Genomic DNA, 55,950 nt, shown 5'->3' on the forward strand with positions numbered 1-55,950 from the left:
GGTCGTTCAGGCAATGGCCGAAACGCGACACCATCAACAGCACCTTCATGCGCTCGCTGGCGTCGTGGATTGCCGCTTCCATGCCGAACGTCTCGGCAATCGGCGCGAAGCCCTTTTCGAGCACCTCCCGGCTCACGCCCTCTTCCGAAATGAAGCTGACACGAATGAAGAAGAGACCCGTTTCGAGATCGTCAAACTGTGAGCTGTCGATGATGTTGCAGCCCTGTTCGGCGAGGTAGCGGGAGATCGCCGCGACGATGCCGCGTGTTGATTTGCAGGTTACCGTCAAAACATAATTGTGCATTGTTTTCGTCCTTGCCGTCGCGTCCTTCAGCGCAGAGCCGCTGCTTTCGATTTGCGAGAAGGTTCTACTCCTGCGCATCGATTTTCTCGAGAAAATCCTCCACTTCCGCCGGCGCGATGCCAACCAGATGCGCCTTTTCCGGATAGGCGCCGGAGCGAACGTCCTCGGCATATTCGCGGAAGGCGGCGACGCGCTCCTGCTGCAGGCGGTCGAACTCGGCGGCGAAGTCGCGATAGACCTTGGCGTGGCGCGGATAATGGCCGCGGTTCTGCCCAAGCACGTCCTCCGCGAAAAGATACTGTGCGTCGCATCCGGTGCCAGCACCCATGGAGAGCATCAGCAGCGAAGTGCGCCTGGAGATCGCCGTCGCCACCTCGGCGGGCACGACCTCGATCTCGGCCGCAAAGGCGCCCGCCTCTTCGAGCGCCTTTACCTGCCGCCAGACCTCGAGCGCGCTTTCCGCAGTCTTGCCGACCGCGCGGAAGCCGCCGGTCCAGGTGGCCTTGGAGGGGATCAGCCCTACATGGCCGCAGACAGGAATGCCCTCCTCTCGCAGCCGCCTGACCGTGGAGAGACCGGCAGCGCAATAGACCGCGTCGCCGCCGGCACGCATCGCCTGGAAGGCGGCGCGCAGATACTCCTCCGCCGTGACGTAATCGCCATATTCGAGCCCGGGGAAGGCGAAGACGGAGGGTGCCGCCTCGCGGAATTCCGGTCCCAGGAGTGCCGGGGGAACGGAGACGAGGTCGATGCCGGCCTCCTCGGCGGCTTCGGCCTCGGCTAGCGTCACGACACGAAGCATGGTCAGTTGCCTCGTCCCTTTCATCGACAACAGATCGGCAACAGTCGGGCGACGGTGTTTCATCGAAACCTCCAGCGGGGTGCTTAGAGAACAGCGGGAATCGGGCGACGCTCAGGCTGCCAACAGCTTCTTGAGCTTTGTTTCGGGCGAAGCAAGCGCCGCCGGGTCGGGTCGGCTGCCTGCGGCAATGAGCATTTCGGCGAGGCGGATATCGCGCGCGACTGCATTGCCGGGGCCGACGCCGCTAGCGGCGATCAGCCGGCCATCGCCATCCAGGTGGAAGAGGACGAAGGCCCCCTCCTCCATGTCGCGCCGGACTGTCCTCGCCGCGCCGTCGGCAAGACCGGCAATCTGCAAAGTGAGATCGTATTGATCCGACCAGAACCACGGTACGCTGGAGACAGGCTCGACCCCGCCGATGAGGTTATTGGCGACGAGCGTCCCTTGTTCCTGGGCATTGCGCCAGGCTTCGAGCCGCACCCGCCGCCCGCCGTAATGCGACACCGGAAAAGAGCAGCAGTCGCCCGCGGCGAAGATATCGGGATCGGAGGTGCTGAGCCGCTCGTCGACTGCGATGCCGTTGTCAATCGCAAGACCCGCGGCCTCCGCCAGTTCGGTGTTGGGGACCGCGCCGATGCCGACGATGACCAGGTCGGCGGAAACGCCGCCGCCATCGGCGAAGAGGACACGCGCTCGGCCGCCCTCTTCTTCAAGTGCTGCGATCTTCGCGCCGCAGACGATCTCGACGCCTTCGCGCCGATGCCGCTCGGCCACGACCGCAGCGATCTCTTCCGGCACACCGCGGCTTAATACCCGCGGCAGGCCTTCGACGAGAATGACATCGGCACCGAGCTTGCGAGCGGTGGCGGCGAGTTCGAGTCCTATGAAACCGCCGCCGAGGATCGCAAGTTTACGGCCGGGGAGAAGCATTGGACGGATCGCCGCCGCGTCGGCGTGCGTCCTCAGCATGCGGATGCGTTCGGAGTTTTCCGGAGCGCCCGGAAACGCCCGCGGCCGAGCGCCGGTCGCAAGCAGCAGCCGGTCATAGCCAATCAAACGACCGTCAGCGAGCCTGACCTTCTTCTGCTCACGGTCGAGCGTCTCGACGGGTGCCTCGGTGAGCACCGTTATTCCGGCATCCTGATAGCGCTCCGCCGCCGCCACATATTGCGGGGGCTCGGCGCCCGCGAGCCCGTCCTTCGAAAGCGGCGGGCGTTCATAGGGAAGATGCGGTTCGGCGCCGATCAGCGTGATTTCGCCATCGAAGCCTTTTTCTCTCAGCGCAAACGCCGCCCGCGCGCCGCATTCACCGGCACCAACGATGACGATATGTGTCATGCCTTCTCCTCCCTCCGCCGGTTCGGCGTTAAGGCAATTTGTCGTCAGGAAATCGCGATGAAGACGCTGCCGGCCTCAACCTTCACCGGATAGGTCCGGAGGTTGACACACACGGGGGCGCCCTTGGCCTGGCCAGTCTTGTAGTTGAAGCGGCCGTTGTGCTTGGGACATTCGATGATGTCGTCCATCACCAGCCCATCGGCGAGATGAATGTGCTCGTGGGTGCAGAGCCCATCGGTCGCGAAATAATCGTCATCGGGGCTGCGATAGACGGCGAAGGTTCGCCCCTCGTGATCGAAGCGGATAACGTCTTCCTCATCGATTTCGTCGGCCGCACAGACCTCGACCCAGTTCGAGCTCATGGGTTTCCTCCCTTCAATGCAAGGTTTTGATAGACTGTCGTTTTCCACGCTCACTCAGCGGCGTGGATGACCCGGTCGTTGTGGAACTCTTCGCGATAGGGCTTTGCCGTCGGCGGCAGTTCGCGCTTCAGGAAATAGTCCTCGTTCCTGAGCTGCCTGAGGAAAGCCGCGATCATTTCGCGATAGCCGTGAAGCATGGACGGGCTCGCCGCCGGCAGGTCGTGCTTGATCATCACATGCAGCTTCGGCAGCGCGTGATAAGGCACCATCGGGAACATGTGATGCTCGACATGATAGTTCATGTTCCAGTAGATGAAGCGGCTCACCGGGTTCATATAGACCGTGCGGCTGTTCAGTCGGTGATCGGTGACGTTGTCGGCAAGCCCGCCATGCTGCAACAGGCCGGTCAACACGTGATGCCAGGCGCCATAGAGGCGCGGCAACCCGCTCAGCATCAGCGGCAAAAGAGAGCCGAGATAGATCGACAGACCGATCGTCGCGACATAGATCGCCAGCCAGATGCGGGCGACCAGGATCGCCTTCGGCTGCTCCATTTCCGGGATGAAAGTCTTTTCGGCAGCGCTGATCACGCCGAAGGCATTCCGCACCATATCGATGACAGCGTGGCAGACATCGATGATGCCGAAAAAATTGAGAACGAGCCGGAGTAGGTCCGGCGGGCGCATGACGGCGATTTCCGGGTCGCGGCCGACGATGACCGTATCGGTGTGGTGGCGGGTGTGGCTCCAGCGCCAGGTCACCGGATTGCGCATGATCATGAAACAGGCGATCTGATAGACGACATCATTCATCCACATCGTCTTGAACGCGGTGCCATGGCCGCATTCGTGCCAGCGGCTGTCGGAGGCCGAGCCGTAGAGGACGCCGTAGGCGAGGAAAAGCGGCACCGCGGCCCAAGTGCCCCAGAAATAAATGCCGAGCCCCCCGAAAAGCACCATGCTGCCGAGCCAGAGGACGGTGTCGCGAATGGCCGGGCCATCCTCGCGTTTCATCAATTCCTTCATTTGCTTGCGCGGAATCTCGGTGTGATACCACTCAGCCGCGGAAAGCCCGTTGGCGACTGCCGCTTCGGCATCGCGCCCGAGCAGGCTGTAATCTCTCTTGGTGGCAACCGTCGTCATCTCGTCCTCCCGAAGCGCACTCCCGATTGCGCCCCAAATTCGATGAAAGGAGGGTATGTTGACTTTTGACAATTCTCAATGCAGTCATGATATATTCTCTCAATTTCCATCATAGCGACGGGTTCATGCTTGAGGGGATAATTTCAGGAGGAAGCGCAATGACCAGGAGACCGACGATCGCGGATCTTGCGCGGGCGGCCGGCGTGAGCGTCGCCACGGTCGATCGGGTGTTAAACGGGCGTCATCCGGTGCGCGAGGAAACGGCGCGAAGGGTTTACGACGCGGCCAAGACGATCGGCTATCACGCCGTCGGCCTGCTTCGCCAGCGCGTATTCGAGGATCTCCCGCAATATCGTCTCGGCTTCCTCCTGCAAAAACCGCAGCAGTCTTTCTATCAGGCGGTTGCGAAAGAGATCGAGAACGCGGCGCTGTCACTGACCCATGTCCGCGCGCTCCCTCAGGTGGACTTCGTTCCGAATTCCACCCCGGCAGGCATCACCGAAAAGCTGAAGGCGATGGCGGCACGCAACCAGGCGATCGCACTTGTCGCGCCCGACTATCCAGCCGTCACGGCGGTGATAGAAGAGCTGAAGGAGCGCGGCATTCCGGTCTTCTCGCTGCTTTCCGATTTCGCAGCCGGCGTGCGTGAGGGCTATGTCGGCTTGAACAACCGCAAGGTCGGAAGAACTGCGGCCTGGATGATCGCAAAGGCGGCCAAACGCCCCGGAAAGGTGGCGGCCTTCGTCGGCAGTCATCGCTTCCACGGGCATGAACTGCGCGAGATCGCCTTTCGCTCCTATTTTCGCGAGAACGCGCCCGAATTCGAAGTGCTCGACACAATGGTCAACCTGGATACCGCCGAGATCACCCACGAGGCAACGCTTGACCTTTTGCGGCGGCATCCCGATCTCATCGGTTTCTATGTCTGCGGCGGCGGGATGGAGGGCGCAATTTCGGCGATCCGAGAGGAAAAGCTCGAGCGTAAGCTGCTGGTGGTCGTCAACGAACTCACGCCGGAGTCACGCGCAGCGCTTGCCGACGAGGCAGTCATGATGGCGATCGCAACCCCGGTTCCGGCCCTCGTGCGGGAAACCATCAATTTGATGATCGGCGCGATCGATCGGGGAGCGGCCGGTGTGCCAGGACAGACCTTCCTGGCTTTCGACATCTTCACACCGGAGAATATCTGATCTTGTCGGCGGCGATTGCTGAGTTCAAGAATGGTGTGCGACTTGAGAGAGAAAATTTATTCGCCAGTTTTGATCCCAGCTTTTTCAGAATACGAAGCCTGCCTTCCATCTAAGGGCTCTATCCAGGCCGATTCGGTTCTGCCCGTTAGATCATCGAGAAAATCCTGGCACCAGCGCGTGACATCGTGTTCCAGCAAGTGATCCATCATCGTCTTCCAGCGCTCCTTCCGTTCTTTCGGCGGCATGCTCAGCGCGCGCGCCATGGCGTTTGCGGTACCCTCCACGTCGTATGGGTTGACGAGCAGCGCGCCGTTCAGCTCGCGAGCAGCTCCGGCGAAACGGGAAAGCAGAAGCACGCCGGGATTGTCCGGATCCTGCGCGGCTACGTATTCCTTTGCGACAAGATTCATCCCATCTCGAAGCGGTGTCACGAGGCCAACTTTGCTAAGCCGGTAAAGCCCGGCAAGAATGTGGCGGCCTAAGGAGCGGTTGATATAGCGTATCGGCACCCAATCGACGGCGCCGAGCGCGCCGTTCACCCTGCCGGCCTGTTCGGCAACCATGCGCTGCATGGCTTCGTACTCCGGCACTTCGGAACGGGATTTCGGCGTGATTTGTAGATAGGTCACATGCCCATGCTGGGCCGGATTGGCCAGGATGAAGCGTTCGAAGGCGTCAATGCGCTGCGTGATCCCCTTGGAATAATCGAGGCGATCGACACCAATGATCAGACTGCGATGGCCAATGCTTTCACGCGTTCTTTTGACCGTCTTGTTGGTCGCTGCCTTTTTGGCGAATTCGGCAAAGGCTGCAGTCTCAATGCCGATTGCATAGGTGCCGCCTTTGAATATGCGGCCATAGGCGCTGAAGCGCCCTTCGCCAAGTTCGTCGCCGATGCCTTCCCGCCTGAGACAGCCGGCGAAGTTCTCAAGGTCATGATCTGTCTGAAAGCCGACGACGTCGTAGTGAGACAGGCCACGCATGATCTCCTCGTGAACGGGCATCGTGAAGAGCACATCAGCGGGCGGCCAGGGAATGTGGAGAAAGAAACCGATCCGGTTCTTCAATCCCATTTGGCGCAGCTCTGCCGCGAGAGGGATTAAGTGGTAGTCGTGCACCCAGATGACGTCATCAGGTTTGACAAGCGGGGCAAGCCTGCGGGCGAAGAAGCGGTTGACGCGAAAATACCCGGCCATTTCCTTGCGACCGTATTCGGCGAGATCAAGCCGGTAGTGGCAGATCGGCCAAAGAACCCGATTGGCAAAGCCGTGGTAATATTCCTCGACATCGGTGTCGGTCAGATCCGTCAATGCATAGGTGATGTTACCCTGCTGCAATTGTGCAAGCGCCTGCGGCTCGCGCTCTCCGCTCGATTTCCCCGACCAGCCCATCCATATGCCGCCATGCTCTTCGAGGGCGACTTTCAGCGCGACCGCCAGCCCACCGGCGGGCGCAATACCACCCTTTTCCGGAACAGGTACACGGTTGGAAACGATGATGAGACGGCCCATGCCGAACTCCCTTCATTCAAGAAGATATGTCAGGTGCTCAAAAATTCAGGAGACCAGTGCGGCGATGATGCCGCGCAGGGCCTCGGCAGAGGGAACGGAGCCGAGCGCTTCGCTCGAAGGCAAGGGCGGTCCGATGCGGATCGAGTAGCCGCCGAGTTGGTTGACCGTGCGAAACATCGCTTCGTCAGTCACGTCATCCCCGATGGCGATGGCGCGCCTCCCGGCAAAGGGTGGCTGCGCGAGAAACGCCGCGATTGCGTCACCCTTGTCGGCTCGTGCCGGACGGATTTCGATCACCATCTTGCCATGCTGGATCGCCCAGTTTGGCCCTGCTCGGATCAACGCCCGCTCGATCAGCAGTTCAAGTTGGAGTTGCCTGTCCGGTGCAAGCCGGTAGTGCGCGGCGACCGCCGCTCCCTTGTCCTCGATCAAAACCCCGGGCCAGTTGGCCGTATCGGCGACAAGATCGGCCTTCAGCCGCTCAAATTCCGTCGTGTCGGCGGCTTTGTGTACAAGGCCGTCCGGATCGCGGCGCTCGGCACCATGCAGCCCCGCGATGGGGAAATGGGCCGGCGAAAAGAGCCCGTCGGCATAGTCGAGGGCGCGACCAGTCACGAGTGCCAGAGCACCTCCGAGTTTTCTCGACAAAGCATTGAGGTTCGCAGGCAGCGAAGGCGGAACGACTACCGCGTCCGGCGTTTCGGCAAGGTCAAGCAACGTCCCATCGATATCGAGGAACAGAGCCCAGCCCCGCAGATCTGTTGTGAGAGCGGCGCGAATGAAGTCCTCTCCTGAAACCGCGTCCGGTTTCGAGGCCCCGAGAAACTGTTTCTGATGTGACATAGCCCCTATTTACATCAGAGCCGGCGATCGACCAACCCTAAGCTTCCATTTAGCAGATATTTGCTGTCCAAAGGCCGGTGCTCCAACGGGGCCAGGCGCTGGGGGATCGAGGGGCGGCATCCCGCAATGTGTGGCCATCTGAAGACCTGTTACCGAGTTTACAGCGCGCCGTTTTGCCGCCTCATGCTGATGTCGGTCTCCATCTGAAGCAGCAGGTTTTGCGCAACGCGGGTATCGCCCATTCGGAATTGAGGGCGATTGCAGCAACCGCAATTGCACCGGAAGCGAAGGCCGGATCGATTGTTGGTAGTTCCGAAGGCTCTCGCACCTTCATCAGGAAGGCCACCTCCTTCGTAATTTGCGTCATCGAATCGTATCGCGTTGTGCGGACGCGAATGACCGCTCGTTTTCAGGCTTCCAGGCGATTTCGTTGTTGTTGGACCGCATGTAACGCTCGAACTCATCAAGCGCAAATGAAGGCTGAGCGATGTCATGCCCTCGGTCATCATCTTGCTTCGCAACGCGGAGGAGGGTTGGCCTTCGGGGTAGGCAATTGCACCGCGCCTCTCTGCGATCTGTGTCGGAAGATCGGGTCGGAATGCGAGTTCCGGCGGTGAGTACAAAGGCAAACTTCCAAGGCTGAAAATATACGAGCAGCAAAGTTGGCGTGCAAAGACAAGACATAAGTTGAGCACTGTAGCAGTATACAACTGACTGGGAGGAGCTTCGCGAGGAAGTTTATCGGAGCGGCAGGAGCTCTGTTGTTCGACGCCGTTCCGCACGGGCGGTTCCTGAGGCTCCTGGTTTCAGGGATGCTCGTGCGCCGACGGAGGGCGTTACGCATTGCGCTCGATCGGTTGGTTCTGGATCCCGACTCGCCGGCGACGCTTGGTTCGAAATCAGCAAACACAGGAGTAACGCGTGTTCACTCGTACCCCTGAAAGAAAGAAACCTGATCCAATCGACATTCACATAGGCGGCCGGATCCGCATGCGCCGACTCTGGATCGAGATGACCCAGGAAGCCCTTGCCAAGGCGCTCGGGATTGCGTTCCAGCAGGTGCAGAAGTACGAGAACGGGATCAATAGGGTCGGAGCAAGCCGGCTTCAAGCGATCGCAGAAGTGCTCGATGTGGCACCCTCGTACTTCTTCGAGGACACGTCCGATCGTCATGGCGGCGAGACCACCAAGCGGAATCTGCAATGAGCTTACCGAGTTTCTGCCTGGCAAGGGGGTCTAGCCTTGAACCGGGCTTTCGACCGAATTCGCGACCGAAAGTCAGAAAGGCGGTGCTGTACCCGATTGAAGAGCTCGATGCGTGGGACAAAACGAATATGGTAACGTGCCGTGCGTCAAATCGACTCACCATGAGCAGAAGTGATAGAGCGTGACGCTCACGCACGAGCATTTTTGACCGCTGCCAATTACCGGTCCCCGCGCCTACTACGCATCAACTTAATTCGATCATTTCAATCGCTTAGGCTCTGCTATCGGCGTTATCCATCCCCAATCGACTTCTTTCTCGATTTGCAGCCTCGACGTCGGAACATCGCCCGGCCCCTCACGTTATAGGACTCACTCCGGTCTCGGATCCAGTTCAGGTGAATCGTCATACGGGAGGTTGCGTGAGCAGATCCGCGAACGAGAAGCCAGATGGCGCCCTCCTCACTCATGGTGCCGACGATTTAGCGTCGGTCACGGTCGACGACTACAATATCGGACTGCGTAGCTCTGACGGGTTCCTGGGCGACAAGGCCAACAAATACGCCTTTCAGGAGAAGCTCGACGCATGGCGCAGGCGCGTGCGCAAGGGGGGCGACGATCCACTCGGGAAGACGCCAACCGGCGATCTGTCGAAAAAGCAGATCGACGCACTTCTGAAGGGTGACGACAAGGAGGCGGCCGCCCTGATTATGGGAGCGGCTGACGATTTCGCGGGCGAGCTCGCCAGCATTCTCGCCAAATTCCTGCAACAAAAGAGCTGGAACAATACGGAGCGTGTCGTGATCGGTGGTGGCTTTGGAGGGAGCGCCGTAGGTGAACTCGCAATCGCCCGTGCAATGGTGCTGCTAAAGGCCAAGGGCACCAAGGTAGAACTTACTCCCATCGCCCACCATCCGGATGACGCAGGGCTTATCGGCGCCGCCCACCTGATGCCGACTTGGATGCTGAAGGGGCACAAGGCTATGCTCGCCGTTGATATTGGCGGCACAAATCTTCGCGTGGGCATAGTCGAGCTGCGCTTGAAAGAAGAGGCGGACCTCTCAAAGGCCAAGGTCTGGAAGTCAGACAAATGGCGACACGCGGACGACAAGCCCAATCGGACCACCGCGATCGAACGTCTCATCAGCATGATTGAAGAGCTCATCGCAAAGGCGGATAAGGCCGACCTTTTACCCGCACCCGTGATTGGAGTGGCCTGCCCCGGCGTCATCGCCGCCGATGGATCGATCGTGCGCGGCGGTCAGAACCTGCCAGGCGGCAACTGGGAAAGCGAGCACTTCAATCTGCCTGCCGCGATCAAGGAGGCCATTCCACAAATCGGCGAGGACGAAACCTTTGTGATCATGCACAACGACGCCGTCGTTCAGGGGCTTTCGCAGATCCCATTCATGCAGGACGTCTCAGGCTGGGGAGTTCTGACGATCGGCACCGGCCTGGGCAACGCGCACTTCAACAACAAGCGCGAATGATCGCTTGACGCCACGAGCGGTAGCGACTCTACGGACCGGTCATGTCGCCAAGCTCCCCCACGCGAGATCGCCTCGGTTCGAGGAACATGCGATAGAGTACACCAATCATCGAAAGGACGGCACTGGATGAACCGGAACGGGCTCTATCTCATCATCGCAGCTCTTGCTGTAGTCGCAGTCGGGCTCGGCATCTATGTTTACCGCGAGGAAAGCCAGCCGGGCGTCGAGATCAAGATTGGCCAGGACGGTATTTCGGTAAAGGAAAATTGACGAAGCTTCGAGCTGCGGGCGGATCGGCCAGCTTGTTGGCCGGCGGGAGTGGTCACTGTTTCAATCAAACAATGAAACGATATAGCCGCGCCGCGCCGTCTCGAGCTCCGCGACCAGGAAATCGATCGCCGCGAACACATCCATAGGCTGCCAGTTTTCCGGATTGCGATAAGTCGGATAGAGCCCGAGCGTTGCAGCCGTGAGTTGATCGATGGAGGGTCTCGCACCAGCGCGCCGCGCCAAGGCGGTCACGGCGCTGCCGCTTGCCCGATCGTCCGTCAGCCCCCATCCCGCGTAGAATGGCATGGCGTAGCAGCACACGGGCATCCTTCGCAACAAGGCATCGAAGCCGACCTGGCTCGACACGGTCCATACCTCGTCGACGACGTCGAGAATTGAAGCGACGGACACGCGGTCGGCCAGGAGAATGACGCCAGGTGTCCTCGCGGCACGCTCGGTCATATAGCCTTTTCGGTAGCCGGCCATGACGTCCGGGTGGGTACGCACGACACATTGCGCGCCGCTTGCCAAGGCATCGTCGAGCATCGTGTTGAAGGAGTGACGGCCGCCAAGCGCACACTCCACTGAGACATCGCCAAAAACCTGGTCGACAAGCAGGATACGCCTCCGGGTGCTCTGTTCGATCGAGGGCGGCTCGTGCGGCAGGTTGTTGTATTTCGACAGCTTGTGCTCGACCAACCGCGCGCGGATGCGCTCCCCCAGAAGATCCCAGTTCCCCCTAGCCGCCTCGGCGATCAGCAACTCCAGGCGCGACGCCTTCCCGCCGTCGACAGGAAGCGCCCGGTCGTCCACTATGATCGAGACGGGTGCGGCTCCGTCCTTGCCAAGGCCGACCGAGCGCAGGAAGCCATCTTCGAGGTGCCAATGCGGCAATCGCCGCAAGCGGGCAACAGCCATTGCGGTCTTTGCCGGAATGCGCCCACCCCACGAGACAATTCCGTCGATATCTGGGGCGAGTGTCGAGGCAAGCGGAGCCCCGCCAAAATAGTGGCCGAGCCATGGAAAGGCGCGGCGGACAAAGAACGTCGCGCCGAGCCTCGCCCCGTCCGGCGGATGCCACGTCTTGTCCACCACGTCGGATAGGCTGTCCACGGCCTTTAGCACAAACACCTCATCCAAGCACCTTATCTCAGAGCGCGCTCCGGCGCCGATCGCTTCTTCACTGTGCATTCAAGAACCAGTTTAGATCCGAAAACGCAATGGCTGAGCGGCCGAGGATTGCGCAGCCTCCGGCAATTTAGTGGAAGCATTGCCGCGCGTTGGCCACGTGTGGCACGCCGGCGGGCTCGCCCGAAGGGCATGTCACGACTTTGGGACTCGACCGTCCGGCACCTTTGATGCTTTGATATGCGCAGAACTTGGATGCAGTCAGAGGCTTAAAAAGATGGCTTACGATTGGCATGGCAGACGTTCGCGCCGCATTCAGATGATCAAGTTCCTCGGCGCCCTCTCGGTGCCGGTTATTTTGCTCGGCTCGGCAATCGCCGCAGTCGAATGGATGGGTGGCACCCTCTGACTACTAAGAACCGTCGCGTGCGGGGGGATCGCCCATCGGGAGCTGCAGCCACAAGTAGCATATCCATTTGGGTGCCATCGCTCGCACGTCGGAGGTAAGCCGTTTTGGCGAATGGCAGCCTTCCCGGCCCGGTGGTAAATCTTAGCCAGCCGTTTGGAAACGCTGACGGTCAGAGGCCTGCCCCGTCGATCGATGATCGCTGCAGGCCTCGCCCAGTCAGCGCTATTTCGTCATTGGCCGGCCATGAGCATGCCGCGCTACTCCTTCACCGCACCCGTCATCGACGAAACGTAGTAGTCGACGAAGAACGAGTAGAGAATGACGACCGGCAGCGAGCCGAACAGCGCACCCGCCATCAACGCCCCCCATTCGAACACGTCGCCGCGCACGAGTTCGGTCAAAACGCCCACCGGAACGGTCTTGTTCTCCGAAGACTGGATGAATGTCAGCGCATAGATGAATTCGTTCCAGGAGAGCGTGAAGGCGAAGATGCCTGCCGATATCAGACCGGGCACGGCGAGCGGCAGGATGATCTTGACGAGGATCTGCCAGCGCGTCGCACCGTCCACCAGTGCACTCTCCTCCAATTCGAACGGAATAGAACGGAAGTAGCCCATCAAGAGCCAGGTGCAGAAGGGGATGAGGAAGGTCGGATAGGTGAAGATCAGCGCCAGCCTGGAATCGTAGATTCCGAACTTGAAGACGATGAAGGCGAGCGGGATGAACAGGATCGACGGCGGCACCAGATAGGCAAGAAAGATCATCAGCCCAACCGGCCGCGAGCCGGTGAAGCGCACCCGCTCGATCGCGTAAGCCGCGAACACCGAGGCCGCAAGCGAGAGTATCGTGGAGCCGACTGCAACGAGCATCGTGTTCCACAGCCAGCCCGGATAAGACGTCTCGAAGAACAGATACTTGATGTGTTCGAGCGTCGGTCCGACGACCCAGAATGGGCTGTAGTTATTATAATCGGTCAGTTGCGAATTCGGCTTCACCGCCGTGATCGCCATCCAGTAGAACGGAAACAGGAGGACGAAGACGAAGACCGCCATCGGCAGGTAGAGAACCACGATCCGGCGCGGCAGCCGGTTGAGGTAGCTCATCCCCTCCGCATGGTCGGTAAGGACGTCGTCCGGGATTTTCGCGGTGGTGTTCACGGCATGCCTCCTATCAATCCTGGCCGCCCTGCTGCCATTTGCGGCGCTGCAGTCCGAAGAAGCTGAACATGATCGCGGCAAGCAGGAAGGGAATCATGGCAACAGCGATCGCCGCCCCCTCGCCGAGCTGACCGCCCGGAATGCCGCGCTGGAAGGAAAGCGTCGCCATCAGATGGGTCGCGTTCACCGGCCCGCCCTTGGTCAGCACGTAGATGAGCTGGAAATCGGTGAAGGTGAAGAGAACCGAGAAGGTCATGACGACGGCGATGATCGGCGTCAGCATCGGCAAGGTCACATAGCGGAAGCGCTGCCAGTTGGTCGCGCCGTCGAGCGAGGCTGCCTCCTGCAGCGAAGCCGGTATCGTCTGCAGCCCCGCAAGCAGCGAGATGGCGACGAACGGAATGCCGCGCCAGACGTTGGCGGCGATGACTGAAATCCGGGCATTGGTCGGATCGCCGAGGAAGTTGATCGGTCCGTCGATGAGGCCTAGCTGCATCAGCGACCAGGAGATGATCGAGAACTGCGAATCGTAGATCCACCAGAAGGCAAGCGCCGAAAGCACTGTCGGTACAACCCAAGGAAGCAGCACGATCGCCCGGAAAAATGACTTGAACGGCAGGTTTTCGTTAAGCAGGAGAGCAAGCCACAGGCCAAGCCCGAACTTCAGGATCGAGGCGACCGAGGTGTAGAGCAGCGTGTTGAAGACCGAGAGCCAGAAGACCGAGTCCTCGGCAAGGAAGACATAGTTCTCAAGCCCGATGAAGATGCCGTCGCGGCCGATGCGCGTGTCTGTGAAACCGAGCCAGACGCCGAGCCCGAGCGGATAGGTGAGAAAGCAGACGAGGAACACAGCTGCCGGCAGCATGAACAGGAAGCCGAGCACGTTGTTGTTCTGCATGAGCGAAGCCATGACGGATGGCTGCTTTCCGGATGGTGCTGTGGGCATCGAACTTCTCCCGCGGAAGATCTCGCAGTTTAGCGCCGGCAATGTTTCGTCGGCGCCTTTCCGGTGTTGGGCGGCCCGATCAAGAGCCGCCCAAGATGGCTAGACGCGATAGTAACGGTTTGCCCGCCGTTCGGCCTCGACAACGGCGTCTTCCGGCGTCATCTGCCCGGTGACTGCCGTCGCGAACATGTCGACCAGCACGTAATCCGCCATGACGCCGGCCGAGGCATAGCCGAGTGGTCCGGCGTAACCGTTCGGACGCAACGTTTCCGAAGCGCGCGCATAGGGCGCGTGGATCGGATCTGACGTCCAGACCGGGTTGTTGGCGAAGGCCTTCAGCGGCTGGCAGCAATAGGCGCTGGAGCCTTGGATCCAGGCATTCATCTGGTCGGCTTCCATCATGAACTTGATGTAGGCCTTTGCCGCCTCCGGATATTTGGTGTGGCTGAAGAGCAGCAGCGAACTCGTCTGGTGCAGTTCGACGCTCTGGCCAACCGGGCCGACGGGGAAGTTGGTGGTGCGGATGTCGGCGGCCAGTTCCGCGAGCGCCTGGTCCTTCTTTGCCGCATAATAGAGCGAGACGCCGTTGGCTGTGAGCGACACTTGTCCGGCGAGGAAGGCGCGGTTGTTGTTGATGTCGAGCCAGCTTTCGGTGCCCGGAATGAAAGTCTCGTAGAGCGCCTTGGCATAGTTGATCGCTGCGAGCGTCTCCGGGCTGTTGATCGTGACCTTGCCGCTCTCGTCGACCATCTTGCCGCCATGGCTCCAGAGCAGCCAGTGGGCGTAGTTGTTGCCGTCGCCCACAGCCTTGCCATGCGGGAAGCCGGCCGGCGTTCCCTTGGCTTTCATGGCCTTGCAGAGTTCGAGGAAGCCCGCCGTGTCCTTCGGGAATTCGCTGAAGCCTGCCGCCTTCATGTGGCTGTCCCGATAGCAGATGGCGTTGCCGATCGCCGTCAGCGGCATGGCGATGAACTGGTCGCCGCGGCTTGCATAGCCCTTCACGCCGTCGTACCAGCCGCCATATTTGCCGCCGAGATAGTTCGCCAGTTCCGTCAGGTCGACGAGCTTGTCCGGGTATTGGTGCGCATCGTCGAACCAGCACATCACCATGTCGGGACCCGAGCCGACATTCGCGGCGACCGCGGCCTTCGGACGGATATCTTCCCAGCTTTCCTTGTCGATGCGCACCTGAACACCGGTCGCTTCGGTGAACTTCGCCGTATTGGCGAGCCAGGCATCCTCGTCGCCCTTGACGAAAGGTGTCCAGCGCAGAAGCCGCAGGCTCGCGCCTTCCTCCGGCTTGTAGCTCGGCTCAGCGGCTTGCGCGAAGGACGGCCGGATGCCGAGTGGCGAAAGGCCGGCGACACCGGCGAGAGCAGCGGAGGCTGCGAGAAAGTCACGTCTCTTTATTGGCATGATACTCCTCCTTGAAAAGCGGGAGCACGTCCTTCCCGGCATTCACCGTCCCGCTTGGCGAATGCGGCGGCAATGATGCCCAGCCCCTGCCGGACATCTCCGCGCGATCAAGACCGGAGGCTCCTCTTCCCCCGGGCTGCCTCTCCGCGCAGCATCAATCGAACAAGCGTCGTCCGCTCTCGGCGTCGAACAGGTGAACATGCGCGGCATCGATCGAAAGACGGATCGTCTCGCCGGGCCTGGCGGTCACCCTTTCACGGAAGACGCAGGTGACATCGTTGCCGCCGAGCCGGACGATCATCTGCGTCTCGTAGCCGGTCGGTTCGATCACCACGATCTCGGCGGGCAGGCCGTTCGGGTCCAAGGCCATGTATTCGGGCCTGAGACCATAGACGAGCTCGCGTCCGCTTGCGGCGGCGGCCGGACGCGCCACCGGCAGCGCCGTGCCGTCCTGCGTGAGGAATGCGTTGGCATTGGCCGGATCGAGCCTGCCCTTGAGCATGTTCATCGCCGGCGAGCCGATGAAGCCGGCGACAAAGAGATTGGCCGGGTTGTCATAGAGATCGAGCGGTGCGCCGATCTGCTCGACGATGCCGTCATGCATGACGACGATCTTGTCGGCCATCGTCATCGCCTCGATCTGATCGTGAGTGACGTAGACGGTGGTGGTTTTCAGGCGCTGATGCAGTTCCTTGATCTCTGCGCGCATGGCCACGCGCAGTTTCGCATCGAGGTTCGAAAGCGGTTCGTCGAAGAGAAAAACTTGCGGGTCGCGCACGATCGCCCGGCCCATGGCGACGCGCTGGCGTTGGCCGCCGGAAAGCTGGCGCGGGTAGCGATCGAGCAGCTTCGACAGGCCGAGGATCTCCGCCGCCGCGCCGACGCGCTTGTCGATATCCGCCTTGGACGAACCGGCGAGCATCAGCGAGAAGGCCATGTTGTCGGCGACCGTCATATGCGGATAGAGCGCATAGTTCTGGAACACCATGGCAATGTCGCGGTCCTTCGGCGGCAGCGAATTCACGACCCGGTCGCCAATGCGGATTTCGCCCGCGGAGATGTTTTCAAGTCCCGCCAGCATCCGCAGCAGCGTGGATTTTCCGCAGCCGGAAGGACCGACGAGAATGACGAATTCGCCGTCCTCGATTTCGATGTTCACGCCTTTGATGACGGGAAAGGCACCGAACGATTTTCTGACATCGACGAAGTCTACGGCTGCCATATGCGTTCCTCCCAGGATCTGCCCATGGTCGCGCGGTCCGGTCGTTCCCCTCCCCGTGCTCACGCGACCTCTTGAATTCTCCTATCCCCTGCCGACCAACGGCATTTTCGTCGCCATGACGGTCATGGTCAGCACGTTGGCCGTCAGCGGCAGGCTCGCCATGTAGACGACGGCCTCGGCGACATGCGCGACGGGAATGGTCGGCTCGGCCGCGATCTCGCCATTGGCCTGCATCACGCCCGTGCTCATCTTTTGCGTCATGTCGGTCGCCGCATTGCCGATATCGATCTGGCCGCATGCGATGTCATGAACTCGTCCATCGAGCGCCGTGGATTTCGTCAGACCCGTGATCGCGTGTTTGGTCGCGGTATAGGGGGCGGAATTCGGCCTCGGGGTGCTCGCGGAAATCGAGCCGTTGTTGATGATCCTTCCGCCGCGCGGCTCCTGCGCCTTCATCAGCCGGAATGCCTGCTGCGTGCAGAGGAAGGCTCCCGTCAGGTTCGCCGCGACGATGGCGCTCCATTGTTCGAAGGTCACCTCTTCCAGCGGAACCGGCGGCACATTCGTGCCGGCATTGTTGACGAGCAGATCAAGCCGGCCGAACTCTGCCCGCACCGCATCGAAGAGGTCCTTGACCTCGCCCGGGTCGCCGACATCGCAGGCAACCGCCCGAACAACGCCACCGCTCTCCGCCGCAATCTCTCTCGCGGCTGCGGCCAGCACGTCCGACCGGCGGCCGGTGATGACGACCACGTAGCCTTCATTGCTCAGCGCTTGCGCAATACCGCGCCCAACGCCTGTGCCGCCGCCCGTCACCAGCGCGATCTTGCCTTCGCCAGTTCTCATGCCTCGAGCCATGTCAGATCTTTCCTCCGAGTTCGTCCTCGATGTGGATCCGGATGATCTCGTCGAAATTGCTTTCTGCCGTAAAACCGAGCTCGCGCGCGCGCCGGGCGTCGAAATCAGTGGCCCAGCCGGCGACGATCGAGGAGATGACGGGATCCGGTTCGCGGCGGATAAGGCGCACGGCCTTCTCGCCGGCAACTCGCCCGAGGGCCGCGATTTCCTCGCCGACCAGCGCCGACAGGCCCGGCATGGTCAGGTTGCGCCGTGGCCCGATCTTCGCAGTGTCCATGCGCGCTGCATGGACGAAGAAACCGACCGCCGAGCGCGGGCTTGCGAACCAATGGCGGACATTCTCGTCCACCGGCAACACCGCCTCCTGCCCGACGAGCGGCTCGCGCAGAATGTTCGAGAAGAAGCCTGACGCCGCCTTGTTGGGCTTGCCCGGCCGGATGCAGATGGTCGGCAGGCGGATACCGATGCCGTCGAAGATGCCGCGCCGCGTATAGTCGGCGAGCAGCAATTCGCAGATGGCTTTCTGCGTGCCGTAGCTCGTCAGCGGCGTCGTGAAGAATTCGTCGCCGATCTTTTCCGGGAAAGGCTGGCCGAAGACGGCAATCGACGAGGCGAAGAGCAGGCGTGGGAAATAGGCTTCGTTGCGGCTTTCATGGCGAATAGCCTCGAAGAGCGCTCGCGTGCCGTCGAGATTGACGCGGTAGCCTTTGTCGAAATCCGCCTCCGCCTCGCCGGAGACGATCGCCGCCAGATGGAAGATCACGTCAGGTCGCGATGCTATGAGCCGCGCCGCTATCCCTTCCGACGACAGGTCGAGCGCGAGCGTCTTCGAAATCGAGGCAAGCCCAGGCGGAACCGACGGCTCGATGACGTCCGCGAGCGTCAGCTTGGCGACTTCGTAGCCGAGAGCGTCCGGCTCAGCGGCGAGTTTCTCGACCAGTTTGCGGCCAATCATTCCGGCCGCACCTATGACCATGACATGCATTCGCAGCGAACCTCCCGTTCGATCCCCGAAACCTTCCGGGTTCAGCGTGTCTTTGCACCCTTGCCCATGCTTCTTTCCGCTCGTCCGACCTCTGCGAGCAGTTCCTTCGTCGTCTCGTAGATTCGCATGAGATGATGGCGAAACGCCGCGACGACCGCTTCGCGGTCGCGCCGTGCAAGCGCTTCCACGATGTCACTGTGATCCTTGTAGCTCGCCCCTATCGCACCGGGTCGCGACATCGCGCTTCGCCGGTAATTCATCATGTAGGTGTAGAGGTCGGTGACGAAATCGGAGAGCAACGGATTGCCGCACGCCCGATAGATCGCGACGTGAAATTCGCGGTCGCAGATCAGGAAGCGCATGGCGTCGTCTCCGCCGAGGCGCTGCGCTTCGAGGAGGGTCTCCAGCTTGCGCAACGTGTCCTCGTCGATGTTTTCGGCAGCGTCGCCAACGACCTTCAACTCGATGTGGAGCCTTGCGGCATGGACTGCCTCGAGATCATAGCTGTCGATGGCGTTTGGCGAGGCGATCGTCACGGTCACGTCGCTGAGATCGACATTGGCGACCCGACTGCGGCTGCCTTGCGAGACCTCGATGATTCCGCGCGCCGCAAGCGTCTGGATCGCGCCGCGCACCGTCTCACGGCTGACATGGAGCACGTTGGCGAGTTCCCGCTCGCCGGGAAGTTCGTCGCCCGGACGCAGCATGTTGGTCGCGACGAGAACCATCAGCTTGTCGGCAATCACGTCACGCGCGGTGCGGCGTTCGAGGCTCCGCCCGACTTTCGGCATTTGCGTGAGTATGGGACTGCCGTTCACTGCGTCACGCCTCCGACTGATCTACTGGTTGGTCCACCGGATCAGTAATACAAATAGACATCTCAAATGAGGACGCGGTCAAGGTCAGTTCGTCGCGGCACCGCACCAAAAATGCGTGTGCTTCTTGTGCGGCGCATAACAGTTCGCATGACCTTCCGGCCAAGACCGGCTTCCGACCACTCAGTCGTTATCATGCCCTTCATGACCATCAAGGGACGGCAGGTCGAGCCCGAAGGTTCTCGCAAGATCAGCGACCTGCTCCGGACTGAGATAGCGCGGATTGAGATTGCGCAGAAGCAGATAGAGCTTCGCCGTTTCCTCGAGTTCCTCGGTGGCGAAAACCGCCGCCTCCAGGGTGCCGCCCGCCACCACTGGACCGTGATTGGCAAGCAGCACCGAGGAGTACTTGCCTGCAAGTCCACGGATCGCATCGGCAACCGCCGGGTCGCCGGGGCGATAGTAGGGCACGAGGGCGGTTTCACCAGCGCGCATCAGATAATAGGGCGTCATCGGCGGCAGTGCGGCGCGCGGATCGATCTCCGGCAGCATGGTGAGCGCCACCGCATGTGTGGAATGGAGGTGGACGATCGCGCGGGCGCTGCCGCGCGACTCGTAAAGGGCGGAGTGAAGGGGAATTTCCTTGGTCGGCTTGTCTCCGGAGACGAGTCGTCCCGCGGCGTCGAGGCGGGAAATGCGGGCGGGATCGAGAAAGCCGAGCGAAGCATTGGTGGGCGTCACCAGCCAGCCGCCATCATCGAGCCTGACCGAAATATTGCCCGACGAACCGGGCGTCAGGCCCCGCTCGAAAAGCGATCGCCCGTATCGGCAGATTTCCTCGCGCAGGCGGTTCTCGGACATGGCAATCCCTTTCTGTCAGGCGGTCGCCCCTTCGATCAACTCAAAGCCGAGGTCGACGACCTGCGACGGTGCATCCGCGACAACGAGTTCCGCCGCCACCTGCCCGGTCACAACCCGGGGCGTGCGGATGGTCGAGAGCGGCTGCGGTGTAACCCGGCCAATGTCGAGGCCGTTATGGCCGAAAAGTGCCAGGCGCGCGGGGATCGGAATACCGTGCGCCAGACAATGGAAATAGCCGCCAAGCGCCATATCATCGTTCGAGAAATAGACTGCATCGAGGTCGGGCGTCCTCGCGAGCAGCCGCTCCAGCCCCGATCGTCCGCTTTCCACCGAGGAGGCGCCGGCGTGAATTTCACGGTCGACGAGCGGAACCCCGGCGGCGCCGAGCGTCTCTCGGAAGCCGGCAAAGCGCTTCGCGGCGCGGGTGTCACGGTCGGGATCATGGCCGACATAGCCGATCCGGCGATAACCGCGTCTCAACAGAAAATCGGCCGAGGCGGCTCCAGCCGCCCGGTTCGAAAAGCCGACGGCAAGGTCCAGTGCCGTACCGTCGAGATCAAGCAATTCCACCACACGGCAGCCGCTCGCCCGCAGCATCTTCACCGTGCTCTCGGTGTGCTCGAAGCCGGCCAGCATTACCGCCGTCGGCCGCCAGGCAAGCATCGCGGCAACCAGCGCCTCCTCCTTTTCCGGATCGTAATCGGTCACGGAAAAAACGGCCTGGTGCTGGCTTTCCTCCAATATACCGCTCGCGCCGCGCAACACATCGGCGAACACGATGTTCGTCAGCGACGGAATGACCAGCGCGACGAGACGCGATCCGGCGGAAGCCAGCGTCCCGGCGATCCGGTTCGGAACGTAGCCAAGCCGTTCGACCGCTTCCATCACCCGGTCCCGCGTCTTGCGCGAGAACGAGCCATGGTTTCGCAGAACGCGCGAAACCGTGCTCTCGCCGACGCCGGCCGCTTCGGCGACCTTCGCAAGCGTCACCATGGTCTGGTACCTGGTTTCCGGGTTCACGTTCAAAGCGTGCCTTCCAGCAAGATTGCCGCCTTGCATTTCTTGCCCAAATCAATAGCAAGATTTTTTGGCAGCGCTACCAATTTCAGTTTGGCAGCGCTGCCAAAACGAACTAAAAAGAGCTGCCGGCACCGAAACAGGCAACCGGAATATCGCAACCTCCTACCTCGATTGGGGCATGTCGCCATGTCATCGCACGCAGAAAATACCGCACTTGCCGCCGTGATCGGCCTCGGCTCGATGGGGTTCGGCATGGCCCGGTCGATGAAACATGCGGGCCTCGAAGTTGTCGGCTACGATATCATGCCAGCTGCGGTCGAACGGTTCGTCGCCGAAGGCGGCCGCGGCGCGGACACGGCCGCCGAAGCGGCGCGGGGGGCCGATATCATCGTCTCCGTGGTCGTCAACGCTGCGCAGACCGAGGCAATATTGTTCGGCCCCGAAGGAATCGCCGGTGCGATCAAGCCTGGCGCGGTGTTCGTTTCCTCGGCAACGATGGATCCGGCCGTCGCAAGGGACCTGTCACAACGGGCCGAGGCGCTTGGGTTCCACTACCTTGACGCGCCGATTTCCGGGGGTGCGGCAAAGGCGGCCAGCGGCGAACTGACAATCATGGCGTCCGGTTCGAAAGCCGCCTTCGAAACAGCACGCCCGGCCCTCGAGGCCATGGCGGCCAAGGTCTACGAACTGGGAGACACGGCGGGGACCGGAGCCGCCTTCAAGATGATCAACCAGCTTCTTGCCGGCGTCCACATCGCGGCCGCCTGCGAAGCGATAAGCTTCGCCGCCAAACAGGGGCTCGATCTCGGCAAGGTCTACGAGGTGATCACCGCATCCGCCGGCAATTCCTGGATGTTCGAAAACCGCGTGCCGCATGTGCTTGCCGGAGACTATACGCCCCGGAGCGCCATCGAGATCTTCGTCAAGGATCTCGGCATCGTCCAGGACATGGCCCGGTCGGAGCGCTACCCAGTGCCGCTCGCGGCCGCGGCGCTGCAGATGTATCTTGCCGCTGCCGGCGCGGGCATGGGACGCGACGACGATGCCTCCCTCGCCCGGCTCTACGCCCAGCTTTCAGGCGCGGCGCTGCCCGGCTCCAACTCAGAGAACGAATAGGACGCGACAATGCCCGCCTTTGCCGCCAACCTGACGCTGATGTTCAACGAGTGGTCCTTCCTCGATCGCTTCGACGCGGCAGCGGACGCAGGATTTACCGCCGTCGAATATCTGTTTCCCTACGAGGCTGCGCCGGATGCCATCGCCGAGCGGCTCGCCCGCAACGGCCTGCAACAGGCGCTGTTCAACCTGCCTCCCGGTGATTGGGCGGCCGGCGAGCGCGGCATCGCAGCGCTGCCCGGCCGCTTCGATGAACTGACGTCCGGCGTGGCACGGGCGCTCGACTATGCCGCTGCGACCGGCGTTAAACGGCTGCACCTGATGGCGGGCCTCGCCGACAGCGAGGACGAAAAAGCCGCATCCTGCTACCGGCGCTCCATTGTCTACACAGCCGAACGGCTGGCGGAGATCGGCATCGATCTGCTCATCGAACCGATCAACGGACGAAACATGCCGGGCTATTTCCTCAACGACTTTGGCACGGCCGAGCGGCTTATCGCAGAACTCGACCTGCCGAACCTCAAGCTCCAGTTCGACATCTATCACCGCCAGATCCTGCACGGCGACGTCACGATGGCGCTGCGTCGCCTGTTGCCGATGACCGGCCACATTCAGGTCGCGAGCATCCCCTCCCGCCATGAACCCGACGGCGAGGAGCTGAACTATGCCTATCTGTTCGAGGAAATCGACAGGCTCGGATATGATGGCTTCGTCGGCTGCGAATATGTCCCGCGCGGCCGGACACTGGACGGCCTTGACTGGTTCAAGCCGTTTTCCCGGAGCTAGCTGATGACCATCCTACTCGGATCGATCGCTGACGATTACACCGGCGCCTCGGACCTCGCAAACACGCTGACGAAGAACGGGTTGACCACCGTGCAGACGGTCGGCATTCCCGATCCGTCGCTGGCATTGCCCGATGTGGACGCCGTCGTGGTGTCGCTGAAGATCCGCTCGGTCCCGGCCGATGAAGCCGTCGTGGCTGCGGGCCAAGCCGAGCAGTGGTTGCGCGACCACGGCGCCGGCCATGTGCTTTACAAGATCTGCTCAACCTTCGATTCCACCGACGCCGGCAATATCGGCCCGGTCACGGAGGCCCTCAGCACTGCGGCAGGCGGCGGCGTCGTGCTGGTCACGCCCGCCTTCCCGGAGACGGGACGCACCGTCTATCTCGGGCACCTTTTCGTGGGCACGGAGCCGCTGAACGAAAGTCCGCTGAAGGATCATCCGCTCAATCCCATGCACGACGCCAATCTGGTTCGCGTCATGGCTCGGCAATCATGCGGCCGCATCGGGCTTGTCGACCTGGCGACGGTATCGGCCGGGGCGCCTGCAGTGCGGGCGAGGCTCGATAAGCTCAGGGCAGAAGGCGTCACAGCGGCAATCGCGGACGCGATCTTCGAGCGTGACCTCGAAATCCTCGGCGAAGCGGCACTCGAGACACCGGTCTCGACCGCCGCATCCGGTCTCGGCCTCGGGCTCGCGCGCGCACTGGTGCGTTCCGGTCGCGTGCCGCCGAAGGCCACCGCCGCGGCTGATGCCATCCGCCCCGTCGGCGGGCATGCCGCCATCATCGCCGGCAGTTGCTCCAAGGCGACCCTTCGCCAGCTTGCCGTCGCCGAACAGTCAATGCCGGTCCTGAGGCTCGACCCCGAAAAACTGCTCACCGCAGCGCCGGACGAGATCTCCGCCGCGCTTTCCTGGGCGGGAGAGCGAATGGACGCGGGCCCCATCATCATTGCCGCAAGCGCAACGCCGGAGGCCGTTTCCCGGCTGCAATCGCGCTATGGGCGTGAGATTTCGGGGCGCGCGATCGAGGCCGCAACCTCGGCCATCGCTGCCGAACTGGTGGCAAGAGGCGTGCGGCGTCTCGTCGTCGCCGGCGGCGAAACCTCCGGTGCGGCGGTGGATCAGCTTGCCATCCCGGCCTTTCTGATCGGCCCGGAAATCGCACCCGGCGTGCCGGTGCTCCGGACGATCGGCAACCCCCAGGGCGACATGCTTCTGGCCCTGAAGTCGGGTAATTTCGGTGGCGAGGATTTCTTCGCCGCCGCGCTGTCGGTGATGCACTAAGGGACGAAATAGACGGAGCTTAAGCCCATTGTTTTCAATGAGCTTAAGGAAGCGGTAGCCGCAAAATTCGGGAGTTTTGACCCTCAAAATAGACAGAGCTGCAGATGGATTGGCCGGGTCCGCTGCAGCTCCGATCGCGACGTATTCGTCATCCTGCTTGGGCTCTCGCCCGTTCCATTCAAGGGAACCGCTTCGAACGTCGCATAACCGCATGATAATAGCAGCGCAAACGATATCAAGAGCAATTGGACTCCGTCTGCGCCAAGAGCGGAGACGTGCTCCGTCCGAGCTAGTTCGGAAAGGCTAAAGGCCAACCTTCCCCGTCTGATGTAAAATCAGCATTTGCTGAAATGGGGGAGAACTTACTATGCCGAAGAGCACCCTGTCCGCCTTGACGGCGCTGGCCCTGTCATCATGCGCCATCTCCTATGCGCAAGACAGTACGATCCAGATTCCCGGCCACAAATTCCGGACCGAGGAGAATTGTATACGCCAGGCACCTATCGGCAAGTTCGATCGCAAGTGCGACATCCCGATTGTCGGCTGGCGTGGTGCCGAGGGCATGTGGTTTCCAAGTGTCGCCCAGGGTGCGCCTGGCGGGTTTGGGCTTTAGTCAGGCATAGCATCTTTGTCGCCGTAAATCGCCGCCGTCTCGCTGGCTTGCTTCGATCCGGCGCAGTATCTCGCGCGTAAGGCGCTCATCGGTGGCAAGGCGTCGAACGTGCTCTCAACCGCTCGCAGGAAGGCGGCCGCTCCCCGTCCAGCGCCGATATCGGCACGAAAGGCGCGGTCAGTGGGCGGGATCCGGCGAAAGGCCTATCGAGCGAGTTCGCTGGTCTGCCTGCCGCTGGTACCGTCCGAGGGCGGCGCGGACACTTTCATCTCCACTCACCGCGGCGGAGCATGCCAGGGTTCCGGCAAGCTTCGTAAGCAACTTCGCGCGCATCCGCCGGAGCCTTGCTTCGTTCATACGGCGGCTGAAGGCGAATATGTGCAGAGGACTCTTTTCTCCAGTACCATCGACGCAGATGAGTTCCTCGAATCCCCGGCGATCCGTGACGACGAAATTGCCGGGATTGACGTCCATCATGACGATGTGCAGCCGGCAGAAGCGTTCGAAGAGCTCATCGATCATCTGGAGATGTGTTGCGGTCAATCGGCCCGAAAGCGCCAATTCACGCAGGGTGGGAGCGAGCCCACCATTGCTCATCGCTATCTTTTCGACAATCAAACCGAGGCCATAATCGGTATTGGCGAAACCGAATATTCTCGGGATGGGAAGTTCGACACGATCGGCAAGGGAGAACCTTCTCGCCTGCTCAAGGAATTCATCGACCTCACGTTGAAAGGTCCGATACGCCCCGAAGCGCTTGAACCTGTTGAGGAAACGAAACCTCCTCTTCGACCGCCGCGTGCCGCCCTCTCCCCTCGATTCCGGTTTCAGAACCTTTATCAAAACATTTGGATAGAGCGGATGCGCGAAGATGCTACGCTGATGTCCTGCGGCGCAGTGGTGCCAATCCGACAGTTCGATCTTACCGTCGAACATGCTCCTTCTCCCGGATTGTGACGATTTTGTAACAAAACCGTGTCACGGGACGGAATGCAAGAGCTGCATGCTCTGCGGCGTTATCGCTGCAGGGCATAGCACGTTGTAGTTGCGATTTTGCCACTGCGCCGACCAGCTTGCCCGGATGCTCTTGCAAAGCTTTGGTCCCGGTGGGCGCCACGCTGAGGCGATGTTTCAACAGCATACCGGGCGGCATTACGCCGCCCGGTATGCTGCGTTTAGAGGCCGTTTGCCTTCATGATCTCCGCGGCATTTTCCCTGGTGATGGTCATCGTGTCGAGCGTCACGGTCTTTTCGACCTTCTCGCCGTTCAGGAACTTGATTGCCTGGCGAAGCCCCTCGGCACCGGGCGTCGCATAGAGGAAGGTCGCGGTGAGTTCGCCGTTGTTGACCCAGGTCACGCCTTCACCCGGCAGCGCGTCGATGCCGAGGAACTTGATTTCCTTCTCACGGCCAGCGTCTTTCGCCGCCAGATAGGCTCCGTAGGCCATCGGGTCATTATGGCCGTAGACGAGATCGATCTTCTCGTTGTTGCGGAGTGCGGTCGCCATAATGTTATAGGCCTGGTCCTGCTTCCAATCGCCGGACTGTTGGTCGAGCAGGTGCTTGATGCCCGGCTCCTTGTCGGTGAATTCGTGGAAGCCATCGTGCCTGTCGTGTGCCGGTTGCGTGCCCATGCCGCCCCAGATCTCGACGATGTTGCCCTCAGCCTTGCCCTTGCCGCCGAGGAGCTCCACGGCGTGTTCGCCGGCCGCCCGTCCGATCAGCTTGTTGTCGCCGCCGACGAACTGGGTGTACTGGTCGGTCTCGACGTTGCGGTCGAGAACGAAAACCGGGATCTTCGCGTCGATCGCCTGCTGGACAACGCCCGTCAGACCGGCCGATTCCTTAGGTGATATGAGCAGCGCATCGACTTCCTGACGGATCAGGTTTTCGACGTCCGCCACCTGTTTTTCCGTCTTGTCTTCGCCATCCGTGATGATGAGCTCGACTTCCGGATGCTTCGCCGCTTCTGCGATGATGTCCTTGTTAAACTGCGCGCGCCACGGCTCGATGGTCGTTGCCTGGCTGAAACCGATCCGCCACTTCTTGTCCTGGGCGAGCGCATCCTTGCCCGGCAAGAGGGCGGTGGAGGCCGCGAGAACGGCCGCAATGGCCGCCAGTCTCATGATGTCACGACGTTTCATTCTTCTTTTCCTCCCATGGTTAGAGACAGGGTCTCTCTTGACGGCCGCTCCTCCGCGGCCGTTTCGCTTTGCGCCGAGCGTCGGCTTGTCAGCCGCAAATGGGCAAGCACATCGTAGGCGTTGCGCTCCTGAACGAGCACCGTGCCGATGATGATCACGCCCTTCAGCACCAGCTGAAGATTGGAGTTGATGTTGTGAAGCTGCAGGATATTGGAGAGCAGCCCGAAGATCAGGACGCCGCAGAACGTCCCGGCAAGGCTGCCCCGCCCGCCCATAAGGCTCGTGCCGCCGATCACCACGGCCGCGATTGCGTCGAGTTCCAGTCCTGCGCCGGCGTCCGGCTTGCCCTGCCGATACTGGGCCACATAGAGCACCGCCGCGATGCCGGCGAGCAGTCCGGAGATAGCATAGGTGATGATCTTCACCCGCCCGGCATTGATGCCGGAGAGCCGCGCCGCCTCCTCGTTTCCACCGATCGCATAAACGTACCGACCGAAGGGCGTGAAGCGCAGAACGACGCTGTAAAGAATGATTGCCACGATGAAGAAAATGCCCGGCATCGGCACAATGCCGAAGACGAGCTGGCGAAGCACGTCGAAATCGGCAGTGGCGTTGGTCCCGGTGTAAACCGGCAGCACCGCATTGTTCTGACCGGCTGTGAGGCGCGCGATGCCAAGTGCCGTCACCATCATCGCCAGGGTGACGATGAACGGCTGCAACCTGCCGACGACGATGATGGCGCCGTTGATCGTGCCGAAAAGCAGGCCCACGGCAGGCGCGACCAGGAGGACGCCGAGCACGCCGAATTTCGTCTGCACCTGCGGCAGCAGAAAGCTCAGCACCAGCGCGCACAAGAGGATGCCGCCAACCGCAGGTAGGAGCGTGCCACGCACCCGATCGAGGTGCACCTCCCTGACATTGGCTTCCCCACTCCGCGCTTTCTCGATGTTGAGGAAAACGAAGCGAACGACGACCGCGCCGACAAGAAGCGAGGCGAGGCCGACAGCCGGAATTCCCAGGAAAACCGCCGGGGTTTCGCCGGGCACCGTCAGGAGCATGGCGCAAACGACGCTGCAGATCGCCATCATCGAACCGACGGAGAGATCGATCCCGCCGGTGAGGATGACGGCCGTCATGCCGGTGGCGACGAGCCCGGTGGTCGAAACTTGCCGCAGCACGTCGAGAAGATTGCCGGAAGATAGAAAGATGTTTCTGCCCGACGAGGTCACAGGCGAGGAGAGAACGCCTATCAGGAAGATGGCGATCAGACCCCAATAGAGTTTCGTCTGGGAGAGAAGTCTCAGAAATGTCATGCAACGGCCCTTCCAAGCACACCGCCCCGCGGAGCGGCGAGCTGCATGAGGCGTTCTTCGCTCGCCTCTTCGCGCGGGATAAGCCCCGTCTGACGGCCTTCAGCCATCACCAGGATACGGTCGGCAAGGTGCAAGAGCTCCGGCAATTCAGAGCTCACGACCACGATCGCCAGCCCCTCTCCGGCAAGCGAGAAGACGAGATCGTAGATCTCCCGTTTCGCGCCGACATCGATACCGCGTGTCGGCTCGTCGAGGAGAAGCACGCGCGGGCCGGTGGCGAGCCACTTGCCGATCACCACCTTCTGCTGATTGCCGCCCGAAAGCGTCCCTGCGACCTGGTCGATGCTGCCGCAGCGTACGCCAAGCGTCTGCACGGCCTTCTTGCTGAGCGAATTCTCCGCATCGAACGACCGCAAACCGAAACGCGCCAACCGGCCGACCAACGGCAGGGCCACATTATCCGTGATCGAATCGTGGAGATGCAGCCCTTGCGTTTTCCGATCCTCCGTCACCAGCGCGATGCCGAGGCGGCGCGCATCGAGCGGGGAGCGGATGTCGACCGGCGTGCCATCGAGATAGATCTCGCCGCCGCGCCGGCCTTCACTCGAACCGAAGATCGTTTCCAGGATTTCGGTGCGCCCGGCACCAAGCAGCCCCCCGATGCCCAGGATCTCGCCGGCGCTGACGTCGAAGTTCACACCCTTCAGCACGTCGCGCCAGCCGTGCCGGCTCGACGTCGAAAGCGAGAGACCACGCACGGACAACACGGGATCGCCGCTCGTTGGCCGTTCTACGCGCTCAGCGTCGAGCAGGCTGCGGCCGACCATGGCGGCGATGACCGAGTCCTCATCGAGATCGGCCCTCGGCCGGGTCCAGACATGCCGGCCATCGCGAAAGACGGTGATGCGATCGCTCAAATGCATCACCTCGTCGATACGATGGGAAATATAGACGATGCCGACGCCGTCGGCAGCAAGCTGTCGCATGATCTTGAAGAGCCGCTGGCATTCGCCGGGCGAAAGCGCCGAGGTCGGCTCGTCCATGATCAGAATGCGCGCCTCGAGAGAGAGCGCCTTGGCAATCTCGACAAGCTGCTGCTCACCGACTCTCAGCTGACCGACGCGCGCCTCGGGATCGAGGTCGATACCGAGACGACGCAGCAACACGCTCGACGCATCGAGGCTTGCCTTGCGATCGACGAAAAGGCCGGCGATCACGCGCTCGCGGCCGAGAAAGATGTTGTCGGCGACGCGGAGCTCCGGAACGAGGTTCAGCTCCTGATGAATGATGGCGATCCCGGCCGCCTCTGCATCCCGGACGCTCGAGAAGCGCACCGGCGCCCCGTCGACGCGCACGAGGCCGTCATAATCGGGATAGACACCAGAAAAGATCTTCATCAGCGTCGACTTGCCGGCGCCGTTTTCGCCCATCAGGGCGTGGATTTCGCCGGCGCGCAGATCGAACCGCACCTCCTTGAGCGCGGCAATGCCGCCGAAGGATTTGGAAATCGCCTCGGCTGTCAGGACGACGCGCCGCGCGTCGCTTGCCTGCGAGTTGGAACCCGGCAACGTCGGAAGATCATCGCGCATGACATTGGCGGCCTCCCTACCACCGATATCTCACGACTATTTCGCTTATTTCCTGCAGCCTATTCTAAACGTTTCGAAGGTGTCAAGCGGCTAAAAGATCCAGTTATGGCGCAGCTATTGCACAATTTTCGCGGCTCACATAAGCTCCTCCCAACTGCATTTCGAAACGTTTTGATGGAAGATGCCGCAGCGTCGCCGGAATTCACGAAAGTCCACCGCACCCACGATGCTCGACGTTGCGAAGGCCGCGAACGTCTCCGTGGCGACGGTTTCCGCGGTGATCAACGGGTCCGCTCCCGTCAGCCCTGAACTGCGTAGCCGCATCGAAGAGGCGATCCAGGTCATCGGCTACAAGCGCAACGCGATCGCCCGCAGCCTCAAGCTCGGCACCACGCGCACGGTCGGCCTGATGGTGGCCGACATCACCAACCCCTTCTTCACCGACGTCGTGGCGGTGATCCAGGACGTCCTCCATCGCGCCGGCTACGCGGTGATGCTCTGCTGCAACGACGAGGACGTCGAGATGCAGGATGAACAGATCGAACTCCTGATCGATCGCAGCGTGGATGGCCTGATCATCGCGCCTGCCGGAGACGACGAAACGCTGAAGCGCATTATTGCCGGCGCCAATCTGCCGACCGTCCTGATCGACAGGCTCTTAGACGGAATCGACACCGATGCCGTCGTGCTCGACAACCGCCGTGCGGTCCACGACGCGACCCTCTATATGCTCGGTCTCGGGCATCGCCGCATCGGCTATATTTCGGGCTCGCTCGAAACGTCGACGGGACGCGAGCGGCTGGCCGGCTACAAGGCCGCATTGGAAGCGGCCAAGCTACCCCACGAGGACGATCTCGTGCGGATCGGCAACTTCCGCGAAAAGGATGCCTACAAGGCGACGATGCAACTGCTCACGAGCACGGAAAGACCGAGCGCGATCTTTTCCGCCAATAACCTGATGGTCATCGGCGTGATGAAGGCGATCCGCGATATCGGTCTTAAGTGCCCGGAAGACGTATCCGTCGCAAGCTTCGACGATTTCCCCTGGGCGGACGTTTTCCAGCCGCATCTGACGACGATCGCACAGCCCGTTCAGGCGATCGGCGAACAGGCTGCGCAACTCATCCTCGATCGCCTTTCAGGCAAGAGCCCGGCGGCACCGCGCCGGCTCGTGCTGCAGGGGCGCCTGATGATCCGCGAGTCCTGCCGGCCGGTCAGCCTGACGCCGCGCGCGATCGCCTAGTGCATTCGCATTGGCGCGTGCCTTTAGGTGGAGCCATCAATCCTCGTGCAGCGCACGGGCAATCGGCGGGCCAACGCTGAAGTCGCGGAAGTTTGCCTCGAAGCCTGCGCGTTCCGGAGAGCAGGCCATGACACCGATCTCCGCATCGGCCGCCGACAACGGGCAAAGCCGCGCCATCTGCCAGGGCGCGTCGCGGAAGCGGAACTGCACCCGTACCGCGTCGCCATGGCGCGTCAGCCGCACCTCGACCGCGTCGGACGGCGTGGCGTCATGAAGAGGGACTACCGACCAGTCCGAAACGCCGCGCGTAACGACGACACTGAAATGCATCAGCCCGTCGGTATATTCGATGCCGCACTTGATCCAGTTCTCCTCGTCGAGGCGCAACATCAGTCCGGCCTGGTCGTAGAGTTGCTCGTAGGCGCCCATGATCGTGGCGGATGCGGTGAAATCGCCGGAGATCGATCGGAGATAGGCATGGCCGCTGTCGCGAACGAAGCCGTAGAAGGTCTCGCGCCAGAAGTCCGTATTGCCATCCGTCTTGAGCGACAGTGCCTTTTCGTCACCTTGCCAGCTTGCCGGCTGGTTCAACCAGCGATAGTTTTCTGTCATCTCTCCCGTCCCCTCGCTTGATGTTCGGCGCATCCTTTCGATGTCGACGTGAACGTCATATTGCGGGTTCGTCCCATAAGCCATAGCGTAGGGCCATGGCGACGTCGAAGCTACAGGTCTATCGCAAGAAAAGGGACTTTTCGAAAACGTCGGAACCGCCCGGCAGTCTTGTCGGCGAGAGCGGCAACCGTTTTGTCGTCCACAAGCATCATGCGACGGCCGACCATTACGACCTGAGGCTGCAGGTGGGGGACGTGCTCAAAAGCTGGGCGGTCCCGAAGGGGCCGTCGCTCAATCCGGCTGACAAGCGGCTCGCGGTCGAGACGGAGGATCACCCGCTGGAATATATCGACTTCGAGGGCGTCATCCCCGAGGGCGAGTATGGCGGCGGCCCGATGATCGTCTGGGACGCGGGCGTGTGGGCACCGATGGACGACGTCGAGAAGAGCTTGCGCACGGGCGCCTTCAAGTTCCGTCTTGCGGGCGAGAAACTCAATGGCGGCTGGATGCTGGCGCGGCTGAAGCCCAAGCCCGGCGAGGAAGATCAGCGCAACTGGCTCCTGTTCAAGGAACGCGACCTCGCCGCCGACGCCACAACCGATATCCTCTCTGCGCGCCCCGAGAGCGTCAAATCCGGACGACGGATCGAGGAACTGGTGGAGAAGCCGAAACCGCCGGCCAAGCAAGTCAAGCCGGTCAAGCTCAATCCGAGCGCACTACCGGGCGCCGTGAAAGGCACAGCGCCCGTCCGCATCGAACCGCAGCTTGCGACGCAGACGGCTGTTCCCCCAGGGAGCGCCGGTCAGCGCGAAGTATGGCTGCACGAGATCAAATTCGACGGCTACCGGACGATGGCGCACCTGTCCGCCGGCGAAGTGCGCCTCATCACCCGCGGTGGTCTCGACTGGACGAAGCGCTACGGCGACCTGCCGGAAGCCTTTCGACGGCTGCCCTGCCGCGATGCCATCATCGATGGGGAAATCGTCGTTCCCGACGACAAGGGAATCAGCCGGTTCGCCCTGCTGCAGGAGGCACTTTCCGAGGGCGCGGGCAACAGGCTGGTGTTTTATGCCTTCGATCTCCTGCATCTCGATGGTTGGAACCTCATGGGCGCTCCGCTCGAAAAGCGCAAGACGTTGCTCGCTGAGTTGCTGACGGGGCAGGTCTCCGCGCGCTCGGCCATCCAGCTGAGCGATCACGTCGTCAGCGACGGGCGTGGGCTCTACGACCAGGCTTCGGAAATGGGGCTCGAGGGAATCGTCTCGAAGCGCGCCTCGGCCCCCTACCAAAGCGGCCGCTCGAAAACCTGGACCAAGACCAAGGCGCTGCAGATCGGCGATTTCGTGATCGCCGGATACACCAGGTCCGAGGCCGCCGAAGGGCTTGCCGCGCTTGCGCTTGGCGAGTGGGTTGACGGCGAGTTGCAATATCGCGGCAAGGTCGGAACGGGTTTCGATGCCGAGATGCTCAAGCAGTTGCTCGCCCGGTTGGAGCCGCTGCGCGCAGGTGCGGCGAAGCTTGAGGGCGCCCCGAAGGAAATCATCTGGGTGAGACCGGTGCTGACGGCGCACATTCACTACTCCAACCGTACGACCGACAACGCGCTGCGCCACGCCGTATTCAAGGGCCTTCGCGACGTCGAGCTTTCGACGCCAGCTCCGATACAGCGAAAGCGCTTCATCTCGGACGCGGACCTCGCAAGCATCTCGATCACCAATCCGACGCGCCGCCTGTTCGGCAGGTCCGGACCGACCAAGCTCGACATCGCCGTCTACTATGCACTCGTCGGCGATTTCATGCTGCCGCACATTCTCGGACGCCCCGTCTCGCTGGTGCGCTGCCCGACTGGAAGAGCGCAGGATTGCTTCTTTCAGCGCCATCCCTTCACCGGCATGCCGACCTCGGTGCAAACGTTTCAATCGACCAACTCGGAAGGCGAAACGAAGTCCTATCTCTCCGTCGAGGACGCCAAGGGATATCTTGCGCTGGCGCAGTTCGGCGTGGTGGAATTTCACACCTGGGGCACGGTGCGCGACCGGCTCGAAAAAGCCGACCGTGTCGTCTTCGACCTCGACCCCGGCGAAGGCATCAGCTGGCGCGAGGTGGTCGATGCCGCCGTCCACATTCGCCGCGAGCTCGAGGCGCTTGATCTCGTTCCCTTCGTCAAGACGTCAGGCGGCAAGGGCATCCACGTGGTCGTGCCGATCGCGCCGAAGCACAACTGGAAAAAGGTGCATCAGGCGACAAGCGCGATTGCCACCCGCCTGGCCGCGAGCGCGCCGGAGGTTTTTACGACGACGATGGGCAAGGACAAGCGCATCAAGCGGATCTTCATCGACTTCCATCGCAATGCGCGCAGTCACACCGCGGCCGCCCCCTACTCGCTTCGCGCGAGGACGAACCTGCCGGCCTCAACCCCGGTAAGCTGGGGCGACCTTGAATCTATCGACGCTCCGGAGGATTTGAACTATTCTTCGCTGCCTGGCCTCCTGGTCACGTCCGGCGATCCATGGGCGGAAATAGATGCTTTCGCCAGGGATCTGCCCGTGTTGTCCGAGGCGGGGAAGTAGTTCGTGTTGCCGCGCAGGAGACAATCATGGCGCCCAGGGCAAGTTGGAAAGGTTATCTCAGATTAAGTCTCGTAAGCTGTCCGGTCAGGCTTTATCCAGCCACCAGCTCGAGCGAGCGCATCAGCTTCAACCAGCTCCACAAGGACACCCACAACCGGATCAACATGAAGCCGGTGGATCCGGAGCTCGGGCTGGTCGAACGATCCGATCTGGTGAAGGGCTACGAATACGAGGACAAGAAATACATCATCATCGAGGACACCGACCTCGAGAGCGTCAGGATCGAATCCAACCATACGATGAACATCGAAGCCTTCGTCGACGAAGGCTCGGTCGACGTCATCTACCAGGATGCGCCCTATTATCTGGCGCCCGACGGCGCGATGGCGGAGGAAACCTTCATCGTACTGCGCGAAGCGTTGCGAAAGTCCGGCAAGCTGGCGATCGCGCGCCTCGTGCTCTCCAGCCGCGAACGGGTGATCACCATCGGTCCGCGCGAGACCGGCATGTTCGTCTGCACGCTCAGGAACCCTAACGAAGTGCGCGGCACCGCGGAATATTTCGGCAATATTCCGGTCGGGAACCCTGATCCTGAAATGCTGCAGCTCGCCGGGGCGCTCATCGAACAGAAGCTGACGACCTTCGATCCCAAGAACTACGAGGATCGCTACGAGATCGCGCTGATGCAGATGATCCGCGAGAAGCTCAAGGGCCACAAGCCGATCATCGCGGCGGCACCCGAACGCGGCAATGTCATCAACCTCATGGACGCTCTGAAGGCGAGCCTCTCGCAGTCGAAACCGCCGGCCAAGAGCAAGGCCAAGGCGGAGCCCGCGGCCAAGCGGACCGCGAAGGCGGCAACGACCAGCGACAAGCCGGCGGCCAAGAAGAAAGTCTGATGGCGGTTGCGGGCCAGACATTCGGCATCGTCGGGGCGCTTGCGGCGTTTCCCCGCCGGCTGGCAGCGCGCGAAGTCGAGCGGCAGCTCGGTCATCTGAGGCGCGGCATCACACGCCAGACGTCGCACCTCGTCTTCGGCCGTAGCCTGCTGTCGAAGGCAAGCGAAGCGGAAATCGAGGCCAGATTCGACGCCGAGATGGGTCAGAACAGACGCCCTCTCAGCGAGAACGGCTTTCTTCGGCTGCTGGGATTGATGACAGCGCCGGAAGCGTCGGCCCTGTCGCGACAGTCGCTGCTCGATCAATCGCGGCTTGCCGCACGCACCTTCGACCTGCTTTCGCTGTTCGACGCTTTCGAGCATGACAGCGAACCCTTTTCGTTCCGCGACCTGATCCTCGCCCGGAAATATGCCGGCCTGATCGACAGCGGTGCCACCTGGAGCACGATTGCGCGATCGGTCCACCGCTCCGGATCCGTGGCGGCACTCACCGCGCTCTCGCTTCATCACGAAAGATCCGACGCGATCTATGTCCGCCGCGCCGAGGGCCTCAGCGAACTCGACGGGCAACTGTTGTTCGATCTTGGAGCGCCCGACGATGCGGAGCTCGAGGATCTCTTCGCCCGGGCGGAAGTCGCCGAGGAGGAAGGGCTCTGCGACGAAGCAGCCGCACTCTATCAGCGCTGCCTCGCCATCGATCCAACGGACTCCGTCGCCGCCTTCAACCGCGCGAACTGCCTGAAGGCAGCGGGCCGGCAGGTGGAAGCCGCGCATGACTACATCCGCGCTCTCAAGCTCGACCCGAGTTTCGTCGAGGCGTGGTTCAACCTTGCAGGGCTGATGAGCGAACGCGGCCGGGTCGATATCGCTCGCCGGCATCTGCAGAAAGCCATCGAATTCGACGGCAACTATGCGGACGCCATCTTCAACCTGGCGAAACTGGAATTCGACGCTGACAATCTCGGCGAGGCGCGGCGCTGGTGGAGGCGCTATCTCGAACTCGACAAGGATTCCGAGTGGGCACGGGCCGCCGAACGCGGCGTGCAGTTCGTGGACCTCCACCTCCTCCCAAGGACGGCTGGCTGACATGGGCGAAAAATTCCTGATCGACGGTCCGGATGATGCCCCCGTCACCATTCTCCTCGCGCATGGCGCGGGTGCGCCGATGGACTCGGCTTCGATGACCGCGACCGCAAAGGCGCTTGCCGACGCCGGCTTACGCGTCGCCCGCTTCGAGTTCGCTTACATGGCCGCCCGCCGCACCTCGGAAGGTCGCAAGCCGCCGCCCCGGGCCGAGACGCTGAAGACCGAATACGAGGCGGCCATCGCCGCGCTCGGCGCGACCAGCCCGCTCGTCATCGGCGGCAAATCGATGGGAGGGCGGGTCGCCAGCATGATCGCCGACGACCTCCATTCGAGCGGAAAAATCGCCGGGCTCCTCTGCCTCGGCTATCCGTTTCATCCGCCAACCAAGCCGGAAAAGCTTCGCACCAAGCATCTCGTCGACTTGAAGACGCCGACATTGATCTGCCAAGGGACCCGCGACGAATTCGGCACGCGTGAGGACGTCGCCGGCTACACGCTCTCCGACGCGATCGAAATCTTGTGGCTCGAGGACGGCGATCACGACCTCAAGCCCCGCAAGAGCGTATCGGGCTTTTCGGCTGCCGATCATCTGAAGACGATGGCCGAAAGAGTTGCCGTCTGGACCGGTCGGCTGGTGCGCTGAACGCATGAAGATCGCGACCTTCAACATCAATGGCGTCAACCGGCGGCTCGAAAATCTGCTCGCCTGGCTCGCGACAGCCGAGCCGGACGTGGCCTGCCTGCAGGAGCTGAAGGCAACGGATGGTCAATTTCCGAAATCAGCGATCGAAGCGGCTGGCTACGGCGCCGTCTGGCGCGGGCAGGCCGCCTGGAACGGCGTGGCGATCCTGGCGCGCGGCAGCCAGCCCATCCTGACGCGCGCCGAGCTGCCCGGAGATCCATCCGACACGCAAAGCCGCTATATCGAAGCGGCCGTGGACGGCATTCTGATCACGTCGCTCTACGCCCCCAACGGCAATCCACGGCCAGGACCGAAATTCGACTACAAGCTGGCCTGGCATGAGCGCCTGAGGCTGCATGCCGCCGAACTGCTGGCGACCGGTCTGCCGGTCGTCCTTGCTGGGGACTACAACGTGGTCCCGGAGCCACGCGACATCTACCCGACCCGTTCCTATGACGACAACGCCCTCGTCCAGCCCGAAAGCCGCGCCGCATTCCGCCGGCTTCTCGAGCAAGGCTGGCTCGATGCGCTCCGCAAGGTCTATCCAGAGGAGCAGCTCTTCACGTTCTGGGATTATCGGCGCAACCGGTGGCAGCGCGACGCGGGCCTGCGCCTCGACCATATTCTCTTGAGCCGGAAACTCACACGCCGGTTGAGTGGCGCAGGTATCGAGCGGGAGGTTCGCGGTCTCGATGGCGCGAGCGACCACGCACCAGTGTGGATCACGCTGCGCGACTAGGCTCGAGGGTCAATTTGGCGATACGCGCTCAATCGTGCAGGATGATGACGACGAGACAGGACCAACGGCCGGGAGGCGACCAATGACGAAGGCGAATGTGGGTTTCATCGGGCTCGGACTGATGGGTCAGGGCATGGCGACAAACATCGTGAAGAAGGGTTGGCCGCTTGCGGTGATGGCGCATCGCAACCGCGCGCCCGTCGAGGCTCTCGTCGCCGAGGGTGCGACCGAGGTCAAGACGCCGCGCGAGATGGCCGAGCGAACCGACGTCATCGTCCTCTGCGTCACCGGGTCGCCTGAGGTGCTGTCGGTGATCGAGAGCGGGGAAGGCATCGCCGCCGCTGGGAAGAAGGTCACGATCATCGATTGTTCGACCTCCGATCCTTCCGTGACCACGAAACTCGCCGACGACCTGGCCGGGAGAGGCATCATCCTTATCGACGCGCCGCTCAGCCGCACGCCGGCCGATGCTGCCGCCGGCACCCTCGACGTCATGGTCGGCGGCGCTGAGGACGATGTGCGCCGCGTCTGGCCCGTGCTCGAATGTTTCGCCGGCCGCATCATCCATACCGGGCCGACCGGCACCGGCCACACGATGAAGCTCCTCAACAACTTCCTGGCGATGGGCTACGCCGCTCTCTATTCCGAAGCTTTGATGCTCGGCAGGAAGGCCGGCCTCACCCCGCAGGTCTTCGACAGCGTCATTCGTGGCGGGCGGATGGATTGCCCCTTCTATCAGACCTTCTTCCGCTGGGTACTAGATCGGGACCCGAATGCGCACAAATTCGCGATCCGCAACGCCTTCAAGGACATGAGCTATCTCGCCGGCTTCGCCAATGCGTCCGGCGCCGCCAACCCGATCGGCGCGGCTGTCCGCAATTCCTTCGCACACGCCGTCGGTAACGGCCACGGCGAAGATTATGTGCCGATGCTGTCCGACTTCATCGCCGAGGCCAACGGGATCAGGCGAACCGAAGGGGAAAAGACTGGTTGAAGACACCCACAACGCCGTGCGTCTTTTAAGGCGCACAAAGATCGCTGTAACACCTTGAATTCCTGCATGGTTTTCATCCATGAATCGATTCCGATTTAAGGATCATGCAGTAGCGATTACCCGCGACCCCCGCTGGCTCTCGTTGCGCTGACGACTACCAGAAAACTCCGTAGAAGGTGACATATCCTATCACCAAGAGCGAAACTGCCAGTGACGATCGCACCATGAAGTCAACAAATCTGAACTGATATCCGAAACGCCCGATATGCGATTTCATCATTTCTCTCCCTTTTATTTTTCGCCAGGCGACCGGCAGCGGCCGGCCCGGGCATTGCCTACTCTGCGCCTCCAAGTTCGCGTTCCTGTTCGCGATAAAATTCGTGAGCGGCGGTCAGCAACCCATCTTCATCCAATGGCCCGCGGCGGAACTCGCACATGAGGAATTGCGCCAGCCGTTGAATTTGTTGGCCCTGCCGCGATATTCCGTACTCGGCGCAGACCGCTTCGAACACGCACCGGAGCGCCTCAATTTCGGCCTCGCTCAGTGCAGCCACGATATCATCAGGGAATCCACGCATCAGAACGTCCCTCTCACCTGCCGGATATTTCTGGCCCCACTGGAGCGCTTAGCTCTCTGTTCAGAACAGGAGCGCGGCGCGACTGCCGCCGGCCGCAGATTTCCTTCACGTTTCTCATGCCTATGAGAAGTCGCAGCAGCCTGCTGCGCTGAAGGATCGATGATGGGTGCGTTTGGCGCGTGCAGAGCTTCGGACGAAGCAAAAAGCCAAGCTAGCCTAAGAACGATTTTTACTCTCTACCCGATAATTTCCAATTCACCAAGATATTTTAGTCCGGTCATGCGAGACCGGAAAAACTTATCTGCGACCTCGCCTGGATTTTCTACCTATGGGTACAATATTACACCGAGGCAATAACGCATCATGTGAAGTCAATTGATAAAATATATTTTTCGAGAAACATAGCGAGTTGGTTGTTTACATTAAATAATTTAGAGAGCAGAATGCAAAATCTGGATTGCCATTGGCTCATGGTCCGAGCGCGGGCCCGCAACGATCCCGATAATCAACCTGATTAGAGGGAATGAAAATCATGACATTCGATCAAATTCTTGAACGGGCGAAGCCCTATGCGATTGGTTTTGTCGTAGGGGCCTTTGCCGCGCCGATCATCGCCTTCAATGCTGGATGGGTCACGACAACCAGTGCCAGCACACTTGCGGCGGAAACGGCCAGGATCGATGCGCTTACGGGCGTCTGCTCAAGTGCCGCAGGACGAATGGCTACCGCCGGCAGCATGGATCTTACAGCTTTGAAAGGCTATGACAATCGCGCGAAGCGTGATGAGCTCGTGGCGTTGATATTGGCCGATATTCAAGTTCCTGCAGATCTCGTCGGCAAGGTCGGAACGAGTTGCAGCCGCACACTGTCCTGAGATCGGAACCGCTTAGCCCCTACAGCGCCGCGCGTCCGATCGGACGCGCGGCCCTGTAGCACTTTGACGTGCTGCATTGATTTTGTCCTTAAATCGATTCCGATTTGAGGGGTCATGCAGTCATCACCGGTTTGTCGGCATTATCCCGAACCGGGATAGGTCTGCGATCCTGCCAGGCATCAAGGCCGGACATCAGGACAGGCATCAAGACTGGTCGCCCCCGCCTTGCCGAGGCGCCGGCAACCCCGGCTGCTTTTCCAGTTCAGCAAGCAAAGTATCAGGATCACTTATTCCTTCTTGAAACCTGCCGACGAGGAAAACGGCTGCCGTTTTAAGGCTTTCCTGTTGGCCGCTCATGACGGTCTTGCGGAAGCCAGCGCGCCGAAGCACGCCATCAAGCATCCGCAAGTTCTGAGAATTCAAATGCTGCCGGTCGGAGCTGGAAGACATCGTGGTCGCCTCCTGCTGGGGCCAGGGTATGGTGACCCCGAAGCGGCAGCGCCCGCGTCGTTGGCTGCCGAAGCAGCCACCATGCGCCGATGATCGCCGAATGGCAAACCGTATCGCGCCGCCTCGTGACGCCAGCCGGGCCATCATGATAGAATTGCATCATCGGCAAAATGCATTCTTGCAGAAATGCAAGGCGACCACCGGCGTATCGCTTTGACTGAACCCTCCCGAGTGATGAATGTGGCGCCAGACCTGAAATGGAATAAACGTTCCGATCAGGCGAAGTCCATTCCAAACGTTCCTGGAGGATACACCCGGCATGACCGCGCTTCCCTTCGCCCTCAATCACATGGCCGCGCCTGGCCTACCGCTTGACACATTCTTCGCACTCGCCAAGTCGCTCGGAATTTCGGCGGTTGAAATTCGCAACGATCTCTCCGGCAACGCGATCCTCGACGGCACCCGCCCGGATGCGGTGAAGGCGCTTGCTGAAAAGCACGGGGTGACAATTATCTCGATCAACGCACTGCAGCGCTTCAACGAATGGAACGGCGAGCGCGAAGTGGAAGCGCGCGCGCTCGTCTCCTATGCGCACGATTGCGGCGCCAAAGCGCTGGTGCTGGTGCCGGTCAATGACGGCACCGGCCGGGAGAACGGTGAACGCCACGCGAATCTGCGGACGGCGCTCAAGGCACTGAAGCCGATCCTCGACGGAGCCGGCATCGTCGGCCTCGTCGAGCCGCTCGGCTTCGAGATCTGCTCATTGCGCTCCAAGACGGAAGTCGTCGAGGCAATCCGGGAAGTCGGCGGCGAAACGACATTCCGCCTGGTCCACGACACCTTCCATCATCATCTTGCCGGCGAGGATGCCTTTTTCCCTGATGTGACCGGGCTCGTGCATATTTCCGGCGTCAGTGATAAGGCGGTGACGGTCGCCGACATGCGCGATCCGCATCGCGTTCTTGTCGATGCGGAAGACAGGTTGGACAATGCAGGACAGATCCGGCGGCTCACGGATCAAGGATACAAAGGCCCGTTTTCCTTCGAGCCGTTCGCGCCGTCGGTGCACGGCCTCGCCGATCCGGCAAAGGCTCTCCGCGAAAGCATGGCTTATCTGCAAGCCAAGGCCTGATCATCTCTCGCAGGAAAACACCGAAAATGGCCGGGCGCTGCAAGACAGACTTGACGGCGTCCGGATAAAATGGAATACATATTCCGTAATCGCAATTTACTGGTTCGTTTATTCCGTTTTGACCGAAGGAGCAGCGGGAGTGCGGCTTTCGGTTGGGAATAGGCTCGACCCGCGAGAAGGTCGTGCTTCCGGCTGGAGAAGGTGTCGCCGGGCACCGAATGTGGAGGAGAAAGAAATGAAGAAATTTATGCTGGGCGCCGCGATGGCCGTCATGATGTCGACGGCTGCGCATGCCGAGACTATTGGCGTCTCGATGGCGCTGTTCGACGACAACTTCCTGACGGTACTGCGCAACGGCATGTCCGACTACGCAAAGACGCTCAATGGCGTCGAACTGCAGATCGAAGACGCGCAAAACGACGTCGCGAAACAGCAGAGCCAGATCCAGAACTTCATTGCTGCTGGTGTCGACGCCATCATTGTCAACCCGGTCGACACCGATGCGACTGCCGCCATGTCGAAGATCGCCGCCGACGCCGGCATTCCGCTGGTTTATGTCAACCGCGAACCCGTCAACGTCGATACCCTTCCTGACAAGCAGGCCTTCGTGGCCTCGAACGAGCTGGAATCCGGTACGCTCGAGACCCAAGAAGTCTGCAAGATGCTCGGCGGCAAGGGCAAGGCTGTCGTGATGATGGGCGAGCTTTCCAACCAGGCCGCCCGCATGCGCACGAAGGACGTGCATGACGTTCTTGCCACCGAACAGTGCAAGGGCATCGAGATCGTCGAAGAGCAGACGGCCAACTGGTCGCGCACCCAGGGTGCCGACCTCGTGACCAACTGGCTCTCCGCCGGTCTTGAGTTCGATGCCGTCATTTCGAACAACGATGAAATGGCGATCGGCGCCATCCAGGCGCTGAAGGCTGCCGGCCGTTCGATGGACTCGGTCGTTATCGGCGGCGTCGATGCAACCCAGGATGCGCTCGCCGCGATGGCGGCCGGCGACCTCGACGTGACCGTATTCCAGAACGCCGCCGGCCAGGGCCAGGGCTCTGTCGACGCAGCGCTCAAGCTCGCCAAGGGCGAGCCGGTCGAAAAGAAGGTCTACATCCCCTTCGAACTCGTGACGAAGGAAAACCTGGACAAGTACCAGGCGAAGAACTGATCGTTCGTTCATGGAGCGCGGTAAACGCCGCGCTCCATTGAAGTCAAGTCCCGCCAAAGACCCGGCAATGGGTCGACAAGAAGGCATACTCCGCCCACCGCGTGGACGTTCCGGTCGATACCCGGAAAATGGGAGGCAATGAGAATGACACTCAGTCCCACAACGATGGCAGCCGTGCGCGCCAGCGGCGCAGTGCCCAAGGCCGAATATCTTCTTTCCGCGGAAGGCGTGCGCAAGGAATTCCCGGGCGTCGTGGCGCTCGATGACGTCGAGTTCAGGCTGAAGCGCGGCACCGTGCACGCGCTGATGGGCGAGAACGGCGCCGGCAAATCGACCTTGATGAAGATCCTCGCCGGCATCTATCAGCCGGACCAGGGCGAGGTGAAGCTCAAGGGCGTCGACATCCGGCTGAAGTCGCCGCTCGACGCGCTCGAAAACGGCATCGCCATGATCCATCAGGAACTGAACCTGATGCCCTTCATGACGGTCGCGGAAAACATCTGGATCCGCCGCGAACCCAAGAACCGCTTCGGTTTCGTCGATCACGGCGAAATGCGCCGCATGACAGCGAAGCTGTTCGAGCGGCTGAAGATCGACCTCGATCCTGAGATCGAGGTGCGCCATCTCTCCGTCGCCAACCGGCAGATGGTCGAAATCGCCAAGGCGGTATCCTACGAATCCGACGTCCTGATCATGGACGAGCCGACATCGGCGCTGACCGAGCGCGAGGTCGCGCATCTCTTCGAGATCATCCGAGATCTGCGCTCGCAGGGCATCGGCATCGTCTACATCACCCACAAGATGAACGAACTCTTCGAGATCGCCGATGAGTTCTCGGTGTTTCGCGACGGCAAATATATCGGCACGCACGCTTCGAGCAACGTCACCCGCGACGACATCATCCGCATGATGGTCGGACGCGAGATCACCCAGATGTTCCCAAAGGAAGAAGTGCCGATCGGCGACGTCGTGCTGTCGGTGAAGAACCTGACGCTCAACGGCGTCTTCCATGACGTGTCCTTCGACGTACGCGCCGGCGAAATCGTCGGCGTCGCCGGGCTCGTCGGGTCCGGTCGCTCGAATGTTGCCGAAACGCTGTTCGGCGTCACCCCGGCAAGTTCAGGCACGATTGCGATCGACGGCAGGGAGATCGTGATCGACAATCCCAACACGGCGATCCGCAACCGGATGGCGTTCCTGACCGAAGACCGCAAGGACACCGGCTGCCTGCTGATCCTTGACGTGCTCGAAAACATGCAGATCGCCGTGCTGCAGGACAAGTACGTCAAGGGCGGCTTCGTCACGGAAAAGGATATTACCGCGGCTTGCGAGGAGATGAGCCGCAAGTTGCGCGTCAAGACGCCGAACCTGCAGGAGCGCATCGAAAACCTGTCGGGTGGCAACCAGCAGAAGGTGCTGATCGGCCGCTGGCTTCTCACCAATCCGCGCATTCTCATCCTTGATGAGCCGACCCGCGGCATCGATGTCGGCGCCAAGGCGGAAATCCACCGTCTTGTCACCGAACTCGCCCGCAACGGCGTCGCAGTCATCATGATTTCGTCGGAAATGCCCGAAGTGCTCGGCATGAGCGACCGGATCATGGTGATGCATGAAGGCCGCGTCACCGGCTTCCTCGACCGAGCCGAAGCGACCCAGATCAGGGTCATGGAACTTGCCGCGCGTTAGGCGCGCGATGCCGACCGCAGGGAGGAAAGAAAATGGATACCAATGTCGCCGCACATGGCACGAGTTCGACCCTTGTGAGGTCGAGGCGGCGCGTGCCGCCTGAATTCAACATCTTCCTGGTGCTCCTCGGGATTGCCCTTGTCTACGAAGTTCTCGGCTGGATCTTCGTCGGCCAGAGCTTCCTGATGAACTCCCAGCGACTGACGATCATGATCCTGCAGGTCTCGGTTATCGGCATCATTGCCGTCGGCGTGACGCAGGTGATCATCACCGGCGGTATCGACCTTTCATCAGGATCGGTCGTCGGCATGACCGCGATGATCTCGGCAAGCGTCGCGCAGGCGTCTACCTGGCCACGCGCGCTCTACCCCTCGCTCACCGACCTTCCGGCCATCGTGCCGATCGGTCTTGGCGTCGGCATCGGCCTGATCGCCGGCTATATCAACGGGCAGCTGATCGCGAAAACCAAGATCCCGCCCTTTATCGCCACGCTCGGCATGATGGTCTCTGCCCGCGGCATCTCGAAGTGGTACACCAAGGGCCAGCCGGTCTCCGGTCTCACCGAACAGTTCAATTTCATCGGTACGGGCATCTGGCCGGTTATCGTCTTCCTGGTCGTCGCGCTGATTTTCCACATCGCGCTCCGCTACACCCGCTACGGCAAGTTCACCTATGCGATCGGCGCCAATGTGCAGGCTGCGCGCGTATCCGGCATCAATGTCGAAGCGCATCTGATCAAGGTCTATGCCATCGCCGGCATGCTGGCGGGCCTCGCAGGTGTCGTCACCGCAGCACGCGCGCAGACGGCGCAGGCCGGCATGGGCGTCATGTATGAACTCGACGCCATCGCTGCGACCGTCATCGGCGGTACGTCGCTGACCGGCGGTGTCGGCCGCGTCACGGGTACCGTGATCGGCACGGTGATCCTCGGGGTCATGACCTCCGGGTTCACCTTCCTGAGGGTCGACGCTTACTATCAGGAGATCGTCAAGGGCATAATCATCGTCGCAGCCGTAGTCGTCGACGTGTATCGCCAGAAGGCCAGAAAAAAGACTTAATATCGAAGAAGAAGACTTGTCCTCCCAGTGAAGTGACTGGCCGGACCGGCGAAAGCCGTTCCGGTCTTTTCTTTTCTGTATTGCGAGGCGATGGAAGACTTGCCCGTGGTTCGACTTATGCTTGCCCTGCAATGCAGCCCCTTGGACTCCGCTCTGGTGAAAGCATCGCCGATACACTACACCCCCAACTATCCAAAACTGTCGGAGATTTATCATGTTGTCGCAGCGCAAGCTTGCGAGCCAGTTCCAGCCGCGTTTCGTTCTTCAGCTTTGGAACGCGATGCTCCGGGTCCAGACCCGCGAAACAGCTTCCCTCTTTGCCTCCCGCGGCCGCTAACGCGTAACGCCCGTTTCTTCCCTCATCCTCCAGCGCGCCTTATCAGACGCGCTGGGGGGATGACCAATGCGGCCTGCCGTGAGCTTACCAACGACGTGGGGGACCTCGACGTCGAGCCGCTTTCAGGTGCAGGAGTTTGTCCACGCGGGCAAGCACGCCGCTGAGGCCCGGGATGAGACGAAGTGTGAGAGAGGGCCTTTTCCCAAAAGGAGGAGCGCCTCGTGATGCGCTCATTGAGGGAGGGGCGGCTAGCGAGGCCGCCTCGGCTTTCCCTATCTTTCCGTCCATCTCCGCGAGGGCGAGGCGACCGAATTGCGGACAATCAGATCCGGCCTCAAGAGGATTTCCATCTCGGCGGGCTGCCCGTCGGAGAGAAGCTCCAACAGAAGCGCCATGGCGTGTTTGCCGATCAGCGTACGCGGCTGGCGGATCGTCGTCAGCGCCGGCGTCATGAACGTCGCCTGCGGCACGTCGTCGAAACCGGTGACGGAAAAGTCACTGGGTATGTCATAACCGCGCGTCTTTAGCCCAATCATCACGCCAAGCGCCGTCTGATCGTTGACACACATGAACGCGGTCGGGAGCGTGTCGCGCACGAAGAGCCGCTCGACAGCAGCTCTGCCGCTCTCGAGCGTGCCATCGCCCTCCTGGATAAGGCGAAGTTCCGCCGGCACGCCCGCTGCGTCGAGCCCCACATCGTAGCCCGCCCGTCGCCTCTTGTAGGCGAGCCGGGTGCGGGAATCCCCGATAAAGGCGATCTTGCGGTGCCCCTCGGCGATCAGCAGATCGACCACCTTGCGGGCACCCTCCACATCGTCGACACCCACATAGGGTATGCCGCCGTTGAAGACGGGCTCGAAGATGCCGACGCTCGGCGGCAATCGCGCGGTCATGGTCTCGTGGCCGAATGGCAGTATGCCGGTAAAAAGTATCAGGCCCGCCGCCTGGTTGGAGTTGAGGAACTTCAAATATTCGAGCGCCCGCTGCGCGTCGTTCTGCGTATGGCCGATCAGCACGCCATAACCATGCGACCGCGCCTCGTTTTCCAGTCCGACGAGAATGCTCGAAAAATTGGGATCGCCGATATCCGGGGCGACGACCAGAATCATGTTCGACCGGCCGAGCCTGAGGCTGCGCGCCATGGCGTTGGTGGTATAGCCAGTGATTGCAATCGCCTGGTTGACCTTCAGACGCGTCGACGTGGCGACCTTCTCCGGTGTGTGGATTGCCCGCGATACCGTCGCGATCGAAACCTCGGCGATCCGGGCGACGTCTTCGATGGTTGCGGGCGTGGAATCCGACACTGCGCTCTGCCTTGCGTCTCGTCTGGGCGGGACACTACACACACCGCGGGCAACGTCAAAGGCTGCCGGGTAAAATTCTGTGCATGCCCTTATGTAAACCTTTACATCGCGAGTGTAAAGGTTTACATAGCCCGATAAGCGGATGGGAGCCGCAAGGGGGAATCAATGAATCCGGAGACCGTCGACGCCGCGCCCGTGGTGCTGGAGGCGCGTCGCATCAGCAAGTCGTTCAGCGGCGTGCAGGTGCTCTTCAGCGTTAATTTCGAGCTTCGCGCCGGCGAGATCCATGCTTTGATGGGCGAGAACGGCGCCGGCAAGTCGACGCTCGTCAAAATACTCTCGGGCTTCGAGCAGCCGTCCTCGGGTGAAATATTGCTCGATGGACAACCGGTGAAGCTCCCCGCAAATGGCGCCGCCGAGGCGCTCGGCATTGTCATCATCCACCAGGAATTCAATCTCGCAGAACATCTGACGGTTGCGGAAAGCCTGTTTCTCGGTCGGGAAATCACGCGGCTCGGCGTACTGGATCGCAAATATATGCGCGCGGAAACGCGGCGCGTTCTCGACCTCCTCGGCTGCCGCGTCGACGCGAATGCGCTGATCGGCAGTCTGTCGATCGCTGAAAAACAGATGGTCGAGATTGCCAAGGCTATCAGCCGCGACGCGCGTGTCGTCTTCATGGACGAACCGACGGCCGTTCTCTCCCGCGAGGAGACCAATTTCCTCTTCCGCCAGGTGCGCAAGCTGCGTGATAAGGGCACGAGCTTCGTCTTCGTGTCGCACAAGCTCGACGAGGTCATTGAGCTGACCGATCGGGTGACGGTATTGCGCGATGGGCAGTGGGTGAAAACCGCCCCGACCTCGATGCTCGATGGGGAATCGATCGCCCAACTCATGGTCGGCCGCGAGATGTCGAGTCTCTATCCCGCCAAGACCGAGCCGGACGTTGACGAAGAAGTCGTGCTGCGCGTGGACTCGATCTCGACCGACTACGTCAAGGACGCGAGTTTCGAGGTGCGCAAGGGCGAGATCCTCGGTTTTTCCGGCATGATCGGTTCCGGAAGAACGGAACTGATGGAGGCGGTTGCGGGCCTTAGACCGCGACTATCGGGAGAGGTGACGATCCGTGGCGAAGCCGTCCCCTCAGGCGACGTGCACGCGGCGAACCTATGCGGCCTCGCCTATATGACCAAGGACCGCAAGGGGAAGGGCCTGCTCCTGAATTCCGGCATGACGGCAAACCTGACCTTGCAATCGCTCGATCAGCACACCAGCCTCGGTTATCTCAACCCGACGAGCGAGGCCGCCGCCCTCGAAAAGGCCCGTCGCCGCTTCGATATCCGCGTGCGCGACGGCAATGTGGTCGCCAGACGCATGTCGGGCGGCAACCAGCAAAAGCTCCTGCTCGCCAAGGTGATGGAGACGGAGCCTGGAATCATCATCATCGACGAGCCGACTCGCGGCATCGACGTCGGCACCAAGCAGCAGATCTATCACTTCATCTCGGCGCTGGCGCGCGATGGCCGCTCGATCATCGTCGTTTCTTCGGAAATGCCGGAGGTTATCGGGCTTTGCACGCGGGTCGCCGTGATGCGCGAGGGACGCATCGTCGGCATGCTCGAAGGCGACGAGATCTCCGAGCAGGAGATCATGCGCTATGCCGCGGGACTGAAGAGGATGGCTGCGGCCTGACGGCCGACGCCGGCGACAACAAGGCAGTCACAGGAAAAGGAATTCCCCCGAGCTTTCGGGGCGGGAGGTTGGTCTGGACATGAGCGCGAACGAGGAAACCATCCAAAGCACAATTCACCGCCGCACCTGGCGGGACGTCGACTTGAGGGCCGTGGCGCCGTTTGCTGCGCTCGCGCTGCTGTTGGTCGTCGGCGCGATTGTCAACCCCAACTTCATCGGCCTCAACAATCTCGCCAATGTCGCCACCCGCAGCGCCTTCATTGCCATCATTGCGGTCGGCGCAACCTTCGTCATCTCGGCAGGCGACCTCGATCTTTCCGTCGGCTCGATGGTCGCCTTCGTGGCGAGCCTTATGATCCTGTTCATGAATTCCGGCGTCATAGCCGATCCGGCGCTGATGCTGACGGCCGCAGTCGTCTTCGCAGTCGCGGCGGGCGCGGCCTGCGGCCTCGCCAACGGGCTGATCACCACCGTCGGCCGGATCGAGCCTTTTATCGCTACGCTGGGCACGATGGGTATCTATCGCGGCCTCACCACCTGGCTTTCGCAGGGCGGCGCGATCACGCTTCGCGAGCCGCAAATCCAGGAGCTCTATCGCCCCGCTTATTTCGGCAGCATTCTCGGCGTGCCGGTGCCGATCGCGATCATTCTCGCGGTCACCGCCGTCGCCGCCTTCATCCTTTACCGCACCCGCTACGGCAGGCACGTGGTCGCCGTCGGCTCCAACAGCGACGTCGCCCGCTATTCCGGCATCTCCGTCAATCGGGTGCGCACCATCGCCTTCGTGATCCAGGGCCTCTGCGTGGCGATTGCCGTGCTGCTCTACGTGCCGCGCCTCGGCTCGACCTCGGCGACGACCGGCATCCTCTGGGAGTTGCAGGCCATCACCGCCGTCGTCGTCGGCGGCACGGCGCTCAAAGGCGGCGCGGGCCGCGTCTGGGGTACGATCTGCGGTGCCTTCATCCTCGAATTGGTCGGCAACATCATGCTCCTGTCGAACTTCATCAGCGAATACCTGATCGGCGCGATGCAAGGTGCGATCATCATCATCGCGATGCTCGTCCAGCGCTCGCTGGTACGCAAATCGTGACAATGCCGGATCCTGAGTGATCCGGCGACATCAGCGAAGACCTTGATCCATTGGGAGGAAAGAAAACATGCGAAAGGGTTTAATGGGCATTGCCGCCGTCGCGATGATGGCACTGACAGGCGTGGCCCACGCGGAGGAAAAGAAGGTCACGATCGGCGTCTCGATCCCTGCGGCCGACCATGGCTGGACCGCCGGTGTCGTGTTCCACGCGGAACGCGTCGCGAAAACGCTCATGGAGCAGCATCCGGGCCTCAACGTCATCGTCAAGACCTCGCCGGATCCGGCGAACCAGGCAAACGCGGTGCAGGATCTCGAAACCCAGGGCATTGACGCGCTGGTGATCCTGCCGACCGATCCCGATCCGCTGGTCAACGCCATCAAGGAAGTCAAGGGCAAGGGCACGTTTGTCGCGCTCGTCGACCGCGCGCCCTCGGTCAACGACAACAGCGTGCGTGACCTCTATGTCGCCGGCAACAATCCGGCGCTCGGCCAGGTCGCCGGCGAATACATCAAGGCCACGACGCCGGAAGCCAAGGTCGTCGTCATCCGCGGCCTGCCTATCCCGATCGACCAGCAGCGCCAGGACGGGTTCGACCAGGGCATCGCCGGCTCCAAGGTCGAAATCCTCGACCGCCAGTACGGCAACTGGAACCGCGACGATGCCTTCAAGGTGATGCAGGACTATCTGACCAAATATCCGCAGATCGACGTCGTCTGGTGCCAGGATGACGACATGGCCGTCGGCGTCCTGCAGGCGATCGAGCAGGCCAAGCGCACCGACATTCAGTATGTCGTCGCCGGCGCCGGTTCGAAGGATATGATCAAGAAGGTCATGGACGGCGACAAGATGATCCCGGTCGATGTGCTCTACCCGCCGGCAATGGTGGGCACCGCGCTTGAAATGACGGTCGCCAACTTCTACGGACAGGTTCCGGTTCGCGGCACCTACACGATCGACGCGACACTGGTCACCAAGGACAATGCGAAGGACTTCTATTTCCCCGATTCGCCGTTCTGATCGGACGCATCGGCGATAGCCTTGCCTCGACCTGCCCGCGCGTTGCCGGGCAGGTCATTTGTTTTCGGAGGTACATCGGGCCGATTCCTGATCGGACCCGCTCGGAACAACAGTGCAAATAGCATCCTTACTCAGCCCAGAGCTGCACCCCCCTCTGCCCTGCCGGGCAGCTCCCCCACAAAGGGGGAGATCGGCAAGTCGCAACGTTCCTTGCTCAATCCCGGCTGAATTCGACGAAGGTGGTCCTGGACGTGAAGTTTGGTAGTTTGCGCGGCCCGGACGCTGGTTAGGCGCCTCCTTGCGAGTACCTACGACTTTGAGGCTGGGAAGACCGCGCCCCCCGCTGATCTCTCCCCTTGTGGGGGAGATGCCCGGCAGGGCCGAGGGGGTGCCGCGCCAGGAAACCCATCACTGTCGGCTATCTGAGTCTCGCTCACCCCGCCGGAAAAGCCACCACCGCCTTCAATCCGCGCCCGCCCTCGCCCTCCTCCAGGCGCATCGTCCCGCCGTAAAGCGCGGCGATCTCCTCGACGATCGGCAGACCGAGCCCTGTTCCGGGCGCCTCGTCGCCGCCGCGCCGGAAACGCTTGAGCACCGCTTTGCGCAATTCCGGCCGGATTCCCGGACCGTTATCCTCGACTTCAAGTACGACAGCATCGTCGCACCTTTCGACACGTACCGTGATCTCGGCACCCCGTCCGGCATAGAGGAGCGCGTTGCCGATCAGGTTCTTCAGAAGCTCGCCGACGAGCAGCGGCTCGGCGCGGATCCAAAGTTCGCCGTCGCCGGCAAAACCGAGGTCGATTCCGGCTTCGCCGGCCACCGGCACATGCTCGGCCGTGATTGCGCGGGCGAGCCCCACGAGCTCTATGCGCTCCGAACCGCGCGCCTCCTCCCTCGCCGCCGCATCGATCTTCGCCATCAGCAGCAATTGCGCAAGAATGCGTTCGGCATCGGCGACTGCTTCATCCGCCTTGCGCGCAGCCACCCGCGTTGCCTCGATCGTACCTGCTCTCTGAGCAAGTGCCAGCTGCGTGCGGATGATCGCGAGCGGCGTTCTCAACTGATGGCTGGCATTGCCGGTAAAATGGCGCAGCGCGTCGAGCGCCGACTGCAGGCGCACCATGAAGGAGTTTACGGTGTCGACGAGCCCCTGAACCTCGCTCGGCACCCGCTCGCCGATCGGATGCAGATCGTCGGGACTGCGCTCGGCGATGGCGTCGCCCAACCGATAGAGCGGCCTCAGCGAAAAGGTGACGGCGATCCAGACGATCACTGCCGCGCCAGCGATCATAAGGCCCAAACGCAGGGCGGAGCGCAGAAGGATCGTCTGCGTCAATTGTCGCCTGGCGATTGTCGTTTCGGCAACCGTCACCACAAAGGGAACGGAATTGACGCCGGTCGAAGCGGAACGCCGGAGTGCTGCAATGCGGATGGGCTCGCCGCGGAAGACGGCATCGCCGAATACCGTCGACTGGTCCTGAGCTCCCGTGAGCGACGGCAGGGTCTGGTAACCGGTAATGAACTGGCCGGGCGGCCCGTCCACCCGGTAGAAGACCCGATCCTGTGCCGCGGACGTCAACATCTCCAGTGCGACATAGGGGATGTCGACCTGAAGTGAGCCGTCCTCGGCGACGACGACGCGCTCCGCGATTGCGAGCGCCGAACCGGCAAGCACACGGTCCGAGACGACATTCGCCGTCTTGACCGCCTCCCGGTAGGTGTCGGTCAGCGCCACCACGCCGATCACGGCAGTGGAGATCAAAAGCCACCCGAGCAGCCTGCGCCGCAGTGAATAGACGACCGTCCTCATTCGGGGCTGGCCGTCTTGTCGAGATAGTAGCCGATGCCCCGCGCGGTACGCACTGTCAGCCCATAGGGTGCAAGCCGTTTCCTGAGCCGGCTCACATATTGCTCGATCGCATTCGGGCTAAGATCGTCATCGAGGCCGGTGAGCGACTGGACGATCGCCTCCTTGGCGACGACCTTGCCGGCGCGCATGAACAGAAGTTCGAGCAGGCCGAGCTCGCGGGCGGGAATTTCGATCGGCGCGCCAGCGGAGGAGAAACTGCGCGAGGTCAGGTCCAGAGACACATTCCCATAGCTGACGACCGAGGCGCGCAATCCTGCCTGCCGGCGCAACAGCACCCGCACCCGTGCCTCGAACTCTCCGATGTCGAAGGGCTTGATCATGTAATCGTCGGCGCCGAGGTCGAGACCCTTCACCCGCTCCTCCGGCGTGCCGCGCGCCGTCAGGATCAGCACCGCCGCCCGGTTCTGCCGCGCCCGCATGGCCCGCAGCACATCGAGGCCGTCCATTTCCGGCAGGTTCAGATCGAGGATCACCAGATCGAAGCTTTCCGCGGCGGCTACAGCATGCGCCGAGGCGCCGTCGCTGACCACGTCGACCGCATAACCGCTTCCGCGCAGGATCGCCGATAGGCCCTCTGCCAGGGCCGGATTGTCTTCAACAAGCAAGATTCGCAATTGTCGCTCTCCCCCGATCACTTTATCGACCGCAGGCTTGCTTGTGAACGGCAGACGGCTACTGCATACTTCCTTAAATCGAATTGATTTAGGGAGAAAATCATGCAGCGCTTCAAGCCGTTACAGCGACGTTTACGCGCCTGAACGGACGCGCGGCGCTGTAAGGCATTGTGGAATTATGCGATACCTGATTTCCCTGCTCTTTTGCCTCTTTCTCCCCGGGCTGGCGCTCTCGGCACCGGTGTTTTTTCCCGCCGTTTCCGGGGACGCCGCGGCTCCCATCCTCGTCGTCTATTCCTCGCTCGACGAGCCGCTGGCGCGGCCGATGATCGTCGGTTTCCAGAAGGCCAATCCGGACGTGGCGGTGCGCTACGAGGACATGCTGACGGGCGAGATCTACGACCGGATCGTCAAGGAGACGGATGGCGGTCAGAAGACGGCCGACTTTGCCTTCTCCTCGGCCATGGACCTGCAGGTCAAGCTCAGCAACGACGGCTATGCGCAACGCAGCGACCTGCCGATGAGCGGCCGCTGGCCAGCCTGGGCGAACTGGCGCAACACGGCCTATGCGCTGACCTTCGAGCCGGCGGTCTTCGTCTATCACAAGCCGAGCTTCGCAACCGAGCCGCCGCCGGCAACACGCGCGGAATTCGTCGATTACCTGAAGCGTCAGGGCAGCGCCGTCTTCGGCCGGATTGGCACCTATGATATCGAACGCTCCGGCGTCGGCTTCCTCTTCATGTCGCGCGACCAGGAGCAGTTCGGCGATATCTGGAGCGTCATCCAGGCCATGGGGGCGGCGGGCGTAAAGCTCTATTCGACCAGCCAGGCGATCGTCGAACGGGTCGCCGACGGCCGCTTCGTGCTCGGTTACAATATCCTCGGATCCTATGCAGCCGACTGGGCCTCGCGCCATCCCGACGTCGGCATCGTCCTTCCAAAGGACTACACGGTGGTGATGTCGCGCATCGGGCTCGTGCCCCAGGCGGCCGCCTCCCCCGATCTCGGCCGCCGCTACCTCGAATTCTTCATGTCGAAGGAAGGCCAGACGATCATGGCGCGCGAACTGCAGATCCCGGCGGTAAGCCCGGATGTCGCGGGCGAGAACACCGCCAACACCATGCAGGAGATGCTGGGCGGCCAATTGCGCCCCGTTCCGGTCAGCCCGGGATTGATGGTCTATCTCGACCAGGTCAAGCGCGCCCGCCTGATCGCGCGCTGGAACGAGGTGCTGCGGCTACACTGACTCTCGCCTGCAGCGTTGTGGTCTCCCAGCAACACAAGGTCGCTGTAGCTCTTTGAATTGCTGCGTGAAATCGGCTCCGGTTCAAGGAAACATGCAATAGCAAAACAACCCATTTACGCAATGCCGACTTGATGTCAGGTTAATGTCAGCTTTCTATGGTGGCTTAGGGATCGCTGATGATCCGTGGAGGCGGGCCGTCAGCAGCGCATCGGGAGGAAATCACCACCACGGTCAGCGGCTGGCGCGCAAAAGCCAGCCACGTGCTTCTCCCGTACGCGACGATAATCAACGCACGCGCGATTGAACGCGCCCTACGGAGGACCGACCTTGAAACACTTCTTCCTGGCATCCATTCTCGCCGGCGCCCTGGCGCTTCCGGCATACGCCGCCGACTACACGATCATCGCGCCGGCCAATCCCGGCGGCGGCTGGGACCAGACGGCCCGGTCGCTGCAGACCGTCATGCAGCAGGAAGGCATTTCCGGCAATGTCCAGGTGCAGAACGTTCCCGGCGCCGGCGGCACGATCGGGCTCGCCCAGTTCGCCAGCCAGCAGAAGGGCAACCCGAATGCGCTCCTCGTCGGCGGCTATGTCATGGTGGGGGCCATCCTTACCAACAAATCGCCGGTGACCCTCAAGGACGTGACGCCGATCGCACGGCTGACGGGCGAATACGAAGCGATCGTCGTTCCGGCCGCTTCCGAAATCAAGACGATGGCGGACCTCGTCGCGGCGCTGAAGAAGGATCCGGGCGCGGTTTCCTGGGCTGGCGGCTCTGCCGGCGGCACCGACCACATCGCCGTCGGGTTGATTGCCAAGGCTGCCGGCGTCGATCCGACGAAGATCAACTACATCGCCTATTCGGGCGGTGGCGAGGCGCTCGCCGCCA

The 55,950-nt window shown here is 61.7% G+C and carries 53 protein-coding genes (1 of these 53 only partly in view); 26 read left to right on the forward strand and 27 right to left on the reverse strand.

The window, feature by feature from the left end:
• From ILFOPFJJ_RS15875 to ILFOPFJJ_RS15895, 5 genes are all read right to left on the reverse strand, one after another.
• Window positions 1–304, reverse strand: a 304-nt coding sequence (locus ILFOPFJJ_RS15875) for an ACT domain-containing protein (protein WP_173511540.1), incomplete at its 3' end; no start/stop codon positions are given.
• A 64-nt stretch (window positions 305–368) separates the two neighbouring features.
• On the reverse strand, window positions 369–1,169 hold the full coding sequence (locus tag ILFOPFJJ_RS15880; protein WP_173511541.1) for a 3-methyl-2-oxobutanoate hydroxymethyltransferase: 801 nt from the start codon (window positions 1,167–1,169) through the stop codon (window positions 369–371).
• A 48-nt stretch (window positions 1,170–1,217) separates the two neighbouring features.
• Complete coding sequence (locus ILFOPFJJ_RS15885; protein WP_173511542.1) at window positions 1,218–2,444, reverse strand: NAD(P)/FAD-dependent oxidoreductase; 1,227 nt, start codon at window positions 2,442–2,444, stop codon at window positions 1,218–1,220.
• Window positions 2,445–2,488: 44 nt separating this feature from the next.
• Entirely contained in the window at window positions 2,489–2,806 is a 318-nt protein-coding gene (locus ILFOPFJJ_RS15890; protein WP_173511543.1) for a MocE family 2Fe-2S type ferredoxin, read from the reverse strand.
• A gap of 50 nt (window positions 2,807–2,856) precedes the next feature.
• Window positions 2,857–3,948: a fatty acid desaturase family protein gene (locus ILFOPFJJ_RS15895; protein ID WP_173511544.1), complete on the reverse strand. Its 1,092-nt coding sequence runs from the start codon at window positions 3,946–3,948 to the stop codon at window positions 2,857–2,859.
• Window positions 3,949–4,106: 158 nt separating this feature from the next.
• On the opposite strand from ILFOPFJJ_RS15895, the gene ILFOPFJJ_RS15900 reads away from it, so the two are divergent.
• Window positions 4,107–5,138 carry a LacI family DNA-binding transcriptional regulator gene (locus tag ILFOPFJJ_RS15900; protein ID WP_173511545.1) on the forward strand — a complete coding sequence of 344 codons (1,032 nt, stop codon included), beginning with the start codon at window positions 4,107–4,109 and terminating at the stop codon, window positions 5,136–5,138.
• A 56-nt stretch (window positions 5,139–5,194) separates the two neighbouring features.
• On the opposite strand, the gene otsA is transcribed toward ILFOPFJJ_RS15900, so the two are convergent.
• Together otsA and otsB are read right to left on the reverse strand one after the other, a co-directional pair.
• Window positions 5,195–6,649, reverse strand: coding sequence for an alpha,alpha-trehalose-phosphate synthase (UDP-forming) (gene otsA, locus ILFOPFJJ_RS15905; protein WP_173511546.1), 1,455 nt, complete (start codon window positions 6,647–6,649; stop codon window positions 5,195–5,197).
• A 45-nt stretch (window positions 6,650–6,694) separates the two neighbouring features.
• Window positions 6,695–7,492: a trehalose-phosphatase gene (gene otsB / locus ILFOPFJJ_RS15910; RefSeq protein WP_173511547.1), complete on the reverse strand. Its 798-nt coding sequence runs from the start codon at window positions 7,490–7,492 to the stop codon at window positions 6,695–6,697.
• Between the two features lie 921 nt (window positions 7,493–8,413).
• Between otsB and ILFOPFJJ_RS35075 the strand changes: the two genes are divergently transcribed.
• From ILFOPFJJ_RS35075 to ILFOPFJJ_RS15925, 3 genes are all read left to right on the forward strand, one after another.
• Window positions 8,414–8,698 (forward strand): helix-turn-helix domain-containing protein, encoded by a 285-nt coding sequence (locus ILFOPFJJ_RS35075; RefSeq protein WP_376741424.1) that lies wholly within the window; start codon window positions 8,414–8,416, stop codon window positions 8,696–8,698.
• A gap of 419 nt (window positions 8,699–9,117) precedes the next feature.
• The gene (locus tag ILFOPFJJ_RS15920; protein ID WP_173511548.1) at window positions 9,118–10,185 is read left to right on the forward strand and encodes an ROK family protein; all 1,068 of its coding nucleotides are present in this window, start codon (window positions 9,118–9,120) and stop codon (window positions 10,183–10,185) included.
• A gap of 126 nt (window positions 10,186–10,311) precedes the next feature.
• On the forward strand, window positions 10,312–10,455 hold the full coding sequence (locus tag ILFOPFJJ_RS15925) for a hypothetical protein (RefSeq protein ID WP_173511549.1): 144 nt from the start codon (window positions 10,312–10,314) through the stop codon (window positions 10,453–10,455).
• 60 nt (window positions 10,456–10,515) lie between these two features.
• On the opposite strand, the gene ILFOPFJJ_RS15930 is transcribed toward ILFOPFJJ_RS15925, so the two are convergent.
• Complete coding sequence (locus ILFOPFJJ_RS15930; protein ID WP_173512463.1) at window positions 10,516–11,568, reverse strand: capsular polysaccharide export protein, LipB/KpsS family; 1,053 nt, start codon at window positions 11,566–11,568, stop codon at window positions 10,516–10,518.
• Window positions 11,569–11,860: 292 nt separating this feature from the next.
• On the opposite strand from ILFOPFJJ_RS15930, the gene ILFOPFJJ_RS35990 reads away from it, so the two are divergent.
• On the forward strand, window positions 11,861–11,992 hold the full coding sequence (locus tag ILFOPFJJ_RS35990; protein ID WP_282438641.1) for a hypothetical protein: 132 nt from the start codon (window positions 11,861–11,863) through the stop codon (window positions 11,990–11,992).
• A gap of 257 nt (window positions 11,993–12,249) precedes the next feature.
• Here the strand turns inward: ILFOPFJJ_RS35990 and ILFOPFJJ_RS15935 are convergent, their stop codons facing one another.
• The 9 genes from ILFOPFJJ_RS15935 to ILFOPFJJ_RS15975 all read right to left on the reverse strand — a co-directional run bounded on the left by ILFOPFJJ_RS15935 (window position 12,250) and on the right by ILFOPFJJ_RS15975 (window position 21,311).
• Window positions 12,250–13,095, reverse strand: coding sequence for a carbohydrate ABC transporter permease (locus tag ILFOPFJJ_RS15935; protein WP_210267491.1), 846 nt, complete (start codon window positions 13,093–13,095; stop codon window positions 12,250–12,252).
• Window positions 13,096–13,162: 67 nt separating this feature from the next.
• Entirely contained in the window at window positions 13,163–14,095 is a 933-nt protein-coding gene (locus tag ILFOPFJJ_RS15940) for a carbohydrate ABC transporter permease (protein ID WP_173511551.1), read from the reverse strand.
• Between the two features lie 99 nt (window positions 14,096–14,194).
• Window positions 14,195–15,511 (reverse strand): ABC transporter substrate-binding protein, encoded by a 1,317-nt coding sequence (locus ILFOPFJJ_RS15945; protein WP_173511552.1) that lies wholly within the window; start codon window positions 15,509–15,511, stop codon window positions 14,195–14,197.
• Window positions 15,512–15,665: 154 nt separating this feature from the next.
• Entirely contained in the window at window positions 15,666–16,733 is a 1,068-nt protein-coding gene (locus ILFOPFJJ_RS15950) for an ABC transporter ATP-binding protein (protein WP_173511553.1), read from the reverse strand.
• Between the two features lie 81 nt (window positions 16,734–16,814).
• Complete coding sequence (locus ILFOPFJJ_RS15955; RefSeq protein WP_173511554.1) at window positions 16,815–17,591, reverse strand: SDR family oxidoreductase; 777 nt, start codon at window positions 17,589–17,591, stop codon at window positions 16,815–16,817.
• A 1-nt stretch (window position 17,592) separates the two neighbouring features.
• A complete protein-coding gene (gene denD / locus ILFOPFJJ_RS15960; RefSeq protein ID WP_173511555.1) occupies window positions 17,593–18,576 on the reverse strand; it encodes a D-erythronate dehydrogenase in 984 nt (327 codons plus the stop codon).
• A gap of 41 nt (window positions 18,577–18,617) precedes the next feature.
• Window positions 18,618–19,394 (reverse strand): FCD domain-containing protein, encoded by a 777-nt coding sequence (locus ILFOPFJJ_RS15965; RefSeq protein WP_173511556.1) that lies wholly within the window; start codon window positions 19,392–19,394, stop codon window positions 18,618–18,620.
• A 180-nt stretch (window positions 19,395–19,574) separates the two neighbouring features.
• Window positions 19,575–20,252: a 3-oxo-tetronate 4-phosphate decarboxylase gene (otnC, locus tag ILFOPFJJ_RS15970; RefSeq protein WP_173511557.1), complete on the reverse strand. Its 678-nt coding sequence runs from the start codon at window positions 20,250–20,252 to the stop codon at window positions 19,575–19,577.
• Window positions 20,253–20,267: 15 nt separating this feature from the next.
• Entirely contained in the window at window positions 20,268–21,311 is a 1,044-nt protein-coding gene (locus ILFOPFJJ_RS15975; protein ID WP_173511558.1) for a LacI family DNA-binding transcriptional regulator, read from the reverse strand.
• Between the two features lie 147 nt (window positions 21,312–21,458).
• Between ILFOPFJJ_RS15975 and ltnD the strand changes: the two genes are divergently transcribed.
• The 4 genes from ltnD (at window position 21,459) to ILFOPFJJ_RS15995 (ending at window position 25,074) form a co-directional block, all read left to right on the forward strand.
• Window positions 21,459–22,388 (forward strand): L-threonate dehydrogenase, encoded by a 930-nt coding sequence (gene ltnD, locus ILFOPFJJ_RS15980; RefSeq protein WP_173511559.1) that lies wholly within the window; start codon window positions 21,459–21,461, stop codon window positions 22,386–22,388.
• A gap of 9 nt (window positions 22,389–22,397) precedes the next feature.
• Complete coding sequence (gene otnI / locus ILFOPFJJ_RS15985) at window positions 22,398–23,174, forward strand: 2-oxo-tetronate isomerase (RefSeq protein WP_173511560.1); 777 nt, start codon at window positions 22,398–22,400, stop codon at window positions 23,172–23,174.
• Window positions 23,175–23,177: 3 nt separating this feature from the next.
• A complete protein-coding gene (gene otnK, locus ILFOPFJJ_RS15990) occupies window positions 23,178–24,461 on the forward strand; it encodes a 3-oxo-tetronate kinase (protein ID WP_173511561.1) in 1,284 nt (427 codons plus the stop codon).
• 367 nt (window positions 24,462–24,828) lie between these two features.
• Window positions 24,829–25,074, forward strand: a complete 246-nt coding sequence (locus ILFOPFJJ_RS15995) for a hypothetical protein (protein WP_173511562.1) — start codon at window positions 24,829–24,831, stop codon at window positions 25,072–25,074.
• A 177-nt stretch (window positions 25,075–25,251) separates the two neighbouring features.
• Here the strand turns inward: ILFOPFJJ_RS15995 and ILFOPFJJ_RS16000 are convergent, their stop codons facing one another.
• The 4 genes from ILFOPFJJ_RS16000 to ILFOPFJJ_RS16015 all read right to left on the reverse strand — a co-directional run bounded on the left by ILFOPFJJ_RS16000 (window position 25,252) and on the right by ILFOPFJJ_RS16015 (window position 30,120).
• A complete protein-coding gene (locus tag ILFOPFJJ_RS16000; RefSeq protein WP_173511563.1) occupies window positions 25,252–26,010 on the reverse strand; it encodes a YrbL family protein in 759 nt (252 codons plus the stop codon).
• Window positions 26,011–26,249: 239 nt separating this feature from the next.
• Window positions 26,250–27,218: a substrate-binding domain-containing protein gene (locus tag ILFOPFJJ_RS16005; protein ID WP_173511564.1), complete on the reverse strand. Its 969-nt coding sequence runs from the start codon at window positions 27,216–27,218 to the stop codon at window positions 26,250–26,252.
• A complete protein-coding gene (locus ILFOPFJJ_RS16010; RefSeq protein ID WP_173511565.1) occupies window positions 27,215–28,531 on the reverse strand; it encodes an ABC transporter permease in 1,317 nt (438 codons plus the stop codon). The genes ILFOPFJJ_RS16005 and ILFOPFJJ_RS16010 overlap by 4 nt, the downstream gene beginning before the upstream one ends.
• The gene (locus tag ILFOPFJJ_RS16015; RefSeq protein WP_173511566.1) at window positions 28,528–30,120 is read right to left on the reverse strand and encodes a sugar ABC transporter ATP-binding protein; all 1,593 of its coding nucleotides are present in this window, start codon (window positions 30,118–30,120) and stop codon (window positions 28,528–28,530) included. Before ILFOPFJJ_RS16015 ends, ILFOPFJJ_RS16010 begins: the two co-directional genes overlap by 4 nt.
• Before the next feature lie 226 nt (window positions 30,121–30,346).
• Between ILFOPFJJ_RS16015 and ILFOPFJJ_RS16020 the strand changes: the two genes are divergently transcribed.
• A complete protein-coding gene (locus ILFOPFJJ_RS16020) occupies window positions 30,347–31,363 on the forward strand; it encodes a LacI family DNA-binding transcriptional regulator (protein WP_173511567.1) in 1,017 nt (338 codons plus the stop codon).
• A 36-nt stretch (window positions 31,364–31,399) separates the two neighbouring features.
• Here ILFOPFJJ_RS16020 and ILFOPFJJ_RS16025 read toward each other — a convergent pair whose 3' ends face one another.
• Window positions 31,400–31,975, reverse strand: coding sequence for a DUF1349 domain-containing protein (locus ILFOPFJJ_RS16025; RefSeq protein ID WP_173511568.1), 576 nt, complete (start codon window positions 31,973–31,975; stop codon window positions 31,400–31,402).
• A 95-nt stretch (window positions 31,976–32,070) separates the two neighbouring features.
• Here ILFOPFJJ_RS16025 and ligD point away from each other — a divergent pair, with 95 nt between their 5' ends.
• From ligD to ILFOPFJJ_RS16055, 6 genes are all read left to right on the forward strand, one after another.
• Window positions 32,071–34,545 (forward strand): DNA ligase D, encoded by a 2,475-nt coding sequence (ligD, locus tag ILFOPFJJ_RS16030; RefSeq protein ID WP_173511569.1) that lies wholly within the window; start codon window positions 32,071–32,073, stop codon window positions 34,543–34,545.
• A gap of 26 nt (window positions 34,546–34,571) precedes the next feature.
• Window positions 34,572–35,444, forward strand: coding sequence for a non-homologous end joining protein Ku (gene ku, locus ILFOPFJJ_RS16035; RefSeq protein ID WP_173511570.1), 873 nt, complete (start codon window positions 34,572–34,574; stop codon window positions 35,442–35,444).
• A complete protein-coding gene (locus ILFOPFJJ_RS16040) occupies window positions 35,444–36,529 on the forward strand; it encodes a tetratricopeptide repeat protein (RefSeq protein ID WP_173511571.1) in 1,086 nt (361 codons plus the stop codon). The genes ku and ILFOPFJJ_RS16040 overlap by 1 nt, the downstream gene beginning before the upstream one ends.
• A gap of 1 nt (window position 36,530) precedes the next feature.
• Window positions 36,531–37,172, forward strand: a complete 642-nt coding sequence (locus ILFOPFJJ_RS16045) for an alpha/beta hydrolase family protein (RefSeq protein ID WP_173511572.1) — start codon at window positions 36,531–36,533, stop codon at window positions 37,170–37,172.
• Between the two features lie 4 nt (window positions 37,173–37,176).
• A complete protein-coding gene (locus tag ILFOPFJJ_RS16050; protein ID WP_173511573.1) occupies window positions 37,177–37,950 on the forward strand; it encodes an exodeoxyribonuclease III in 774 nt (257 codons plus the stop codon).
• Window positions 37,951–38,032: 82 nt separating this feature from the next.
• A complete protein-coding gene (locus ILFOPFJJ_RS16055) occupies window positions 38,033–38,944 on the forward strand; it encodes an NAD(P)-dependent oxidoreductase (protein WP_173511574.1) in 912 nt (303 codons plus the stop codon).
• 335 nt (window positions 38,945–39,279) lie between these two features.
• On the opposite strand, the gene ILFOPFJJ_RS16060 is transcribed toward ILFOPFJJ_RS16055, so the two are convergent.
• Complete coding sequence (locus ILFOPFJJ_RS16060; RefSeq protein WP_173511575.1) at window positions 39,280–39,522, reverse strand: hypothetical protein; 243 nt, start codon at window positions 39,520–39,522, stop codon at window positions 39,280–39,282.
• A 532-nt stretch (window positions 39,523–40,054) separates the two neighbouring features.
• Between ILFOPFJJ_RS16060 and ILFOPFJJ_RS16065 the strand changes: the two genes are divergently transcribed.
• Entirely contained in the window at window positions 40,055–40,396 is a 342-nt protein-coding gene (locus ILFOPFJJ_RS16065) for a hypothetical protein (protein WP_173511576.1), read from the forward strand.
• A 204-nt stretch (window positions 40,397–40,600) separates the two neighbouring features.
• On the opposite strand, the gene ILFOPFJJ_RS16070 is transcribed toward ILFOPFJJ_RS16065, so the two are convergent.
• Complete coding sequence (locus ILFOPFJJ_RS16070) at window positions 40,601–40,798, reverse strand: hypothetical protein (protein WP_173511577.1); 198 nt, start codon at window positions 40,796–40,798, stop codon at window positions 40,601–40,603.
• A 367-nt stretch (window positions 40,799–41,165) separates the two neighbouring features.
• Here ILFOPFJJ_RS16070 and ILFOPFJJ_RS16075 point away from each other — a divergent pair, with 367 nt between their 5' ends.
• From ILFOPFJJ_RS16075 to ILFOPFJJ_RS16090, 4 genes are all read left to right on the forward strand, one after another.
• Window positions 41,166–41,978, forward strand: a complete 813-nt coding sequence (locus tag ILFOPFJJ_RS16075; protein WP_173511578.1) for a TIM barrel protein — start codon at window positions 41,166–41,168, stop codon at window positions 41,976–41,978.
• 235 nt (window positions 41,979–42,213) lie between these two features.
• Window positions 42,214–43,143, forward strand: a complete 930-nt coding sequence (locus ILFOPFJJ_RS16080; protein ID WP_173511579.1) for a sugar ABC transporter substrate-binding protein — start codon at window positions 42,214–42,216, stop codon at window positions 43,141–43,143.
• Between the two features lie 144 nt (window positions 43,144–43,287).
• Window positions 43,288–44,829 (forward strand): sugar ABC transporter ATP-binding protein, encoded by a 1,542-nt coding sequence (locus tag ILFOPFJJ_RS16085; RefSeq protein WP_173511580.1) that lies wholly within the window; start codon window positions 43,288–43,290, stop codon window positions 44,827–44,829.
• A gap of 32 nt (window positions 44,830–44,861) precedes the next feature.
• On the forward strand, window positions 44,862–45,887 hold the full coding sequence (locus ILFOPFJJ_RS16090) for an ABC transporter permease (RefSeq protein WP_173511581.1): 1,026 nt from the start codon (window positions 44,862–44,864) through the stop codon (window positions 45,885–45,887).
• Between the two features lie 609 nt (window positions 45,888–46,496).
• Here the strand turns inward: ILFOPFJJ_RS16090 and ILFOPFJJ_RS16095 are convergent.
• The gene (locus ILFOPFJJ_RS16095; protein WP_173511582.1) at window positions 46,497–47,528 is read right to left on the reverse strand and encodes a LacI family DNA-binding transcriptional regulator; all 1,032 of its coding nucleotides are present in this window, start codon (window positions 47,526–47,528) and stop codon (window positions 46,497–46,499) included.
• Window positions 47,529–47,693: 165 nt separating this feature from the next.
• Between ILFOPFJJ_RS16095 and ILFOPFJJ_RS16100 the strand changes: the two genes are divergently transcribed.
• From ILFOPFJJ_RS16100 to ILFOPFJJ_RS16110, 3 genes are all read left to right on the forward strand, one after another.
• Complete coding sequence (locus ILFOPFJJ_RS16100; protein WP_173511583.1) at window positions 47,694–49,220, forward strand: sugar ABC transporter ATP-binding protein; 1,527 nt, start codon at window positions 47,694–47,696, stop codon at window positions 49,218–49,220.
• Window positions 49,221–49,299: 79 nt separating this feature from the next.
• A complete protein-coding gene (locus tag ILFOPFJJ_RS16105; RefSeq protein ID WP_173511584.1) occupies window positions 49,300–50,310 on the forward strand; it encodes an ABC transporter permease in 1,011 nt (336 codons plus the stop codon).
• A 67-nt stretch (window positions 50,311–50,377) separates the two neighbouring features.
• Window positions 50,378–51,328 carry a substrate-binding domain-containing protein gene (locus ILFOPFJJ_RS16110; protein ID WP_173511585.1) on the forward strand — a complete coding sequence of 317 codons (951 nt, stop codon included), beginning with the start codon at window positions 50,378–50,380 and terminating at the stop codon, window positions 51,326–51,328.
• 433 nt (window positions 51,329–51,761) lie between these two features.
• Here the strand turns inward: ILFOPFJJ_RS16110 and ILFOPFJJ_RS16115 are convergent, their stop codons facing one another.
• Entirely contained in the window at window positions 51,762–53,141 is a 1,380-nt protein-coding gene (locus ILFOPFJJ_RS16115; protein ID WP_173511586.1) for a sensor histidine kinase, read from the reverse strand.
• On the reverse strand, window positions 53,138–53,815 hold the full coding sequence (locus ILFOPFJJ_RS16120; RefSeq protein ID WP_173511587.1) for a response regulator transcription factor: 678 nt from the start codon (window positions 53,813–53,815) through the stop codon (window positions 53,138–53,140). The genes ILFOPFJJ_RS16115 and ILFOPFJJ_RS16120 overlap by 4 nt, the downstream gene beginning before the upstream one ends.
• Window positions 53,816–53,993: 178 nt before the next feature.
• Between ILFOPFJJ_RS16120 and ILFOPFJJ_RS16125 the strand changes: the two genes are divergently transcribed.
• Window positions 53,994–55,061 (forward strand): ABC transporter substrate-binding protein, encoded by a 1,068-nt coding sequence (locus ILFOPFJJ_RS16125; RefSeq protein WP_173511588.1) that lies wholly within the window; start codon window positions 53,994–53,996, stop codon window positions 55,059–55,061.
• Between the two features lie 327 nt (window positions 55,062–55,388).
• Window positions 55,389–55,950: the 5' portion of a Bug family tripartite tricarboxylate transporter substrate binding protein gene (locus ILFOPFJJ_RS16130; RefSeq protein ID WP_173511589.1), read on the forward strand. It continues 383 nt past the right edge of the window; 562 of the gene's 945 nt are visible here — the first part of the coding sequence; the start codon lies at window positions 55,389–55,391; its stop codon lies beyond the right edge, outside the window.

The organism is Sinorhizobium psoraleae (genome assembly GCF_013283645.1).
GTDB classification, from domain to species: Bacteria; Pseudomonadota; Alphaproteobacteria; order Rhizobiales; family Rhizobiaceae; genus Sinorhizobium; species Sinorhizobium psoraleae.

What these genes read in the sequence shown, in the direction of transcription:
- ILFOPFJJ_RS15880 (WP_173511541.1), bottom strand. Translation starts at nt 1,169, where the DNA reads ATGAAACACCGTCGCCCGACTGTTGCCGATCTGTTGTCGATGAAAGGG.
- ILFOPFJJ_RS15885 (WP_173511542.1), bottom strand. Translation starts at nt 2,444, where the DNA reads ATGACACATATCGTCATCGTTGGTGCCGGTGAATGCGGCGCGCGGGCG.
- ILFOPFJJ_RS15890 (WP_173511543.1), bottom strand. Translation starts at nt 2,806, where the DNA reads ATGAGCTCGAACTGGGTCGAGGTCTGTGCGGCCGACGAAATCGATGAG.
- ILFOPFJJ_RS15895 (WP_173511544.1), bottom strand. Translation starts at nt 3,948, where the DNA reads ATGACGACGGTTGCCACCAAGAGAGATTACAGCCTGCTCGGGCGCGAT.
- ILFOPFJJ_RS15900 (WP_173511545.1), top strand. Translation starts at nt 4,107, where the DNA reads ATGACCAGGAGACCGACGATCGCGGATCTTGCGCGGGCGGCCGGCGTG.
- otsA (WP_173511546.1), bottom strand. Translation starts at nt 6,649, where the DNA reads ATGGGCCGTCTCATCATCGTTTCCAACCGTGTACCTGTTCCGGAAAAG.
- otsB (WP_173511547.1), bottom strand. Translation starts at nt 7,492, where the DNA reads ATGTCACATCAGAAACAGTTTCTCGGGGCCTCGAAACCGGACGCGGTT.
- ILFOPFJJ_RS15925 (WP_173511549.1), top strand. Translation starts at nt 10,312, where the DNA reads ATGAACCGGAACGGGCTCTATCTCATCATCGCAGCTCTTGCTGTAGTC.
- ILFOPFJJ_RS35990 (WP_282438641.1), top strand. Translation starts at nt 11,861, where the DNA reads ATGGCTTACGATTGGCATGGCAGACGTTCGCGCCGCATTCAGATGATC.
- ILFOPFJJ_RS15935 (WP_210267491.1), bottom strand. Translation starts at nt 13,095, where the DNA reads ATGAGCTACCTCAACCGGCTGCCGCGCCGGATCGTGGTTCTCTACCTG.
- ILFOPFJJ_RS15940 (WP_173511551.1), bottom strand. Translation starts at nt 14,095, where the DNA reads ATGCCCACAGCACCATCCGGAAAGCAGCCATCCGTCATGGCTTCGCTC.
- ILFOPFJJ_RS15945 (WP_173511552.1), bottom strand. Translation starts at nt 15,511, where the DNA reads ATGCCAATAAAGAGACGTGACTTTCTCGCAGCCTCCGCTGCTCTCGCC.
- ILFOPFJJ_RS15950 (WP_173511553.1), bottom strand. Translation starts at nt 16,733, where the DNA reads ATGGCAGCCGTAGACTTCGTCGATGTCAGAAAATCGTTCGGTGCCTTT.
- ILFOPFJJ_RS15955 (WP_173511554.1), bottom strand. Translation starts at nt 17,591, where the DNA reads ATGGCTCGAGGCATGAGAACTGGCGAAGGCAAGATCGCGCTGGTGACG.
- denD (WP_173511555.1), bottom strand. Translation starts at nt 18,576, where the DNA reads ATGCATGTCATGGTCATAGGTGCGGCCGGAATGATTGGCCGCAAACTG.
- otnC (WP_173511557.1), bottom strand. Translation starts at nt 20,252, where the DNA reads ATGTCCGAGAACCGCCTGCGCGAGGAAATCTGCCGATACGGGCGATCG.
- ILFOPFJJ_RS15975 (WP_173511558.1), bottom strand. Translation starts at nt 21,311, where the DNA reads ATGCAAGGCGGCAATCTTGCTGGAAGGCACGCTTTGAACGTGAACCCG.
- ltnD (WP_173511559.1), top strand. Translation starts at nt 21,459, where the DNA reads ATGTCATCGCACGCAGAAAATACCGCACTTGCCGCCGTGATCGGCCTC.
- otnI (WP_173511560.1), top strand. Translation starts at nt 22,398, where the DNA reads ATGCCCGCCTTTGCCGCCAACCTGACGCTGATGTTCAACGAGTGGTCC.
- otnK (WP_173511561.1), top strand. Translation starts at nt 23,178, where the DNA reads ATGACCATCCTACTCGGATCGATCGCTGACGATTACACCGGCGCCTCG.
- ILFOPFJJ_RS15995 (WP_173511562.1), top strand. Translation starts at nt 24,829, where the DNA reads ATGCCGAAGAGCACCCTGTCCGCCTTGACGGCGCTGGCCCTGTCATCA.
- ILFOPFJJ_RS16000 (WP_173511563.1), bottom strand. Translation starts at nt 26,010, where the DNA reads ATGTTCGACGGTAAGATCGAACTGTCGGATTGGCACCACTGCGCCGCA.
- ILFOPFJJ_RS16005 (WP_173511564.1), bottom strand. Translation starts at nt 27,218, where the DNA reads ATGAAACGTCGTGACATCATGAGACTGGCGGCCATTGCGGCCGTTCTC.
- ILFOPFJJ_RS16010 (WP_173511565.1), bottom strand. Translation starts at nt 28,531, where the DNA reads ATGACATTTCTGAGACTTCTCTCCCAGACGAAACTCTATTGGGGTCTG.
- ILFOPFJJ_RS16015 (WP_173511566.1), bottom strand. Translation starts at nt 30,120, where the DNA reads ATGCGCGATGATCTTCCGACGTTGCCGGGTTCCAACTCGCAGGCAAGC.
- ILFOPFJJ_RS16020 (WP_173511567.1), top strand. Translation starts at nt 30,347, where the DNA reads ATGCTCGACGTTGCGAAGGCCGCGAACGTCTCCGTGGCGACGGTTTCC.
- ILFOPFJJ_RS16025 (WP_173511568.1), bottom strand. Translation starts at nt 31,975, where the DNA reads ATGACAGAAAACTATCGCTGGTTGAACCAGCCGGCAAGCTGGCAAGGT.
- ligD (WP_173511569.1), top strand. Translation starts at nt 32,071, where the DNA reads ATGGCGACGTCGAAGCTACAGGTCTATCGCAAGAAAAGGGACTTTTCG.
- ku (WP_173511570.1), top strand. Translation starts at nt 34,572, where the DNA reads ATGGCGCCCAGGGCAAGTTGGAAAGGTTATCTCAGATTAAGTCTCGTA.
- ILFOPFJJ_RS16040 (WP_173511571.1), top strand. Translation starts at nt 35,444, where the DNA reads ATGGCGGTTGCGGGCCAGACATTCGGCATCGTCGGGGCGCTTGCGGCG.
- ILFOPFJJ_RS16045 (WP_173511572.1), top strand. Translation starts at nt 36,531, where the DNA reads ATGGGCGAAAAATTCCTGATCGACGGTCCGGATGATGCCCCCGTCACC.
- ILFOPFJJ_RS16050 (WP_173511573.1), top strand. Translation starts at nt 37,177, where the DNA reads ATGAAGATCGCGACCTTCAACATCAATGGCGTCAACCGGCGGCTCGAA.
- ILFOPFJJ_RS16055 (WP_173511574.1), top strand. Translation starts at nt 38,033, where the DNA reads ATGACGAAGGCGAATGTGGGTTTCATCGGGCTCGGACTGATGGGTCAG.
- ILFOPFJJ_RS16060 (WP_173511575.1), bottom strand. Translation starts at nt 39,522, where the DNA reads ATGCGTGGATTCCCTGATGATATCGTGGCTGCACTGAGCGAGGCCGAA.
- ILFOPFJJ_RS16065 (WP_173511576.1), top strand. Translation starts at nt 40,055, where the DNA reads ATGACATTCGATCAAATTCTTGAACGGGCGAAGCCCTATGCGATTGGT.
- ILFOPFJJ_RS16070 (WP_173511577.1), bottom strand. Translation starts at nt 40,798, where the DNA reads ATGCTTGATGGCGTGCTTCGGCGCGCTGGCTTCCGCAAGACCGTCATG.
- ILFOPFJJ_RS16075 (WP_173511578.1), top strand. Translation starts at nt 41,166, where the DNA reads ATGACCGCGCTTCCCTTCGCCCTCAATCACATGGCCGCGCCTGGCCTA.
- ILFOPFJJ_RS16080 (WP_173511579.1), top strand. Translation starts at nt 42,214, where the DNA reads ATGAAGAAATTTATGCTGGGCGCCGCGATGGCCGTCATGATGTCGACG.
- ILFOPFJJ_RS16085 (WP_173511580.1), top strand. Translation starts at nt 43,288, where the DNA reads ATGACACTCAGTCCCACAACGATGGCAGCCGTGCGCGCCAGCGGCGCA.
- ILFOPFJJ_RS16090 (WP_173511581.1), top strand. Translation starts at nt 44,862, where the DNA reads ATGGATACCAATGTCGCCGCACATGGCACGAGTTCGACCCTTGTGAGG.
- ILFOPFJJ_RS16100 (WP_173511583.1), top strand. Translation starts at nt 47,694, where the DNA reads ATGAATCCGGAGACCGTCGACGCCGCGCCCGTGGTGCTGGAGGCGCGT.
- ILFOPFJJ_RS16105 (WP_173511584.1), top strand. Translation starts at nt 49,300, where the DNA reads ATGAGCGCGAACGAGGAAACCATCCAAAGCACAATTCACCGCCGCACC.
- ILFOPFJJ_RS16110 (WP_173511585.1), top strand. Translation starts at nt 50,378, where the DNA reads ATGCGAAAGGGTTTAATGGGCATTGCCGCCGTCGCGATGATGGCACTG.
- ILFOPFJJ_RS16115 (WP_173511586.1), bottom strand. Translation starts at nt 53,141, where the DNA reads ATGAGGACGGTCGTCTATTCACTGCGGCGCAGGCTGCTCGGGTGGCTT.
- ILFOPFJJ_RS16125 (WP_173511588.1), top strand. Translation starts at nt 53,994, where the DNA reads ATGCGATACCTGATTTCCCTGCTCTTTTGCCTCTTTCTCCCCGGGCTG.